The organism is Pedomonas sp. V897, assembly GCF_051304405.1.
In the GTDB taxonomy this organism is placed as follows: domain Bacteria; phylum Pseudomonadota; class Alphaproteobacteria; order Sphingomonadales; family Sphingomonadaceae; genus Pedomonas.
In genome coordinates this window covers 1-53513 of record NZ_JBPPGG010000001.1, presented here as the reverse complement: position 1 = coordinate 53513, position 53513 = coordinate 1, and the positions used below count along the sequence as shown (strand labels likewise).

Sequence of the window (53513 nt, the reverse complement as noted above, 5' to 3'; positions counted from 1 at the left end):
AGCCCGTGAAGCGGTTGCGTGCGAGACGGTCGCACTGGCGCAGGACCGCTTCGGACGGCTGGATATCCTCGTCAACAACGCGGGACGGACGCTCAACCGACCGCTGCTGGAGACCAGTGTGGAAGAGTTCGAGGCTGTTCTGGCGACGAACGTGCGCGGCGCCTTCCTGCATTCCCGCGAGGCGGTACGTGCCATGCTCGCACATGGGGGTGGGGCAATCGTCTCGGTTGCCTCCATCGCCTCGACGGTCGCGATGTCGGATCTTGCCGCCTATGCCGCCTCCAAGGGCGCGGTCGCTCAGCTCGCGAAAGTGATCGCGGTCGAATACGGCACGCGGGGCATCCGCTCCAACGTCGTCGCGCCGGGTGTGGTGGAGACCGACATCCTCCAGTCGACCGGCGTCGAGAACAGCCGGGCGGTGCTCGCCAGCTATGGCGACGCCCACCCGGTCGGCCGCGTCGGCCAGCCGCAGGAGATTGCCGAGGTGATCGCCTTCCTGGCCTCGCCAGCCTCCAGCTTCATCACCGGCGCGATGGTCATGGCCGATGGCGGCTACACCGCACTCTGAGCGGGAGGCGGCTCATCGGGCAGAGAGCCTGTCATCGGGCGCAGCGCGGCGCTCGGCGAACAGCTCGGACAGCGCCAGCGAGGCGGAGATCGCACGCGGGAACCCGGCGGTGACCGTCGTCAGATAGACGATCTCCTTCAGCTCATCCTCGCTGACCCCGAGGTTGAGGGCATAGCCGGCGTGGATCTTCATGTACGCCGTCTCGCCGAGGGCTGCGAACACGGCCACCGCGGCAAGCTGGCGTGTCCGGCTGTCGAGGCCCGGCCGCGACCAGACCTCGCCCAGCGCGTAACCCCGGGTTGCATCGGCGAGAAACGGAAACTCCTGCCGCAATCGCTCGAGCACCGGTTGCGGCGCGCCGTTGTTCAGGTCCCTGACAACCGCGTCGCCGCGCCGGTGCCGTTCGTCGGCCGACCGGGCCTCGGCCGATTGGGGAAGCGCCGCAAGCAGAAGCAGTGCGGCAGCGGCCCGGGGGCGGAGAGGGGAGGCCATGGCGGCTCCCCTCACTTTGTCGCTGTGGGGCGGACGACAATCTCGTTGACGTCCACGTCCTCGGGCTGCTCGATCGCATAGCGCACGGCGCGCGCAATCGCGTCGGGCTTGAGGGCGATCGCGCGGTAGGCCCGCATCAGCTCGGCGGCCGCAGGGTCGGTTATCGTGTCGGCGAGTTCGCTTTCCACCACGCCCGGATGGATGCAGGTGACGCGGATCCGGTTATTCTCCTGCCGCAGGCCGTCCGAGATGGCCCGCACCGCAAACTTGGTCGCGCAGTAGACGGCGGCCGTTGGCGAGACCGCCAGGGCACCGATCGAGGCGATGTTGATGATATGGCCCGACCCGCGCGCGGTCATCTCCGGCAGCACGGCGGCGATGCCGTAGAGCACGCCCTTGATGTTGACGTCGATCATCCGGTCCCACTCATCCACCTTGAGCGAGGACATCAGCGAGAGCGGCATGACACCGGCGTTGTTGACGATCACGTCAACGCGCCCGAAGGCGTCGCGCGCGGCTTCCGCAAAGGCGAGGACGTTGGCGCGGTCGGTGACATCGAGCCTTTGGGTCAACACCGCGCCGCCCTGGCTGCGAATGTCCTCGGCGAGCGCTTCCAGCCGATCGGTCCGGCGCGCGCCGAGCACCAGTTTCGCACCGGCCTTGCCCAGCTCGCGGGCGATGCCGGCTCCGATGCCGCTCGAGGCACCGGTGATGAGAACCACTTTGTCCATGCTGCTCTCCCTTCCGTTTAGCGCCGCTTCGCGGCGCTTGCGGGAAAGGTAGATCCGGGCAATTGTTGCGATAAGTTGTCAGTTACTTCCCATAATGGAAAGAATAGCTAACCAATGGTGCCGGATCTCAACGCCCTTGCCGTCTTCGCCCTGGTGGCGGAGGAACGGAGCTTCCGCGCCGCCGCCGACCGCCTCGGCGTGACCCGCTCGGCCGTCAGCCAGTGCGTGCGCCGGCTGGAAGAAGGTCTCGGCATTGCTCTTGTGCGGCGGACCACGCGCAGCGTCAGCCTGACGGAGGCGGGGAGCGGCTCTATGCACAGGTCGCCCCGGCCATTGCCGAGATGCAGGCAGCGGTCGAGATGACCGGAAGCCTGCGGGAGCGTCCGCGCGGGCACCTGCGTCTTGCGGTCTCGTCGATCGCCGAGAGCTTCCTGTCCGGGCCTTTTCTCGCGCGCTTCGCCGAAGCCTGCCCCGAGGTTCAACTGGACATCACCGTCACCGACGAGGAATTCGACATCGTGGCCGAGGGCTATGACGCCGGCGTTCGTCTCGGCGAGGTAATCGCGCAGGACATGATTGCCGTCCCGGTCGCCGGGGAGGAGCGCCAGATCGCGGTCTGCGCACCGGCTTACAGGGACCGTTTCGGCGTGCCTTCGCATCCGCGCGACCTTGCCGCCCACCGCTGCATCGGCTGGCGGCCGACGCCCAAATCCGCGCCCTATCGCTGGGAATTCGCCGAGGACGGCAAGGAGTTCAGCGTCGACGTCTCCCCGGAGATCACCACGAACGACATGGCGCTGATGATCAAGCTGGCGATCGCTGGCGCCGGCATCACCTTCGGCATGGAGGAGAGCTTCCGCCCCGCCATCGCCCGCGGGGAGCTGATCCCTTTGCTGGAGGACTACTGCCCGTACTTTGCCGGCTTCTACCTCTATTACCCGAGCCGCAAGAACGTCGCCCCGAAGCTGCGCGCGCTGATCGAACATGTGCGAGGGCGGCCGTATTCACCGCGATAGAGGCCGGTCGCACCTGCTCGTCTGTCGTTCGCTGATTTGTTCGGGGTTGGCGCGCCCTGCAGGATTCGAACCTGCGACCCACAGCTTAGAAGGCTGTTGCTCTATCCTGCTGAGCTAAGGGCGCTCGCCACATCGCGGCAGCCGGGCCGCACAACGCGCCTGCCAGGGGCAGGGCGGGCCTGTTTCGCCACAACTGCCGGGTTGGTGTCAACTGGCTAAACGGGGGAAGGGCGCACGCCCGGTGGTTTCGCGCCTGCCCCTGTCACCATCCCTCCAGGCCATCCCTTCAGGCCATCCCTTCAGGCCATCCCGCCAACCCGTCCCGCCATGCACAACATCTGCGCCGCCCGGCGCGCCCGGTCAGCGGGGCTGTTCGTCGTGCCGTGCGCCGTGCCGCTCGTCCCGCTGTTCGTCGTCGTCCTCGTCCTCCTCCAGGCTTCCGGCCATCCAGCCGTTGTCGCCGAGGGGGTAGCGTTCGAGGATGGTGTAGTTGGCCCCCTCCTGGGTGAGGCGGCTCTCGTAGAGGCAGAAGTCCCGCACGGTGAAGGGCGGGCTGGTGAGGCCGCCGGACTCTTCCAGAAAGCCGTTCAGCGCGCCAATGCGCGGGCCCAGCCGGGCGATGGTGATATGCGGCTTGAACTGCCGCTTCTCGGGCAGAAGCCCGACGCGGGCCAGGCACTGGTCCACCTTGTTGTGCAGCACCTTGACCGGCTCCTCCGGCGTGACGCCGACCCACAGGGTATCGGGCCGCCCGGGCTTGCCGAACACGTCCGTCCCCTCCAGCGCGATGGTCAGCTCGGGGTGATGGACACCGGAAAGCGCGGCGGCCACATCCGCCGCCATGTGCCGGTCCACCTCACCGATGAAGCGCAGCGTCAGGTGCAGCTGGTCATCCCGCTGCCAGCGGGCGCCGGAGATGCCGCCCATGGCGGACAGCAGCATCACCTTGATGGGATCGGGCGGATCGATGCCGACAAACAGGCGCATGGAACGGCTCCCGACTGACGATGGAAGGACACCCCCTCCACACCATCTAGGCTTCACTCAGGCAAAGGCCACGGGGGAAGTCAAGCACCCCCGCCGCCTAGCGCGCGGCGCGGGCGCCCGAGCCCTCCATGGCCCGGCGCACATGGGGCGTGATGCGCCGGACGATCTCCGCCACGCCCGCCTTGTTGGGGTGGATGCCGTCGCGCTGGTTGAGCGCCGGGTCCGCCGCCACGCCCTCGAGGAAGAAGGGGTAGAGGGCAACGCCATGCTTCTTCGCCAGCTCGGGGTAGATGGCGTCGAACGCCTTGTAGTAGGTGGCGCCCAGGCCGCGCGGGGCGTACATGCCCGCCAGCAGCACCGGCAGGTTGCGCTTCTTCAGCTCGGCGAGCATGGCGTCCAGATTGTCGCGCGTCACCTTGGGGTCGATGCCGCGCAGGGCGTCGTTCGCGCCCAGCTCCAGAATGACCAGATCGGGCGTCTGCTTCAGCGAGGAGAGCACCCAGGCAAGGCGGCTGCGCCCGCCGCTGGAGGTGTCGCCCGAGACCCCCGCGTTGTGGACGCGCACGTTCAGCCCTTGCCGGTTGAGCGCGTCCTCCAGTTGCCGGGTGAAGCCGTCGGCGGCGGGGAGACCATAGCCCGCCGTCAGGCTGTCGCCGAAGGCGAGGATGAGGCGCGGCGACTCCCGGGTCGCGGGGGAGGGGGCGGCCGCTGCGGCGTGTGCGCCCGCGCCCACCAGTGCCGCGCCCACCAGTGCAGCGCCCACCAGTGCCGCACCAAGGACGAGCGGGGCCAGCAATCGCTTGAACAGGCCGTATCCCATGATCATAGTTACGTTTTCCCCTCACGCCGAAATCCAGGGTCAACATGGACGCTGCCTCTCCTGTCATCAAGCTCCAGTCCGTTCAGCTGAGCCTTTCCAGCGGCGCGGGCAGCGTCGACATCCTGCGCGGCATCGATCTGACGGTGGGGGACGGCGAAACGGTCGCCATTCTCGGCCCCTCGGGCTCGGGCAAGTCGTCGCTGATGGCGGTGATGGCCGGGCTGGAGCGGGCAACGGGCGGTCAGGTTCAGGTGGCGGGGGAGGACTTCTCCGCCCTCGACGAGGACGGGCTGGCCCGCGCCCGGCGCGGCAGGATCGGCATCGTGCTTCAGGCCTTCCACCTCATTCCCACCATGACGGCGCTGGAGAACGTGGCAACGCCGCTGGAGCTGGCGGGCATTCCCGACGCCCTCGCGCGGGCCGCACAGGAGCTGGAGGCGGTGGGCCTCGGCCACCGGCTGCACCATTACCCCTCCCAGCTTTCGGGCGGCGAGCAGCAGCGGGTGGCGCTGGCCCGCGCGGTCGCGCCGCGTCCGCGCCTCCTGTTCGCGGACGAGCCCACCGGCAACCTGGACGGGGCGACGGGCGCGCAGATCATCGACCTGATGTTCCGCCTGCAAGCGGCGCAGGGGAGCACCTTCCTTCTCATCACCCACGACCGGGACCTTGCCCGGCGCTGCGCACGCGTCATCGAGATGCGGGACGGGCGGATCGTGGCCGACCATCCGGCGGCCCAGCTCAAGGCGGCGGAGTAATCCGGTGCGTCTCGCGCTGACATGGGCGCTGCGCGACCTGCGCGGCGGTTTGCGGGGCCTGCGGCTGCTGTTCGGCTGTCTGGTGGTGGGCGTGTTCGCCATCGCGGGCGTCGGCAGCCTGTCGGACGCCATCGTCAAGGGTCTGGCCGAGCGGGGGCAGGAGATCCTCGGCGGCGACCTGGAGGTGCAGCTGACCCAGACCGAGGCGAGCCCCGAGGCGCGGGCGGCCTTTGCCGGGCTGGGCGCGGTGTCCGAAGTGGCGGAGGTGCGGGCCATGGCCCGCGTCCCGGACGGGCGGTCGCAGCTGGTGGAGCTGCGGGCGGTGGACGAGGCCTATCCGCTGTACGGCGCGGTGGGGCTGGCCCCCGGCGGCGCGCCCGATCTGCGGCAGGCGTTGGCCGCAACGGACGGCGAGGGCGGGGCGGTCCATGGCGCGGCGGTCTCCGACGCGCTGGCGGAGCGGCTGGGTTTGAGGCCGGGCGACGCCCTCGAGATCGGCGACGGCCGGTTCCGGGTGGGCGCAATCCTGACCGAGGAGCCGGACCGGGTGGGGCGCGGCTTCGTCTTCGGCCCGAGCGTGCTGGTGAGCCGGGAGGCGCTGGCGGCCTCCGGCCTCGCCCAGCCGGGCAGCATCGTGCGCCATGACTACCGCATCCGGCTGAAGGCAGGGGTCGGACTCGCGGAGGCGCGGCAGACGCTGGAGAGCCGGTTCCCCGACGCCCAGTGGCGGGTGCGGGACCACACCGACAGCGCGCCGCGCATGCGCCGCACCATCGAGCAGCTGGGCCAGTTCCTGACGCTGGTCGGCCTGACGGCGCTGCTGGTGGCGGGCGTCGGCGTCGCCAACGGTGTCAGCGCCTACCTTGCCCGCAAGACCGGCGCCATTGCCACGCTCAAGAGCCTGGGCGCGCCGTCTGCCCTCGTGTTTCAGGTGTATCTCTTGCAGGTGGCGGTCGTCACGCTGACGGCGGTGGCGGTGGGGCTGGTGCTCGGCGCACTGGTGCCGGGCCTTGCGGGCCGGGTGCTCGCGGCGCAGCTGCCGGTGCCGCCGGCCAGCGGACTGTTCCCCCGCGCCCTGCTGCTGGGGGCGGCCTATGGCGTGCTGACCGCTGTCATCTTCGCCCTGTGGCCGCTGGCGCAGGCGCGCCGGATCCCGGCGGCGCGGCTGTTCCGCGCGGGCGTCGAGCGGCTGGCGCGGCCGGGTGCGCGGACGCTCGCGGCCATCGCCGGGGCCGGGCTGCTGCTGGCGGCACTTGCTGTCTGGGGCGCGGCGGACCGGATGCTCGCCGCGGGGTTCGTTGCCGCCGCCGCGGCGGTGCTGGCGCTGCTCTACGGAACCGGCAAGCTGGTGGAGCGGCTGGCCGCGCGCATGCCGCGTCCGGCCAACCCGATCGTGCGGGTGGCCCTTGCCAACCTGCACCGGCCGGGCAACACGGCGGGGCAGGTGGTGATGGCCATGGGGCTGGGCCTGTCGCTGTTCGCGGCGATTGCGGTCATCGAGGCCAACCTGACCGCCGAGATCCGCCAGACCCTGCCGGAGAAGGCGCCGGCCTTCTTCTTCCTCGATATCCAGCCGCACGAGATCGACAGCTTTGTTGCGACCCTGAGGGAGACGCCGGGCACGGGCGCTATCGAGACCGTGCCGTCCCTGCGCGGCCCCATCGTCCGGGTGAACGGCGTGCCCGCCGATCAGGTGAAACCCGACCCCAAGGTGGCGTGGGTGCTGAACGGCGATCGTGGTCTCAGCTACGCCGAGGATGTGCCGGAGGGCAATGTGGTGACGCGCGGGGACTGGTGGACGCCGGACTACGCCGGGCCGCCGCTGGTCTCGCTCGACGAGGAGGTGGCGCGCGGTCTCGGGCTGGAGATCGGCGATACCCTCACGGTCTCCGTGCTTGGCGTCGAGCTGACGGCACGGCTCGCCAACGTCCGGCAGGTGGACTGGGACAGCCTCGGCTTCAACTTCGCCATGCTGTTCAACCCGGCGGCCCTGGAGGGCGCGCCCCACACCTACATGGCGACAGTGGAGGCGAGCCGGGAGGCGGAGCCCGCCGTCTACCGGCGGATCACGGCCGAGTATCCGGCCGTGCTGGTGGTGCAGGTGTCCGAGGCGCTCAATCAGGTGGCCCGGCTGATGAGCCAGATCAGCGTGGCGGTGCGGGCCATGGGGAGCATCACCATCGCGGCGGGCGTTCTGGTGCTGATCGGCTCGATCGTCGCCAGCCGTCAGGCGCGTAGCTACGACGCGGTGCTGCTCAAGCTGCTGGGGGCAACGCGCGGGCAGGTGCTCACCGGGCTGGTGCTTGAGTACGCGCTCATCGGCCTCGTGACGGCGCTGATCGCCCTGGGGCTGGGGCTGCTGGGCGGCTGGTACGCGGTCACCCGGGTGCTCGACCTCCACTGGGTGCTGCCGCTGGGCCCCGCCGTGCTGACGGTTCTGGCGGGCGCGCTTGCCACCCTGGGGCTGGGGCTGGCGGGTACGTGGAGCGTGCTGAGCGCCCGGCCCAACCAGGTGCTGCGCGCGGTGCAGGCGTAACGGCTGCAACGGCGATCGGGCGCGCGCCTGCGGCCCCGCTGCGCCGGATAAACGGCGCGGGTTGCCGGTTTCGCCTTGAAAGCGTTCTTCCGTTTCACGATATTGGAGACAACTGCCGAAGGGCAGAACGCTGTAATACGGGAGACCTCAATGGTTAATCAGATCGACCCGCGTATCGCATTGGGCCGCCAGGGCACCATGGACCGGGCCGACATCGATGTTGGCCTGCGCAAGTACATGCTTGGCGTCTACAACTACATGGCGTCCGGTGTGCTGCTGACGGGCCTCGTCGCCATGGCGGTGGCGATGTCGCCAGCGCTGCAATACCTCATCTTCGGAACCGCGTTCCGCTGGGTGGCGATGTTCGCGCCGCTGGCGATCGTGATGTTCTTCAGCTTCCGCGTCCAGCACATGTCGGTGACGGCGGTCAAGGCCGTCTTCTGGGTCTTCGCGGCCTCCATGGGCCTGTCGCTGGGCAGCATCTTCCTGGTCTACACGGGCGCGTCCATCGCCAAGACCTTCTTCATCACCGCCGCCACCTTCGGCGCGCTGAGCCTCTACGGCTACACCACGAAGAAGGACCTCTCCGGCTGGGGCACCTTCCTGTTCATGGGCCTGATCGGTCTGATCCTGGCCAGCATCGTGAACATCTTCACCCAGTCGGCCGCGTTCGACTTCGTGATCAGTGCCGTCGGCGTGCTGCTGTTCGCGGGTCTGACCGCCTACGACACGCAGAAGATCAAGGAAATGTACTTCGCGGGCGACAGCTACGAAGTGGCGGCCAAGAAGTCGGTCTCGGGCGCGCTCAGCCTGTACCTGGACTTCATCAACCTGTTCCTGTTCCTGCTGCGCTTCATGGGCGCCAACCGCGACTGATCGCGGGAGAACAGGCAAGCCAAACGGAAGGCCCGGCCCCTGCGCCGGGCCTTCTGCTTTTGGGCAATCAGCGCTTTGACTATTTGACCCGGCCCGCGAGCATGATGAGCGGCCAGCGGATGGTGCGCACAGTCTCCGGCGCGCCCCACGCCGGCCGCAGCGCCTCGCGCAGGGCGGGGAGGGGGTCTTCGCCCGTCTCCGCCTTCATGCGCTGCACCGCCGACCAGGTGCCGAGGTAGGCCAGCAGCCGGTCCAGCGGCCAGTCCACCCGCATCTCGACCGGGGGCAGATCGACGGGCGGAAAGCGGCGGGGAATGTCCCGGTAGCCGTTGTCCACATGGGCCCGCTCCGCCGGCCACCAGGGGCCGAGGATCCCGTCCCGGAAGCGCTGGAGGATGGGGTCGACGCCGGGGGCGATCTGCGCCAGCTCGTAGGCGATGGCCAGGAACAGCGCGCCGCGCCGGGCAACACGCTCCACCTCGTCGTAGAAGGCCTCGATATCGAACCAGTGCAGCGCCTGGGCGACCAGAACCGCATCGACCGAGGCATCGGGCAGGCCGGACGCCTCCGCCGTCGCCACGCTGTAGGCAATGCGCGGGTGAGGCTCGGCGGCTGCAATCTGCTGGGGGCTGGCGTCGGTGGCGTAAACGGTGCCGAAATGGCGGGCAAGGCCAAGGCTCGCCTGGCCGTTGCCGCAGCCGCAGTCCCACACGGCCGTGCGGGCCGGGGCGTTGGCCGCGATGATCTCGAACAGCCGGTCCGGGTAGCGGGGGCGATGGTTCCGGTAGAGGGCGGCGTGGCCGGAGAAGTGATCCTTGAACGCGGTCATGGCCTTCTCCCTTTCCGGCCCGGCGGCGGGCCCGCTCCCCTTATGCGTCCACCACCTTCAGCAGCTTGCGCTCCAGAAGGCGCAGCACGTTGGTCAGCTCCGCCCCGCGCTTGAGAATGGCGCCGGACTGCCCGACCAGCGCGTACTGGCCCTGCTTGCGGGCGAGGTCCGGCTGTTTGACCAGCCGGAACTCGGGCCGGTCGCTGGAGCGCTGGAAGATGGAAAAGATCGCCTGATCGCGGTGCATGTCGATGGCATAGTCGCGCCACACGCCCATGGCGACGCCGCGGCCATAGATGCCGAGCAGCTTGCCCAGCTCAAGGCGGTCGAAGACGACCTGTTGCGCGGGAGCCCCGCCGTCGCTGCGGGGGGACGGCGGGAAGGGGCGTATGGGGGTGATGTTCTCCATGCCCCTTACTGTAGATCAGCCGACGGAATGACGCGAGGTCCGATCGCCCCGATTTTCGTTGTGCTCGGCCTCAAGCGCGGCGAGCCGGGCCTGGAGCCGTTCCAGTTCGCAGCGCAGGATGTCCAGCTTCTGGGTTTGCGGATCGTACTTCTCGTCGCACGGCGTGCCGTAGGCGAGGAAGTCCTTGGCGTAGACCTTGGCGTCCACCAGCAGCGGCTTGGCCGGGTTGCCGACCACCGTCGCACCATCGGCCACGTCCTTGGTGACAACGGCGTTGGCGCCGACGCGGGCGCGCCGGCCCACCACGATGGGGCCCAGGATCTGGGCGTTGGCGCCGATGATCGCACCGTCCAGAATGGTGGGGTGGCGCTTGCCGCCCTTGCCGCTGGAGGGATCGACGCCGCCCAGCGTGATGCCCTGGTACATGGTCACGTCGTCGCCGATCTCGGCGGTCTCGCCGATGACGACGCCCATGCCATGGTCGATGAAGAAGTTCCGCCCGATCTTCGCGCCGGGGTGGATCTCGATGCCGGTCAGGAAGCGGCCGAACTGGGAGACCGCCCGCGCCAGCCAGTAGAGCCGCATCCTGTACAGCGCATGGGCGACACGGTGCAGGGCGACCGCATGCACCCCGGCGTAGAGCAGCACTTCCCAGCGGCTTCGCGGCGCGGGGTCGCGAGCCTTGATCGAATCCAAATACGCCACCAGGGAATGAAACATGGTGGTTCCCCGACTCTCGTGGTGATCACACGCCAGACATGCCGCTTCTGGCAGCGATAATCAACTCCCGGTTGATCGAACGCACCGATTACGTTTCGGCGACGATTCGGTCCCTGGTGCTGGTGAGCTGGCCTTCCCATTTGGCGACGACCGCCGTCGCCACCGAATTTCCAACCACATTGGTTGCGCTGCGGCCCATGTCAAGGAACTGGTCGACGGCGAGCACCAGCAGCAGCCCCGCCTCGGGGATGTTGAAGTGGGCCAGCGTTGCGGCGATCACCACCAGCGAGGCGCGCGGCACGCCCGCCATGCCCTTGGAGGTGACCATGAGCAGCAGGCACATGGTCACCTGCTGCGCCAGCGTCAGCTCGATGCCGTAGGCCTGGGCGATGAACAGGGTCGCGAAGGTGCAGTACATCATCGACCCGTCCAGATTGAACGAGTAGCCGAGCGGCAGCACGAAGCTGGCGATGCGGTTGGGAACGCCGAACTCCTCCAGACGCTCGAGCGTCTTGGGATAGGCGGCCTCGGAGGAGGCGGTGGAGAAGGAGAGGAGGGTCGGCTCCCGGATGGCGCGCACGAGGCCCGTGATGCGGCCCCGCAGCACCAGGAAGCCGGCAAACACCAGCACGCACCACAGCATGAGGAGCGAGAGGTAGAAGCTGCCCACGAACTTGCCGTAGACGGTGAGGATGTTCAGCCCCTGGGTCGTGACGGTGGCGGCCACGGCGGCAAAGACCGCGATCGGCGCGCTCATCATCACGTAGCCGGTGATCTTCAGCATCACATGGGCCAGCTGGTCGGCGAACTGGGCGACCAGGCGGCCCTTCTCGCCAAGCTGGGTGAGGGCAATGCCGACGAAGATCGAAAACACCACGATCTGAAGGATTTCGTTGTTGGCCATGGCCTCGGCGATGGAGCGCGGCACCAGGTGGGTGATGAACTCCTTCAGCGACATGCCGCCGGTCGCGATGTCCGCGTGTTGGGCGGCGTCCGGCAAGGGCAGGTCAAGGCCGACGCCCGGCTGGAGAAGGTTGACCATGATCGAGCCCATCACCAGCGAGACGGCGGACGCGCCGATGAACCAGATCATGGTCTTCATGCCGACGCGGCCGACCGATGCGCCATCTTCCATGTGGGCGATGCCGACCACCAGCGTCGAGAACACCAGCGGCGCAATGATCATCTTGATCAGACGCAGGAACACATCGGTGACGATGGAGAAGTAACCCGCGATTTCCTTGGCCGCCTCGGCGCTCTCCGCGCCCTGGTTGCACAGGTGACCAACAATGACGCCCAAGATCATGGCGACGAGAATGAGCAGCGTGAAGCGGCGTTGCATGACCTGCCTTTGTTCGTTGGGAAACGCCGATGAATAAGCGACCGGCCATTCGAGTCAACCGGCTAGGCTTTCTGTCCTAGGGTGCGCGCGGCTGGCAGGCCGGGTGTGGACCGCCCGGCCGGACCCGGCACCTCTCCGGCCAGCGGGCAGGGGCGAGGCGGGGTCGGGGGTGGCTTTTCAAGGACTTGCCGGCCTCGGCGCAGACCCGGCGGGAGGCGGACAAGACGGGGTGGCGGGGGCTCCCCGAGGGGTTGAACGGAAACCGTTACGCCCTGAAAACTATTGCGGGCGGGCATTCCCGGCTATGGTGGGCCGCGTTTGGTCCGCGTTCAGGATGTATGGGAGGGGAGTATGGCAGTGACGGAGACGGTCATCCGGCCGGGGTGTGGCGAAGCTGATGTTTCCGTGGCCGTAGCAAAACTGTGTTGCGATCAACCGTTCGTGCACTAGGTTCGGCACTCTTTCGTGACCACAGTTGAGAGCGTTTCGGGCATAATGGACTTGCTCGCCTCCGATTTTCTGCTGTTTATCGCCATCGGGTTTGTGGGACAGCTCTTCGACGGGGCCCTCGGCATGGGCTTCGGCGTCATCAGCTACACGGTTCTCTCCAGCATCGGCATTCCCTACGCGGTGGTGAGCGCCAGCGTGAACGGCGCGAAGATCTTCACGGGGGCGGTCTCCGGCTCGGCCCATATCCGCCACAAGAACGTGGACTGGCGCATGTTCGGCCTGCTGGCGTCCGCCGGCGCGGCGGGCGGCGTTCTGGGCGTGCTCATGCTGACGCAGGTGCCCGGCACCATCATCCGCCCGATCATCTCGGTCTATCTGACGATCGTGGGCGTCTTCATCATCGTGCGCGCCTATGGCACGGTCACGAATACGGTCTCGAGCAAGCGCACCGCGGGCATTGGCGTGGCCGGCGGGTTTCTGGAGGCAACCGCAGGCGTGTGGGGGCCGCTCGTTACCAGCAACATGATCGCCAGCGGCTCGCTGCCCCGCTACGCCGTGGGAACCGCCAATCTGGCCGAGTTCATCGTGGCGCTGGTGGTCTCGTGCATGTTGATCCCGCACATCGGCATCGAAAACTTCTCCCGGGCGGTGGTCGGCCTCCTGGTCGGCGCGGTTCTCGCCGCTCCGGTCGCGGCGCGTTTCGCCCGGCAGTTGCCGGCGCGCACCCTGATGATCGGCGTCGGCCTGATGGTCATCGTCACCAGCGTCTACCGCCTGTACCAGACCTTCTTCCTTTAAAACGCCCGGCCTTCGCCCGCCGATGGAGCGGGGGGATGATCGCCCGTGCGGCCAGCGCGGGCGGGGGGACGGATCGTTCGATCTGGACTTATTTGTCGGATTGATTATAATCCAAGAAAATATTGATGGGGTCGATTATGAACCTTCCTACCATCAAGCAACTGCAATATCTCACGACCCTCTACGAGCACGGCCACTTCGGCCGGGCGGCGGATGCCTGCTTCGTGACCCAGTCCACCCTGTCGGCGGGCCTGCGCGAGCTGGAGGCGGTGCTGGACGTGACGCTGGTCGAGCGCACCAAGCGCGTGGTGCGCTTCACCCCGCTCGGCGAGAAGGTGGCGCGCAAGGCCTACAACGTGCTGCGGGAGGTGACGGAGATCGCCCAGCTTGCGCGCGCGGCCGGGCGTCCGCTGGCCGGGGAGCTGCGGCTGGGGGTGATCCCCACCATCGCACCGTTCTTTCTGCCGAAGGTGCTGCCCGCGCTGCGCCGCACCTACCCGGACCTGAAGCTCTACCTGCGCGAGGAGATGAGCCATGTGGCCTGCGACGCGCTGATGCGCGGTCAGCTGGACTGCGTGCTGCTGGCCTTGCCCTATGGCTGCGGCGACGTGGAGGCGGCGGAGCTGTTCGACGACGAGCTTCTGGCCGCCCTGCACGAGGACGAGACCGCCAGCGTGCCGGACCAGGTCAGCCCGGCGGATCTGGACAGTGACCACATGCTCCTGCTGGAGGACGGCCACTGCCTGCGCAACCATGCCCTCGCCGCCTGCGAGCGGCCGGACCTGCGCGGCGAGCGGGCGATCCTGGGCACATCGCTGCACACGCTGGTGCAGATGGTGGACAACCAGCTCGGCGTCACCCTGCTGCCCCGGATGGCGGTGGACGCCGGCATTCTGGAGGGCACCCGGGTTGTCGCCCGTCCGCTGGCCTCGTCGAGCGCGCGCCGGCGCATCGCGCTGGTGTGGCGGCGCAAGAGCCCGCGCGAGGAGGAATTCCGCCTGCTGGCGGACTTCTTCATCTCCGCGCGTAACGGCACCATCAACCAGGCGGACAACAAGGCGGCCTGACACGAAAAAAAAACGCCGGGGGAGGGCTCCTGAGCGGGCCTTCCCCGGCGGACCTGCCGTGGCGGATCTGCCCGGCTGCGCGCGCGCCTGCCGAAACGCGCTTGAATGTTCCAATACTTAAAATTAAACTAACATTATATTTCATCTTGCGGCCTCGCTGCAATGCAGAGTAAGCGGCTTCGTTGCGTCGCTATTACATTCCTGTCGTAGTGTCTGCCTTTTCCGAACCGACCAAGGGGCCCTTTAAACCATGTTCAGGAAGCTCGTTTTCGCAGCTGTGGCCGCATCGTTGTGTGTGTCTGCGGCACCTATGGCGCTTGCGCAGTCCTCTGCCCGCAAGGCGCAGGAGAAGGGGACGGCCGAGATCCCGCAGTGCAGCCGCAAGCTGGGGACGATCGCCATTGTGGAGCCGGATACCAAGTGGTGGACCGGCTACGGCCTGGGCAGCCCCGAGTCCATTCTGCGGGTGTTCGTGCAGAAGTCCGGCTGCTTCACGCTGGTGAACCGGGGCCGCAGCATGCAGAGCCGCAACCTTGAGCGTGCTCTGGCCGACTCGGGCGAGCTTCAGGAAGGATCGAACCTCGGCAAGGGCCAGGTGCGCGCCGCGGACTACTTCCTGCAACCGGATCTTGTGACGTCCAACAGCAATTCGGGCGGCAACCGCATCGGCGGTGCGCTGGGCGGCCTGGTGGGCGGCGCTTTCGGCGCCATCGCCGGCGGCATCAACCTGAAGAAGAAGGAAGCCAACGTCACCCTGTCGATCGTGAACGCCCGCACCACCGAGGAAGAGGCGCTGGTCGAGGGCTATGCCCGCAAGCAGGATCTGGGCTTTGCGGGCGGCGGCGCCGGCTTCTTCGGCGCATTCGCGGGCGTGGGCGCCAGCGGCTACGAGAACACGGAGATCGGCCAGGTGATCGTGCTGGCCTATCTCGACGCCTACACCAAGCTGGTTGGCCAGATGGGCGGCCTGCCGGAAGACGCGTCGGCTGCGGCACCGCAGGCCAGGTAACCAGCCGGTCCCGATTTCGGGAACACGCAAGGGAAGGGCGCGCCGGAGCGGTGCGCCTTTTCGTCGTTCAGGGCCCCCCTTTGCGGGCCGTCCACCCCCCGAATGGGCGAGGTTTCCGCCCCGGCGCGGTCGGATATGGTTGCGCCAAGGGGCCAGCTGATACCGGAGGAACCGGAGGGGCGCTGGCCGGACGGGGAGGAAACCATGAAAGCCATTGTCTGCGAGGCCTTCGGCGGGCCGGAAGATCTTGTTGTACGGGAGCTGCCGTCGCCCGAGGTCAAGGCGGGTCAGGTGCGCATCCGCGTGCATGCGGCGGGCGTCAACTTCCCGGATTCCCTCATCATTCAGGGCAAGTACCAGTTCAAGCCCGCCTTTCCCTTCTCGCCGGGCGCGGAAGTGGCGGGCATCGTCGATGCGGTGGGCGAGGGCGTCTCCCACGTGAAGCCGGGGGATCGGGTGCTCGGCACCGGGCTTTGGGGCGGCTATGCCGAGGAAATGGTGGTGGACGCCAGCGCCTGCTTCCCGATCCCCGACAGCCTGTCGTTCGAGGCCGCGTCCGGCTTCCTCATGACCTATGGCACGTCGCACCACGCGCTCAAGCAGCGGGCACGGATCCAGCCGGGCGAGACCCTCCTGGTGCTGGGGGCGGCCGGGGGCGTCGGCCTTGCCGCCGTCGAGCTGGCCAAGGTGATGCAGGCGCGGGTCATCGCCGCCGCCTCCACCGACGACAAGCTGGCGCTGACCCGCGAGTACGGGGCGGACGAGACCATCAACTACACGACGCAGGACCTGCGCGAGGCGCTGAAGGCGATCACCGGGGGCAAGGGCGTCGATGTGATCTACGATCCCGTCGGCGGGGCGCTGGCCGAGCCGGCCTTCCGCTCCATCGGCTGGAACGGGCGCTATCTTGTGGTGGGCTTTGCGGGCGGGTCCATCCCCTCGCTGCCGCTCAACCTGCCGCTGCTGAAGGGCGCGTCCATCGTCGGGGTGTTCTGGGGCCAGTTCCTCAAGGTCGAACCCGACGTGCACGAGGCCAATGTGGCCGAGCTGCTGGGCTGGGCGGCGGAAGGCCGCCTCAAGCCCCACATCAGCGAGGTGTTTCCGCTGGAGCGCGCCGCCGAGGCCATCCGGGTGGTCACGGACCGAAAGGCCAAGGGCAAGGTGGTGCTGAAGGTGGCGTAAAGGGCGGCCACTGGAATTCTGTTTTGATTTTGCGAGGGTCTCGGACCCTCGCGCTCCCGTTCGGTTCAATGGGCCGTGTTTCTTTATCCGGCGCACGTCCCTGTAAACAGAAGGGAGGTGCAGGAGGGACTGAGTCCCTCCTGCAAGATAAAAAATCGGGCAGGCCCCCTTACGCGCGGATGTAGCTGCCGCCGTTCACATCGATGGTGGTGCCGGTCATGGCGGCGGGCGCCTCGCCCGCGCAGTAGACCACCACGTTCGCCACTTCCTCGGGCGAGGCCATGCGGCCGAGCGGAACGTCGGCCGAGGCAGCGGCTTCGCCGTAGACGCGCACCCAGTCCTCCGCCATTTCGGTGCGGGTGAAGCCGGGGGCGACGTTGAACGCCAGAATGTTCCGTGCCGCGAAACCCCGGGCGATGGACTTGGTCAGCGCCGCCTGCGCCGCCTTGGAGGCGGCGTAGTGCATGTAGTCCGGCGTGTCGCCCCGGTGCGCCGCGCGGCTGACGAGGGTGACGATGCGGCCCCCGCCGTTGGCCTCGAAGTGGGGGATGGCGCACTTGCACAGGTCCGCCGAGGCGATGACGTTTACCTGAAGGGTGGTGGCCCAGTCCTGCGACCAGCGCTCCCAGTCCGCATCGACGCCGCTCTCGGCGAAGGTGGCGGCGTTGTTGATGAGCACATCGATCCGGCCGCCCGGCGCCAGCGCCAGGGCCTGATCCCACACCGCGCGGCCCGCGCCCGGCTGGCTCAGGTCCGCCTGGACCAGCGCGCCGCGCCCGCCGATCTCGTTCAGCACGGCTTCCGCCGCCGCGCGGTTGCGGCCGTAATTGATGAGGACGAACGCGCCCCGGGCGGCAAGCTGGCGAACGGTCGCCGCGCCGATGCCACGGGAGCCGCCGGTGATGAGAACGGTACGATTGGCGAGGGTCATGTGACGCGCCTTCCCTGAAGATTTGGCCCTGCAGAACTGGAGCAGGGCGGGGCGCGCTCCGCGACCCCGCTGCCCCCTTCCATACGGGGTCGGGCGCGCGGGGTCGAGGGGCGTGTGATCGCTTAGTGCTGCATGGCGTCCGCCGCCTTTGCCGTGGCGTGCCGCAGCACGGTGACGGCAAGAACGGCAAGTACGCCGAGGATGGCAGCGCCAATGCCCGCGGCCGCGTGCAGCCCGGCGACGAACGCATCCCGCGCCGCTACCAGCATGGCGGCGGCCTGCGGCCCGCCCGTCTCGGCGGCGGCTGCGGCGGCTGCGAACAGGGACTCCCGGCCCGCCTCGGCGAGCGCGTCCGGCAGGCCGATCGGCAGGCTGAGGGCGACCGTGGACTGGTAGATGGCGGCCGCCAGGCTGCCCATGACGGCGATGCCCACCGCGTTGGCCAGCTCAAGCGTGGTCTCGGAAAGGCCCGAGGCTTCGCCCGCCCGCTCGGGCGGCGCGGCGCCGAGAATGGCGTTGGTGAGCAGGGTAATGGCGGCATGGCCCCCGACGATGTTGAGGCTGAGCCCGCCGAGGATGACGGGGTAGCCGTCGGTCGCCGGGGCGACGGTCAGCAGGGCGAGCCCCGCCGCGCCCAGGAGGAGACCGCCGCCGATCACCAGCGCGGGCCGCACCCGGCTCGCCGCCCAGGGCGCAAGCATGGACCCGGCGGTGCCCGCGATCAGCGCGGGCAGAAGGCCGAGACCCGCCTCAAGCGGCGTGTATCCCAGCACCAGCTGCATGTACTGGCTGGAGAGGAAGAACGGGGCGGCCACGGCCAGCACGATCAGCGTCTGGGTGGCCAGTGTGGCTCGGAAGGCGGCGTTGCGGAACAGCTCCGGGTTGATCATGGGATCGGCGAGCCGCTGCTGGCGCCACACGAAGGCCGCGCCGATCAGCACGCCTGCCGCCAGCGCCGCCGACGCGTCCCAGGTCGGGCCGTCGATGGCGCAGTGCTTGAAGCCATAGACCAGCGCCATGACCGCGCTCGTTGCCAGGACGGCGCTGGCGATGTCGAGCCGGCCGGGGTTTTCCTTCCGGTACTCGGGCAGCAGGAACGGCGCGACGGCCAGCAACACCACCATCACCGGCACATTGAGCAGGAACACCGCGCCCCACCACCAGTATTGCAGAACGATGCCGCCCAGAATGGGCCCGGCCGCGCCGCCGCCCATCATCAGGCTGATCCACACGGCAATGGCGAAGCCCCGCTGCTTCTCGTCATGGAACATGTTGCGGATGAGCGAGAGGGTGGAGGGCATCAGCGTCGCCGCCGCGACGCCCAGCAGGGCGCGGGCGGTGATCAGCATGGACGGGCTGGTGGAGAAGGCAGCGACAAGCGAGGTCGCGCTGAAGGCGGCCGCGCCCATGAGCAGCAGCTTGCGCCGCCCGATGCGGTCGCCGAGCGCGCCCATGGTGACGAGCGAGCCGGCGATGAAGAAGCCGTAGATGTCGATGATCCAGAGCAGCTGGGTGCTCGTCGGCTTCAGATCGGCGGAGAGGTGCGGCACGGCAAGGTGCAGCACCGTCATGTCGATGGCGATGAGCAGGGCGGGCAGAACGAGAACACCAAGGCCAACCCACTCGCGCCAGGTGGCAAGAGGGACGGCAGGCGACGGACCGGACTCTGAAACAGGACCATGCATGGGAGGTAATCCTTGTTCGGGAAACAAGCAGCAAGAGGGGAAATCGCAGAACGGCGCCTTCGGGCGCATCGGGCCGCAGGCGGGGCCCGATTGTCTCGATGTCCTGAAAGGGCGGGTCAGGTGGAAAACCGGACAGCCGCAGGGTGATCGGGGAACGCGGACGAAACGCACGCTGACCGCGCTGCCCGGGCTGCGGCCCTGCAAAGGCCGGGCGTCCGGGCGGAGCGGGGGCGGGGTCTCTATCAGCTTCGGCGCGCGCTGGCAAGGGTGCGCGCCGGTCTGCAGGGCGTGAATGCCCCGAACGGCCGGGGTGATTGCGGCACGAGGGGGGCTGTCGGAAACGGTCTCCGCCGCGCCACGGTTCGGCGAAAACCGGTTTCGACTGTAACCCTTTGATCTTGGAACGGGCAGGCGAGCAGCGTATGGCTCCGCCGTTCGTTGCGTCTCCTTTGCATCAATCTGCGTTGTGTGCCGATGAGCGGAAAACTCCTTGCGATTGCCGGGCTTGACCGGCCCGTGCTTGCCCATGGTCTGAGACTGGCGCTTGCCGCCATTCTCGCCTTCTCCATCGCCGCCCTTTTCCATGTGGACAATGCCTTCTGGGCGGCCATGCCGGTGTTCGTCGTCAGTCAGCCCCAGCGGGGGCTGCTGCTGGAGCGGGCGGTGCTGCGCGTCCTCGGGTCGGTGGCGGGCGTGGCGGCGGGGCTCGGCATCATCCAGGTGTCGGGCAACCCCACCGGGATGCTGGCCCTGCTGGGCGTCTGGGTGGCGCTTTCGGCCTTTCTCGTCCACATGCTGCGGGGCGTGCACAGCTACGGGCCGCTGATGGCGGGCATCTCCGCGAGCGTTGTGGTGCTGCCCGCCCTGTTCCACCCGGAAGACGCGTTCGCCCTGGCGCTCGCGCGCGGGGAATGCCAGCTGATCGGCGTGCTGTGCGTGACGGCGGTGACCGCGTTCTTTACGGCGCCCAGCCAGCGCGAGGCCTTCTACAGCGAGGTGCGGGGCATTGCCGCCGAGGTGCTGAGGGTCGCCGGGATGATGCTGGACGGGCGGGAGACCGCCCGGGCCGAGCAGGCCCTGTTCCGCGCCATGGCGGGCGTGCAGCAGCGGGCGGCGCTCGTGACCGCCGCGTCGCCCGAGGGCTATCGCCGGTTGCATCATATCGAGGCGTTGCTGGTGCAGGCGCTGGGCGTGCTGGGCGCAGCCCGGCTGGCCGTGCAGATGGAGCCGGAGAAGGCGCGAGCCCTTGCAGCGCAGCTTGGTGCGCTGGCGGACGGGCTGGGGGAGCGGACAGATCCCGCCGAGTCCCTCGCGCGCCTTGAGGCCGGGCTTCCCGACCTGGCGGCGGACGTGCGGAAGCTCCTGCGCGCCGACGCAGTGTTCGACGCGGACCCGCGCGCGGCCGATGCGCGGCCGTTCGCCTGCAGGGCGGAGGCGTTCGCGCCGCACCGCGACGAGCGGCGGGCACTGCTCGCGGCCTGCCTGGCGGGTGCTGCCACCTTTGCCGCAGGTTGGGCGGGCTATCTCCTCGGCTGGAGCGAGGTGGTGCTGACGGCCCTTGGCATCTGCACCTTCTCGATGATCCTCGGCTCCATGCCCCGGCCAAGGCTCATGGCCCCGGTGATGCTGCGGGGCGTGCTGGCGGGGGTCGCGATGGCGCTCGTCTACCGCTTCCTCCTGCAACCCCATGTGGAGACGGTGCCGCAGCTCATCCTGTCGGTCATCCCGTTCGCGCTGGTGGGCTCGCTGGTGCGCGCCAGCCCCCGCCATGCGGGCTGGGGACTCGATCTCAACATGTGCTTCTGGCTTGGCAGTCAGGCGCGGCTTCCGGCCGTGACCGACACCGCCGTCATCCTCGGCGAGGGGGCGGCGCTGGCCGCCGCGATCCTCATCGTGGCGGGCGGCATCTGGCTGCTGCCCGAGCCCATGGGCCAGCGGGCCCGCAACGCGGCGGCGGCGATCCGCCGGGCCATTGCGCGCATCGCAGGAGGCGGCGGCACGGCGGATCTGGAGCGGACGCGCGCCCGCACCGCCCGGCATTTCCTGCGCCTCGCGCTGGAGGTGGAGCACGTGCTCGATCTGGCCGAGACGCGCGGCGGCAGCTTCTGCGCCGTGCTGGGATTGGGGCGGACTCTCGCCCGGATGCGCGGCCTGCTGGCCGAAGGCCCGCTTGCGGCGGTGGAGCGCGCGGCGCTCGAGGCGGCGCTCAAGGCGGTCGAGACCCTGTGCCTGTCGCCCGAACAGCTGGCGGATGCGCTGGCCGCGCTCACCCGCGGCCTGCCCGAGGGCGAGACGAAGCGCCTGCTTCGGGCAGCGGGGCGCTCCCTGGCGGACGGGCGCGCCCTGATCGGGATCGGGCTGCGCCACGCGGCCTGAGACGCGCAGGAACAGGGATAGGAACAGGGGCAGGGGCAGGGGCTGGCGCTGCCCGTTTCATAAGGAAAACGGGGCGGATAACCGCCCCGTTTTGCTGTTCGTCCTTACTTGTTGTCGCCCATCTTGAGCGCGGCGATGAAGGCCTCCTGCGGAATGTCCACCTTGCCGAAGGTGCGCATGCGCTTCTTGCCTTCCTTCTGCTTCTCCAGAAGCTTGCGCTTGCGGGTGATGTCGCCGCCGTAGCACTTGGCGGTCACGTCCTTGCGCAGGGCGGAGATGGTCTCGCGGGCGATGACCTTGCCGCCGATGGCCGCCTGGATCGGGATCTTGAACATGTGCCTCGGGATCAGCTCCTTCATCCGCTCGCACATGTGCCGCCCGCGCGCTTCCGCCTGGGAGCGGTGCACGATCATGGAGAGGGCGTCCACCGGCTCCTCGTTCACCAGCAGGTTCATCTTGACGAGGTCGCCCTCGCGGTGGCCGATCTGGTGATAGTCGAAGCTGGCGTAGCCGCGCGAGATGGACTTCAGGCGATCGTAGAAGTCGAACACCACCTCGTTGAGCGGCAGCTCGTAGACCACCATGGCACGGTTGGCGGCATAGGAGAGGTTCTTCTGGATGCCGCGCCGGTCCTGGCAGAGCTTCAGCACCGCGCCCAGGTATTCATCCGGCACGAAGATGGTGGCCTCGATCCACGGCTCCTCGATGTGGTCGATGCGCACCGCCTCCGGCATGTCGGCCGGGTTGTGCAGCTCGACCATCGAGCCGTCGGTGAGGTAGACGTGGTAGACCACCGACGGCGCGGTGGTGATGAGGTCGAGATCGAACTCGCGGGACAGGCGCTCCTGAATGATCTCCAGGTGCAGGAGGCCGAGGAAACCGCAGCGGAAGCCGAAGCCGAGCGCGGCGGAGGTCTCCATCTCGTAGGTGAAGCTGGCGTCGTTGAGGCGCAGCTTGGCCATGCTGTCGCGCAGCTTCTCGAAGTCGGCCGCGTCCACCGGGAACAGGCCGCAGAACACCACCGACTGCACCTCGCGGAAGCCGGGCAGGGGCGTTGCGTCCTTGGCGTGGCGGGTCTCGACCAGCGTGTCGCCCACGCGGGTCTGGGCCACTTCCTTGATCTGGGCGGTGATGAAGCCCACCTCGCCCGGGCCGAGATCGTTCAGATAGTCGATCTTCGGGCGGAACACGCCGATGCGCTCCACCGTGTGGTCGGTGCCGGCGGCCATCATGCGCAGGCTCATGCCCTTCTTCAGCACACCGTCCACCACGCGCACCAGCAGGATGACGCCCAGGTACGGGTCGTACCAGGAGTCCACCAGCATGGCCTTGAGCGGCTTGTTGGGGTCGCCCTTGGGGGCGGGGATGTGCTGGACAATGGCCTCCAGCACGTCGTCGATGCCGATGCCCGACTTGGCCGAGGTCAGCACGGCGTTGTCGGTCTCAAGGCCGATGACGTCCTCGATCTGGAGCTTCACCCGGTCCGGGTCGGCGGCGGGCAGGTCCACCTTGTTGATGACCGGCACGATGGTGTGGTCGTTCTCGATGGCCTGATAGACGTTGGCGAGTGTCTGCGCCTCGACGCCCTGGGAGGCGTCCACCACCAGCAGCGAGCCCTCGCAGGCCGCGAGCGAGCGGGAGACCTCGTAGGCGAAGTCCACGTGGCCCGGCGTGTCCATCAGATTGAGGACATAGGTGTTGCCGTCCTTCGCCTTGTACTCGAGGCGCACGGTCTGGGCCTTGATGGTGATGCCCCGCTCGCGCTCGATGTCCATGTTGTCGAGCACCTGCTCGACCATCTCCCGTTCGGAGAGGCCGCCGCAGCGCTGAATCAGCCGGTCGGCCAGGGTGGATTTCCCGTGGTCGATGTGGGCAATGATCGAAAAGTTGCGAATGAGAGAAGCATCGGTCGTCATGGAAGCGCCCATAGCATTGCTGGCGGCTTCCGCAAAGCCGTCGTTGCAAGAAGAACGCGGGAAGTTTGCCGGGGTGCGCCGGATGGGGCCGGCGCGGCTGGTCCGGGCATGGCATGGCGGTCGGTTGGTTGCATCAGGCAAGAATTGCCCGGTCGGCAAGAATTGCCCGGCAAAAACTGTCGGGCCGGGCGGGGTAGCGGGGCGTGGATTCCCGCGACGCGCGATGGGAGGGCCGCCCGGATCAACCGGCTCAGTGGTTAACATTGGTTAACCAAAAATCTGGCGCGATCATTGCTAGGAGAGAACTGCGGATAGAAATCCGTCCGGGCAAAAGGCCCGGTTGCGAACCTTTAGAAGAAGGGAGGCCAAAATGGCTTTTTCGATCAATACCAATGTGGGCGCGATGGTCGCGCTCCAGACCCTCAATTCCACCAACAAGAGCCTCGAGACGACCCAGAGCCGCATCAACACCGGCCTGAAGGTTGCCTCCACCAAGGACGACAGCGGCACCTACGCCATCGCCCAGAGCCTGCGCGCTGACGTTGGCGGCCTGAATGCCGTGCGCTCGTCGCTGGATCGCGCCCAGAGCACGCTGGATGTGGCGATCTCGGCGGCGGAGTCCATCTCCGACGTTCTGGTCCAGATGAAGGAAAAGGCGACGGCCGCTTCCGACGAAGGCATGGACCAGGCCAGCCGCGAGGCGCTCCAGGACGACTTCAACAAGCTGTCCGAGCAGCTGGCGTCCTACATCAACAGTGCCGAGTTCAACGGCACCAACATCCTGAAGGCGGGCGGCGCGGATCTGAAGGCGCTGCTGAACGCCGATGACTCGACCCAAACCATCAGCGTCGGCAACCTGCGGCTCAACGGGGCGGCGGATGACCCCGATGGCACTCCGGGCAATGGCGACGATGTCCCGGGAGGTGCGCTCTCTGAGTTCCTGAACGACACGACGACCGCCGATGCCAAGGTGACGGCCAAATCTGCGTCGTGGGCTGACGTCGATGAAGATAACGATGGCACGGTTGACACGACGGCTGCGGCCAAGGCCAGGGAGTCGGCCGATGCGGTGAACACCGCCATCGACCAGATGAAGTCGGTGCTCTCGACGCTGGGTTCTGCGTCGCGCCAGATCACGGCGCAGCAGGAGTTCACCACCAAGCTGACCGACACCATCGATGCCGGTATCGGCAACCTGGTGGACGCGGATCTGGCCAAGGAAAGCGCTCGCCTGCAGGCATTGCAGACCAAGCAGCAGCTGGGTCTCCAGGCGCTGGCGATCGCCAACCAGGCGCCGCAGACGATCCTCAGCCTGTTCCGCTAATCCGAACGGGTAACCGCGTAAAAGGGGCGGGGAGGCGAAAGCCTCTCCGCTCTTTTGTTTTGGCTCTTTTGTTTTGAATGCCTTGGGTTCGCGGCTGCATTTTGGATGTGGGCAAAAATTGCCTGGTGGGCAAAAATCACCCGGTAAAAACTGCCGTTTTTGAGCCGGATGGCGGCAACGCGGTAAAAAAATGCCGGTCCTGGCCGGAAAATTTAACCGAAAACAGCATCTTTCGATGGTTAATAATGATTGGCCCTGAAATTGGCGCGATCATTGCAAGGCATTGGCTGCGGATAGAAATCCGCTTGGGCAAAACGCCCGGATGCGAACCTTTAGAAGAAAGGAAGCCAAAATGGCTTTTTCGATCAATACCAACGTGGGCGCGATGGTCGCGCTCCAGACGCTGAATTCCACCAACAAGGCGCTTGAGACGACCCAGAGCCGTATCAACACCGGCCTGAAGGTTGCCTCCACCAAGGACGACAGCGGCACCTACGCCATTGCCCAGAGCCTGCGGGCTGACGTTGGCGGCCTGAATGCCGTGCGCACCTCGCTGGATCGCGCCCAGAGCACGCTGGACGTGGCGATCTCGGCGGCGGAGTCCATCTCCGACGTTCTGGTCCAGATGAAGGAAAAGGCGACCGCCGCTTCCGACGAGGGTATGGATCAGGCCAGCCGCGAGGCGCTCCAGGACGACTTCAACAAGCTGTCCGAGCAGCTGGCGTCCTACATCAACAGTGCAGAGTTCAACGGCACCAACATTCTGAAGTCGGGCGGCGCGGACCTGAAGGCGCTGCTGAACGCCGATGACTCGACCCAGACCATCAGCGTCGGGAACCTCAAGCTCAACGACGGCACGGATGGCGCCCTCAAGGAATTTGTCGGTGTCGATGTAAACGATGCCACCAAGGCGGCCGCGCTGGAGGCGAAGTGGATTGATACGGACGCGGCTGGTGATCCGGTGATCCCGCCGGCTGTTCCCGACAAGACGGCTGCGGAAAATGCCAGGGCGTCGGCCGATAAGGTGAACGCCGCCATCGACGAGATGAAGTCGGTGCTCTCGACGCTGGGTTCGGCGTCGCGCCAGATCTCGGCGCAGCAGGAGTTCACCACCAAGCTGACCGACACCATCGAGGCCGGCATCGGCAACCTGGTGGATGCGGATCTGGCCAAGGAAAGCGCGCGCCTGCAGGCGCTGCAGACCAAGCAGCAGCTGGGTCTCCAGGCGCTGGCGATCGCCAATCAGGCGCCGCAGACGATCCTCAGCCTGTTCCGTTAAGTCAGGCTGGGAACAGCGCAACGGGCGGGGAGTCCCGCATTCTTCCCGCCCCGCGCGCGGCATAGGAGCCGTTCCAGAACATCAAGGCGCAAAAGCCAGCAACAGGGACGGCGGATACACAAGGGTGGAAACAAATGGACAGGATCATGCTGACAGGGCACAGCGGTCCTGCGGCGGTCCAGAGCGGTGGCACCATCGCGGGAGTTTCCAGATCGGTCTCCGAGGTCCCGAACGTGCGTCGGTCTGTCCGGGCCATGGAGCCCGGCAGCGAACGCCAGGACGGGCTGAGCGCCGAGGAAATTCAACGCAGGGCTGTCGAGATGGTGCGCGCCGCGGTCGACGAGGCCGGCGCGGCGATCGATCAGGGCTCGCGACTGGTCATCCGAAAGGATGAGGAGACAGGACGCTTCATCTACGAATTCCGCAACCCCCACACCAACGAACTGGTGCGCCAGTTTCCCGCCGAGGAGGTGTTGAAGGCCCTGGCGAGCTTCCGCCAGGCCGCGACGGGCCAGATCATGGACCGGCAAGTTTAGCCTGCGAGCCCCCCGATGGGTTGATTTTGCCGGGTTGTTTTTGACCTTTGACTGAGAAGTACTGGCGGCGCAGATTTTCTGCGCCGCTTTTTTCATGTGTTATTTCAATGTCTTGGTTGTGATTTTTCCAAAGCGCTCCGTCTGGCACGGGCCTTGCTGATCTGAGGGCGGGCAAAACGCCCGACCTGGCCGAATGCCGGGCATAACCTTTCCAGAATGGAGAGCACTCATGTTGAACTTCTCAGTGAACACCAACGTCGGGGCATTTGTCGCCTTGCAGAACCTGTCGCAAACCAACCGGGCCCTTGAGGTCACGCAGAACCGGATCAATACCGGTCTGAAGGTTGCGTCGACGAAGGACGACAGCGCGACCTATGCCATTGCGCAGCAGTTGAGGGCAGATCTTGGTGGACTGAGTGCTGTCAAGGCATCGCTCGATCGCGCCCAGAGCACTCTGGATGTGGCGGTCTCGGCGGCGGAATCCATCTCCGACATTCTGAACCAGATGAAGGAGAAGGCCACCGCCGCTTCGGATGAGGGGCTTGATAACGCGAGCCGCGTGGCTCTGCAGGACGATTTCAATACGCTGATCGATCAGATCGACAGCTACCTGAAGTCCGCGTCTTTCAATGACTCCAACATTCTGATCGGGGGTCCCAACGGGGACAGCATCAAGGCGCTGCTGGACACCGATGCAACGGAAACGTTGAACGTGGCCAACCGCGACCTGACCGGTGCCAATGGCGCACTGAATGCGTTCATCGACCGTACCAACGCGACCGCTCCGCTGCAGAAGGTGGACTGGTCCGAGGACGGCGATGGCGTGGCTGGCGCCAAGACCTCCGCGCAGGACGTCAACGATGCGATCGAGGCCATGAAGAAAGAGCTGAGCGAACTGGGTTCCGCCTCCCGGCGGCTCACCGCCCAGCAGACCTTCGTGGCGAAGCTGAGTGATACCATCGAGGCTGGCATCGGCAACCTGGTGGATGCCGATCTGGCCAAGGAAAGCGCCCGGCTTCAGGCCCTGCAAACCAAGCAGCAGCTTGGCCTGCAGGCGCTGGCGATTGCCAATCAGGCTCCTCAGTCGATCTTGTCTCTGTTCCAGAACTAAGCGTCGCGAACGTTGGCGAGAAGTCATAACGGGCGAGGTGGCAACACCTCGCCCGTTCGCTTATCCGGGCGAGGGCAGTCTGGGGCGCAACGTGCGGGATCAAGCCGGGGCAGGAGAAATTTGCCGCGCCGGCAAAGAGGGGCCGATCTCCCCGGGGCATAAACTGCCGGGGGCGGGTTCCGTGGTCCGGTCTCTCTTGGTGAAACCATTTGTTTTCAATATCTTGCGTGATTGTTGCCGGTTGGCATGGGCCTTGCAATCTTCTTCCGTGAGAGTGGCCGGGCAGAATTGCCTGGTGCAAGGAGACCGAGAATGAGCCTGTCGATCAACACCAATCCCGCGGCGTTGCACGCCCTGCACAACCTCAACCGCACCACCAGCCAGCTGAACGAGACCCAGTTGCGGATCGATACCGGTCTGCAGGTGACCAGCGCCAAGGACAACGCGACGATCTTTGCGGTTGCCGAGAACCTGCGGGCGGACCGGAAAAGCCTGGAGATGGTGAAGAACTCCCTCGATCGCGCGGCATCGGTGCTCGATGTGACCCTCGCGGCGGCGGAGTCGGTGCAGGATCTTCTCATCCAGATGAAGGAGAAGGTGACCAAGGCGGCGGATGCCGGGTTGCCCGATGACGGCCGCGCGGCCCTGCAGAAGGACTTCGAGAGCCTGCGCGACCAGATTATCACCATCGTCCGCAACGCCAGCTTCAACGGCATCAACATGATCGACGGCTGGGCCGACGGGGCCGAGCGTCCGGCAACGCTGGCGGCGCTCATCAGCGTCGATGGCGCGCAGAAGATCGAGGTGCCGCGCCAGAACCTCCAGCTGCCGCAGGCGGCCAACGATCTGGTGCCGGGCCACCTGATCCGGCTGGGCCAGGACTCCACGTTCACATCGGCGGCGGAGGCGGAGGCGCTGATCGACGCGCTGAACACGTCCCTCGAGAACGTGAGCGGTGCGCTGGCGGTGCTGGGGGCGGGTTCCACCGCCATGGAGCAGCAGCGCACCTTCATCGAGAAGCTGGGCGATACGATGGATACGGGCATCGGCAGCCTGGTGGACGCCAACCTGGCGCGCGAATCCGCCCGCCTTCAGGCGTTGCAGGTGAAGCAGCAGCTGGGCACCCAGTCACTGTCCATCGCCAACCAGCAGCCGCACGCCATTCTCAGCCTCTTCGGCAACTGATCGAAGGGGTAAAGGATTCCTGAGCAGGGTGCAGGTGCATCCATGCTCCCAACCATCCACCACCCTTGTGGATCACCTCGGCCGGCCCGCTCGCCGGGCCGGCCACTCTTTCCCTTCCGCACGCCCGGACGGAAACCGGCTGCGCGGGACGCGGGGAGGGCGATTGCAGGGTGGGCTGCGCCGCGGCAAAACGTTAACCAAACGTTTGCCAACGGTCTTTACGATCCAGCCGCGGTGCAAAGGAGGACGGCAATACCATGGCGCTCAAGATTTCGCTGAAGCCAGGCGAAAAGTTCGTGGTCAATGGCGCTGTTCTGACCAACGGCGACCGGCGGTCCACCTTTGTCATCCAGAACAAGGTGTCCATCCTGCGCGAGCGGGACATCATGACCGAGGCCGAGGCCACGACTCCGGCAAAGCGGATCTACTTCGTGGTCATGCTCTCCTATCTCGATAGCGACCGCGCCAGGAACTACTACCAGTCGTTCGTCGAACGCATGAACGAGTTCATGGGGGCGATCGAGAATCCCGAGATCAAGCTGCTCTGCGTGCAGATCTCGATGGATATGATGAAGGGCGAATATTACCGCGCACTCACGGGTTGCCGGAAAATCGTTGATTACGAGGCCAAGGTTTTAGGGGTATTCCAGGACGATGTCGCTGCAAGCCTACCGTCGGATTCAGCAGGTTTCTGAGTCGCCACGGCAGACGGAATACCGTCTGTTCGCCCAGGTCACCGGCGCTCTCATCAGGGCTCACGAGACCAATGCCACAGGCAGCGCGTTGATGGACGCGCTCGACTGGAACCGGCGGTTGTGGTCGACCCTGTCTTCGGACTGCAGCTCGCCGAACAACCGGCTGCCGAGGGAGTTGCGGGCGCAGATCATCAGCCTCGGGCTGTGGGTCAACCGCTACACCTCCGAAGTGATGCGCAAGAAGGCCGACATCGACGCGCTGATCGATGTGAACAAGGCGATCATGGAAGGGCTCGCCATGCAGGCCGAAGCGGCCGCGCAGGCGGAGTATCAGCCGGTCTCCTCGCAGATCTAGCCGTTCTGGCCGATCGGGGCGAACGCGCCGGCGTCGCAGCGGCGGCGCACGGCGAGCCAGTCGGCAATCGCGGCCTGTTCCTGCGTGTCCAGCTCCAGAAACAGCCTGGTGCGCCGGTAGAGGAAGTCCTCCGCCCGGCGCACATCTTCGTGCGCGACGGCATGCATCAGCTCCGCGGCATAGACGCCGGGGGCAATCTGCTCCCGGGCGGTGCGGTCGCTTTCCCAGAGGCTGAAGATCGCCCTTACCTCCGCGCCGTAGGTCCCGGTCCAGCGCCGCCGTACCTTGCCCGGCACCGCCGTCGGCCCCTCCTGCCACAGCCGCTCCAGCGCCGGGCGCGGCAGCGCGCCGCCCGTGAGCGGGGCGGTGGCGGTCCAGTCCGGCCCGAGATCGGAGAACACCGGGCGCAGGTGGCGCATCACCGCCTCGGCAAGCGGGCGGTGGCTGGTCAGCTTGCCGCCAAGAACACTGAGGAACATGCCGGTGCCGTGGCGGATGGCCTCAAGCCGGTACTCGCGGCTGACGGCGCTGGGGTTGCTCGTGCCGTCATCGACCAGTGCGCGCACCCCTGACCATGACCAGATGATATCCCCGGCCTCCAGGGACTGGGCGAAGAAGCGGTTGTAGGCGGCCAGCAGATAGTCCCGCTCCGCTGGCGTGCAGACGGGCGTGTCCGGGGCGCCGGGGTGGTCCACGTCCGTTGTGCCGATGACGCGGTAGCGGCCGCCCAGCCAGGGCAGGACGAACACCACCCGGCGATCGTCGTTCAGAAGGGTGAAGGCATCCTGGCTGGCGCCTTCGGGCATGGGGACGACGATGTGGCTGCCCCGCACCAGCCGGATGCGCGGCGTTGCCGTCTCGTAGCCGGGAAGAAGGCGCAAAACCGGGTCGGCCCAGGGACCGGCGGCGTTCACGACGGCGCGGGCCGACACCACAAAGTCCCGGCCGTCCTCGTCGATGCAGGTGATGCGGTAGCCCTCCGCCACCGGCGTTATGGCCGCGACCTTGCAGTAGTTGCGGATGGTCGCGCCGCGCGCGCGGGCATCGAGCAGGGTGGAGAGGGTGAGGCGGGCATCGTCCACCTGACAGTCGCTGTAGTGGAGGATGGCGGTGAGCGCGTCGGTCCTGAGGCCGGTTGCGGCAAAGTCCGCCGGGTCGAGCCGCCCGGACGGGGGCATGACGGCGCTGCTGGCGAGCCGGTCGTAGAGCCACAGGCCCAGCCGTACCACCCAGCCGGGGCGGCGCTGCCGGCGGGTGACCGGCACGAGAAAGCGGATGGGCTCGACCAGATGGGGCGCAATGCGCAGCATGACATCGCGCTCGCGCAGGGACTCCCGCACCAGGCGGAACTCCCGCTGTTCCAGATAGCGCAGGCCGCCGTGGATCAGCTTGCTGGAGGCGGACGAGGTGGCGGAGGCGTAGTCTCCCTGCTCGGCAAGAAAGACGCTGAGGCCCCGGCCGACCGCATCGCGGGCGACTGCGGCTCCGTTGATGCCGCCGCCGACGATGAACAGGTCAATCAAGTCAGTCATGACCCGGGTCTGTACCACGGGGATCGGCCAAGGTCACGGCAAAGCCGGTCCGCTGCCCGGGGGGCAAGCGTGAGGGGAGCCGGTCGTTCCTACTCCTGATAGTCGGCGTGGGCGAGCGGCGTGATGGCCGGACCGTTGAGGACCGACCCGTCCACGGCGAAGTGGGAGCCGTGGCAGGGGCAGTCCCAGCAGCGCTCGAACGGGTTCCAGTGCACCACGCAGCCGGCGTGGCTGCAGGCGGCGGAGCGCACGTGGAGCGTGCCGCTCTCGTCACGGAAAATGGCCAGCTTCTTGAGGCCGTCCCGCAGGATGGCACCCTGACCCGGGGGGATGTCGTTGGTGGAGCCGACCTCGCCGCCGGTCAGGTGCTCGGCCCAGTGGGTGGCGGCATCGAGGTTCTCCTTCAGAAACTCGCCCGCCGCCGTGAGGGAGATGCGCTGCGGGTCCGTCACCTCGGCCCAGCTGTTCTCGTGGCCGATGATGAGATCGCGCAGGATCATGGCGCCCGCGACGCCGTTGGTCAGGCCCTGACCGGAATCGCCGGTGTGGATGAAGATGCGGTGGTTGCCGTGGTTGCGCCCGGTAAACGGCAGGTAGTCCACCGGCTCCATCACCTGCCCCGACCAGCGATAATCGACGCTCCCCAGTTGGGGGTAGTGGCGGCGCGTCCAGGCCTCCAGGTCGGCGAAGCGGTCGCCCATGTCCTGCGCTTCCCCGGTCTTGTGGTCGTTGCCGCCGACGATGAGCATGTCCATGCCGTCGCCCATGGGGTGCAGGCGGACGTAATGGTAGGCGTCCAGCGTATCCCAGACGAGGGCATCCGGCACGGAGCCTGCCTCGACCGGACCGGCGATCGCATAGGTGCGGTAGGGCGCCTGCTTGGTGTGGACGGCGACGCGGTCGTTGACGGGGGAATTGGTGGCAACCACCACGTTGCCCGCATGAATCCGGTGGTTGTGGCCAGCAGTGAGCACCACGCCGGTTTCCGTCTCGTGAAAGCCGGTGACGGGGGTGTTGGCGTAGATGCGGCCCCCGTCGCGCAGGATGGCGTGCGCGAGACCCGCCAGGTACTTGCGGGGGTGAAAGCGCGCCTGATCGGGAAACTGCAGCGCGCGGCCGGTCTCGACGCCGGGAACCGGGGCGTGCTCGACCCAGCGGACGCCGTTGTAGCCAATCCGCTCGCAGGCCTCGATCTCCCGGTGGAGCAGGGACTCGTCGTGCCCCGGCGCCAGGAAGAGGTAGCCGTCCAGCCGCGCGAAATCGCAGGCGATCCCCTCGTGCCGGGCGATCTGCTCGATGCGGTCGATGGCGGCCGCGTGGGCGGCGTAATGACGCCGGGCGGCCTCGATCCCGCTGCGGGCGATCAGCTGGTGGTAGTAGTCGTCGAGCGCCGATGCGAGGTGGCCGGTGGTGCGGGAACTCATGCCGCCGCCGATATGGCCGCGATCGATCACCACAACCGAGCGCCCGGCCCGCATCAGTTCGTAGGCGGCGGAGAGGCCGGCAATGCCTGCCCCGACGACGGCAACATCCGCCCGCTCGTCGGAGCGGAGGAGGGGCGCCTCGAGAACGGGACCGGAGCTCATCCACACAGAGACGCTGCGTTCCATCTCGACGTTCACGGCGGGCGCTCCCTGCATTGCCGGTTGTTCTGGCTGAACCACCGGCAGCGCAATGAGTTCCGGCCGTCCCGTCCCCGGACCCGACGGGCGGAGACGGGCCGGTCAGACCGTGGCGTTGAGCGCGATGGAGGCAACGGGCGGGCGCGCCGCCGCCGGGGTGAAGCCCGGGTTGTAGGTGGGGGCGGTGCGCTTGCCCTTCTGGGTTTCCTCGACGATGGCGTTGAGAATGCCCTCGCTGACGCTTTTCAGGCGGAGGACGATGCGCCCGTTGGTGAGGACCAGATCCTGGAAGGTGGCGAGCGCGGAGGAGAGGGAGGCTCGCAGGGAGCGGTCCACCGCTTCCAGGCCCGCCGGGTTGCGCTTGATGGTCTGGAGCCCGTAGGCAAGGACCGAGGACAGCCGGCCCTTTTCCTCCAGCAGCGGCTGGATGGCGGTTGGCCGCTCGGTCTCCAGCAGGCGGTTTTCGGTCTCCACCAGGGTGATGAGGCGCTGGACCACGTCCAGCATCTCGGTGAGGTGCTGCGTGTAGTCGGTCATCGTCGGCGCTTGCGCCTGCGCTTGAGCTGCGATGCCCGGGTTCATGGCTGGCCTCCTTGCAGGCGTACGATTTCGTTCATGAGGGCGGGCGCGATCCCGAGGCCGCCCTGGCGGGCGATCTCCCGCCCCATCTCCTGGCCCATCATGCTGCGGTAGATCTCCTCCGCATTGCCGCCGCCCATGTAGCCGTCGGTCGGAACGGTCGAGAGCATGACGTTGACCATCTCGCCGATGAGGACGGCCTCGAACTCCTCCAGCGCCGCCCTGGTCTGCGGGTTGACGGGCAGGGCCGGGCGGCTGGCGGACAGGGGCAGGCCGGTCGCCATGACGGCGGGAGAGGCGGCGGGGCTCATCAGTAGACCTCCACTTCGGCCTGCAGGGCGCCTGCGGCGCGCAGGGCTTGCAGGATGGTGATGAGGTCGCGCGGCGTCACCCCGAGGGCGTTGAGGCCGTTGACCAGATCCTGCAGGGACACGCCGGTCTCCAGCACGCCCAGCTGCTTGCCGGTGCCGTCGTCCACCTCGATGCTGGTGCGCGGCACGACCGTGGTCTGGCCGCCCTGCGAGAACGGCGCGGGCTGGGAGACCTGGGGCATTTCGGTCACCCGGATGGTGAGATTGCCCTGGGCGATGGCAACGCGGCTCACCTTCACGTCCGCGCCCATGACAATGGTGCCCGAAGCCTCATCGACAACGATGCGGGCGGGCTGGTCCACATCGACCGGCAGCAGCTCGATCTCGCTGATGAAGTTGGCCATGCCGTAGGGGTAGTCGCGGGGAAGATCGACCTGCACGGTGGTGGGGTCGAGCATACGGGCAACCGGGCCCTGCGCCGTGTTGATGGCGGCGGCGATGCGCTGCGCCGTGGTGAAGTCCGGGTTCTTGAGCGCCAGCTTCATGCTGTCCATCTGGCCCAGCGCGAACGCCACCTCGCGCTCGACGATGGCGCCGTTGGTGATGCGGGCGGAGGTGGTGACGCCGCGCGAGACGCTCTGGGCCGCGCCGCGCGCCTCGAAGCCGGAAACGGCCACCGCGCCCTGGGCCACCGCGTAGACCTCGCCGTCCATGCCGACGAGGGGCGTGACGAGCAGGGTGCCGCCCTGAAGGCTGGTGGCGTCGCCCATGGCCGAAATCTGAACGTCGATTCGCGAACCCTTGCGCGCGAAGGGGGGCAGGGTGGCCGTCACCGTCACCGCCGCCACGTTCTTCGTGTTCATCCGCAGGTCGCGCATGTTGATGCCGAGCCGGTCCAACATGCTCTTCATCGACTGCTCGGTGAACGGGGCGTTGCGGAGCATGTCGCCCGTGCCGTTGAGGCCCACCACCAGGCCGTAGCCGACCAGCTGGTTCTCCCGAACATTTTCGAAATCAACGATATCCTTGATGCGCGACGCGCCTTGGGCGGGCGCGGCGATCGCGGCAAGAAATGCCACGCAAAGGCAGAGGCTGCCTATCAGGCGGAGGCTCCAGCGGTTGAAATGCGGCATAATCTTCCCTGCCATCCATCGTTTCTTCGATTTCGGCAGGAACCATGCTAATACCGTGCCAACTTGAGGTCCGCCGGGCCTTCACACTTCGGAAACCATGAGGGATGCAGGATCGGTACCCATGAGAATCCAGGACCCGATACGCACCCAGGCCGCCACGACGCGGCGCACAGGCGACAAGGGCGGCGTGAGCGGCAGCTCGGGCTTTTCCAGTCTTCTGGGCGCGGAGGAAGCGTCAACGGCGAGCTCGGTGGCAACGGCAGGGCCGGTGGCCGATATCGGCGCCATCCTCGCCGCCCAGCAGGCGGAAGATGCGACACAGGGCCGCTCGCGCGGGCTGGCCCGGGGGCGTGATCTTCTTGACGAGCTTGAGAAAATTCAGCGCGCGCTTCTTCTGGACACGCTTACGGTGGGCCAGCTCACCGCGCTTTCGCAAAAACTGAAAGGCTATCAACAGGTTGATGACCCTCATCTCGCCGACCTTCTGGCCGAGATCGAACTGAGGGTTGCAGTCGAATTAGCTAAATTCGGGTTTTAGTTGTGTCTTCGGAAATCGTTCGCTTGTTCAGCTGGCCCGAACCTTTTATAAGCCGCGAACCGAACTTCGGGGAGCGTCGGAGGTAAGATGGGCGGTACAGTGAATGACACCCACGAACGTCTGAACGGCAACGGGGCGGACAACCTGGTGATGAGCAAGGTGACCGCAACGACCATCACGCAGCCGATCGTCGAGCTGCCTGAGGGCTATACTCCTTCGCCGGACGAGGAGTTCATGAATCCGCTGCAGCAGGAATATTTCCGCCGCAAGCTGATCGCCTGGAAGGAGGAGATCCTCCGCGAGGCGCGTGAAACCCTCGAAACCCTGCAGAGCGAATCCCTGCGCGAGCCGGATGTTACGGACCGCGCGTCGTCCGAGACCGACTGGTCGATTGAGTTGCGGACGCGGGATCGCCAGCGCAAGCTGATCGCCAAGATCGACGCTGCGCTGCGCCGTATCGAGACCGGAGAGTACGGTTACTGCGAAGTGACCGGCGAGCCGATCTCGTTGCAGCGGCTGGAGGCCCGGCCGATCGCCACCATGACGCTTGAGGCGCAGGAGCGTCACGAGCGCATGGAAAAGGTGACGCGGGAGGATTGAGCCGGCAGACAAGAAACTCCCAGCCGGGACGGGGAGGATAACCTGGCAGGAGCGAGACAAAAAAATCACGGCAGGATGTCGTTAACGGCAATCGGACCATCTCCGGCTGCCGTTTTTTTATGCCTGCCGTCCGCCGTTTTTTATGCCTGCCGGCCGCCTGGCGGACAGGCTGCCCTGCGAAAAAGACCGGCGGAGGCAGGCTCCGCCGGTCTGTGGCGGTTTTCCGGTCGCGGCGGGGGCAGGGGCCCCCGGTGCCGGTGATCCTCAGAACGGGAACAGGGCGTCGTAGAGCTGCTGGCCGTAACGGGCCTGCTGCACGTCCGTCAGCTGGCCGCGGCCGCCGTAGGAGATGCGGGCCTCGGCGATCTGGGTGTGGTCGATGGTGTTGGCGCGGCTGATGTCCTCGGGCCGGACGATGCCGGCGATGACCAGTTCGCGCACCTCGTAGTTCACCCGCACCTCCTGCTTGCCCTGGATGACCAGGTTGCCGTTGGGCAGCACGCCGGTGACGATGGCGGCGATGGTCAGGTTGATGGTCTCCTTGCGGTTGACCTGGCCGCTGCCGGAGCTGCTGGAGGTGGAGCCGGCGTCCACCAGGTCGGAGCCGTCGCCGGGCAGGTGCTTCTGGAGGCCGAACAGGCCCGGAATGGAGGCGTTCTCCGAGTTGCTGCGGCTGCGCGAGGTGGTGTTGTTCACCTGGGCCTGATCGGAGATGCCGATCTTGACCGTCAGGATGTCGCCCACCTTCGAGGCGCGCGGATCGCGGAAGAAGGCGCGCGAGCCGGTCCGCCACAGGGAGGCATCGGCCCCCTGTTCAGCGCCGTGCAGCGCGGCGGGATCGGCCGAGCTGAGAGCGGCCATCTGCTGCTGGCTGGCGAGGGAGGGCTGCATCTGCGGCGCCGTCACGCCCTCGATGGGGGAGAGACGGGGCGCGCGGCCGATGTTGGCGACACGCTCGGCGGTGCCGCAGGCGGCGAGGCTGGTGGCGGCGAGGCCGATGGCGATCAAACGAGTCCACATGATGTTCACCCTTGCGTCGATCTGATTGCTTCTTCTGTGTTCGGGGCCGGTGCTCAGAGCCCGGCCAGCATGGCCAGTCCGCCGGAGGCCACGGAGACGATGCCCGAGGCGGTCACTTCCCCCTGAATGATCTTCTGGGAGGCGATGTTCTGGACCCGGACGATGTCGCCCTTGCCGCCGTCCTCCAGCGCCTTGCCCCGGGCGGCGATGGTGAGGCCGCCGTGGCTTACCACCATGGTGACGGCCTGCCCCTTCTTGATGAGCTTGGGCTGCTGCACGTCATGGCTGCGGACCGGGGTGCCGGGCGTCAGCGGGCGGCGCGCCTCCAGCCCGGCAATTTCTGCCAGGGTGAGGGCGCCGCGGGCCCGGCGGGCGTCGACCGCCTGGATTTCCAGGTCCGCTTCCGTGATGACCTCGCCCGCCGCGATGCGGTTGGCGACGACGGCGATCTCCACCGTGCCCGGCGCACCGGCGGTCTCGGCGGGCAGCGCCGGCAGGGCAATGGCCAGAGCGGCGGCGGCGAAGGTGAGGGGGCGAAGACGGATCATGGCGCTTACCGGATCTGGTTGGTGGCGTTCATCATCTCATCGACGGTCTGGATGACCTTCGAGTTCATCTCGTAGGCGCGCTGGGCCGTGATGAGAGAGGTGATTTCGCTGACCGGGTTGACGTTGGAGGTCTCGAGCATGCCCTGGCGCAGCTTGCCGAAGCCGTCCTGCGTCGGCACGCCGATGGTCGGCACGCCGGAGGAGGGGGTCTCCATCAGGAAGTTGTCGCCGATGCTCTCGAGGCCCGCCTCGTTGGGGAACATGGCAAGGTCGATCTGGCCGACGGTCTGGTATTCCACCTGTCCGGCGCGCTTGACCTGAACGGTGCCGTCGTCGCCAACGGTCACGTCCACCGCATCGGGGGGCACCATGATGCCCGGGAGCACGCGGTAGCCGTCGGCGGTGACCAGTTCGCCCTGGTCCGACAGCTGGAAGGAGCCGGCGCGGGTGTAGGCTTCCTCGCCGGAGGGAAGCTCCACCCGGAAGTAGCCGCGCCCGTCGATGGCCAGGTCGTAGGTGTTGGAGGTGAGGGTCAGGTTGCCCTGCTCGGCGATGCGGTACACGCCCGCCGCCCGCACGCCGAGGCCGATCTGCACGCCGGTGGCGACGCGGGTGTCGGATTCCGAGGTCTGGGCGCCGACGCGCCGGACGTTCTGGTACAGCAGATCCTGAAACTCCGCCCGGTTCCGCTTGAAGCCGGTGGTGTTCATGTTGGCGATGTTGTTGGAGATGACCTCCACGTTCATCTGCTGGGCCAGCATGCCGGTGGCTGCGATGCTCAGTGCGCGCATGGTCTGTTCCTTTCGTGCCTTGCCGTGCCGGAGCCGTTATTGCACCCGGGCAAGGCGCTCGATGCCCTGCTGGCGAATGTCGTTGTAGCGGTCGATGATGCGGGCGGTGGCCTGGTAGGCCCGCATCAGCTCGGTCATTTCGGCGACTTCCTTGATGGCCTGCACGTTGGAGGCCTCGATGACGCCGCTCTTGAGGTGGACCTGGTTGGCCGGGAGGATCCGCCCGCCTTCGCCGGTCAGGTAGGTGCCGCCGATCTTGGTGAGCAGGTAGGGATTCTCGAACTCGGTGATGGCGATGCGGCCGACCACGCCGTTCTTGGTGCTGATGGTGCCGTCCTGCGCGATGGCGATGTCGCTGTCGTCCACCGCGAACTGGATGGGCTCGCCTTCGGTGTTGAGCACCTGCGCCCCTTCGGCCGTCACCAGGAAGCCTTCGCCGTCGAGGCGGAACTTGCCGTTGCGGGTGTAGGCAATCTGGCCCTCGGGGGTGCGCACGGTGAAGAAGCCGTCGCCGTTGATGGCGGCATTCAGCGGGTCGTCGGTCAGGGTGAACTCGCCCTGCGTCAGATCGCGGGTCATGCCCTGGTCGATGACGAACGCAACCGAGCGCGCCGAGCGCGCGGGGGCGGACTTCATGTTCTCCAGATAGGACTGGAACAGCGCTTCCTCGCGCTTGTAGCCCGCCGTGTTCATGTTGGCGATGTTGTTCGAAATGACAGCCATCTGGCGCTGGAGCGCCATCTGGTGCGAAAGGGCAACGTAGTTCAGCGTGTCCATGGTCTGCCATCCCTTTTGGCGGCGTTCGCAAATGCTCGCCACAACCCAAGCAAGCCTCGTGCCAACTCTGGAAATGGCGGATTTCCGCGGGTTTGAGGAAAGACAGAGCGGCGGAGAGGGGGCGGGCGGTCATTTTTTGCCGGGCCGGTTCTGCCCCTTTTGCCGGGGTGCGCTGCCCCCGCGGCGCCGGGCCCGGGCGCGGTTCCGCTCACATCAATCAAGAGGTTGTTAACCTTGAGGCCTTAGCTTGCGGGAACGCAGCGACAGGCTGCACCTGGTCCGTGAGGGGCGCGAATGGCAGAAGACAGTGGTCTCGGTGGCCTTGTTTCCGACATCGAGGCGGAAGGCGAACTGAAGCGCAAGAAGTGGAGCGGCAAGCGCATCGTGATGGTCGCGGCGCCGGTTCTGCTTCTGCTCGTCGGTGGCGGCACGGCCGCAACCCTCTACTTCGGCGACAAGGATGGGTCGAAGACGGCGGACCCCGCCGCGATTGTCGCTGCGAGCAGCGCGGGCGCGGAGGTCGTCTATGTCGACCTGCCGGACATTCTGGTGAACCTGAAGTCGACGGACCGGAACAGCAGCTTCCTCAAGCTCTCGATCGCGCTGGAGGTCAGCGGCGAAGCGCAGGCCGACGCGATTCGAAAGCAGATGCCCCGCATCGCCGACAGCTTCCAGGTCTACCTGCGCGAACTCAGGATCGACGATCTGTCCGGTTCGGCCGGCATGTTCCGCCTGAAGGAGGAGCTGCTGCGGCAGGTCAACACCACCATCGCGCCGTTCAGGATCAATGACGTCCTGTTCAAGGAAATGCTGGTTCAGTAGCGATGATCGAGGAAAACGACATCCCTTCCGACGAACCCGGCGGCGGACCCGACGACGACGCCCTGGCGGCCGAATGGGCGGCCATGGCCGAGGAAAAGGCGGCCGACGAGGACATCGCCGCCCAGTGGGAGAAGATGGCCGAGCAGGAGGAGGATGAACTTCTGGCGTCCGTGCAGGCCGGACGTGTGCTTGACCAGGACGAGATCGACAGCCTCCTCGGCTTCGACGGCGAGGACGAGGAGACCGCCCGCACCGGCATTCACGCCATCATCAACTCCAGCCTCGTCTCCTACGAGCGCCTGCCGATGCTGGACGTCATCTTCGACCGTCTGGTTCGCATGATGACGACCTCGCTGCGGAATTTCACGTCGGACAACATCGAGGTCAGCCTCGACAATATTTCCTCGGTGCGGTTCGGCGACTATCTGAACTCGGTGCCGCTGCCCGCCATGATGGGCGTGTTCCAGGCCGTCGAGTGGGACAACTACGGCCTGATGACCGTGGACTCGAGCCTGATCTACTCCATCGTGGACGTGCTGCTCGGCGGCCGGCGCGGCACGGCGCCCATGCGGATCGAGGGGCGGCCCTATACCACCATCGAGACCAATCTGGTCGAGCGGATGATCGATGTCATCCTCAACGACATGGCGGCGGCGTTCGAGCCGCTGTCCAAGGTGCAGTTCCGCTTCGACCGCATCGAGACCAACCCGCGCTTCGCCTCCATCGCCCGCCCGACCAACGCGGCGGTCGTCATCCGCCTGCGGGTGGACATGGAGGATCGCGGCGGCAAGCTGGAAATGCTGTTCCCCTACGCCACGCTCGAGCCCATCCGCGAGCTGCTGCTCCAGCGGTTCATGGGCGAGAAGTTCGGCCGCGACAGCATCTGGGAAACCCACCTGGCAACCGAGCTGTGGCGCACCCGCATCGAGCTGAACGCGGTGCTCGACGAGCAGACCATGCTGCTGAGCGAGGTGATGAACTTCAAGGTGGGGCAGACCCTGGTTTTCAACGCCACGGCGAAGGACAGCGTTGATCTGCGCTGTGGCGATGTTTCCCTGCTCAGCGGCCGGCTGGGCCGTTCCGGCAAGAAGATCGCGGTGCAGATCCGCGCGACAAACGGCAAGTTCTAAGGAGAGGCAGGATGCTCGGCTGGATCATGGACGTTGTCTTGTGCCTGATGCTGCTGGCGGCCCTGACGGGCGGCTTCATTCTCAACCGGCGGCTGGCCGCGCTGCGCGAGGAGCGGGTTCACATGGAGACCATGATCCGCACGCTGACCGCGACGGTCGCTCAGGCGGAAAACAGCGTCCATGCGCTCAAGGCCGCCGCGCAGGAGGTGGAGTCCTCGCTGCGGGAGCGGGTCACCAAGGGCCGGGCGCTGGCGGACGAGCTGGTCATCATCACCCAGGCGGGTGAGGATCTGGCCCGGCGTCTGGAGGAAGGGCTCTCCGGCGCGGCGGCGGCGGTTCGCCCCAAGGCGGAGGTCACGCCGCTTGGCACCCCGGCCGGGGCTGCCGCCAAGGCGCAGCCGCGGCTGCGCGCGCTCGATGGCCTGCGGTAAGGACACGGTTTCATGAAGGCCTGGCCTGTCTCGTTTCGACCCTTTCCCCTGATGCTTGCGGCAGGGGCGGGGATTTTCCTCGTCAACGTCGCGGACGTGATCGCCCGCGCGCCCGGCAACGAGCCGGCCGCCGCGCAGGCGCAGACAGCACAGACGGCGCAGACTCCGGTGAAGCGGGCGGCCGCCTCCGGTGGTGCCAACGCCGCGCCCGCGCAGCAGCTCGCCAGGGCGGCACCGCCCCAGAACCGGGTGGAGGCTGATCTGCTCGAAGACATGGCCAGGCAGCGCGCCAAGACCACGACCAGCAAGGACGACCTCGAAATGCGCGAGCGTCTGCTGGAAGCGGCGGAGAAGCGCGTGGACGCCAAGATCGCCGAGCTGCGCCAGCTTGAGGCCCAGCTGAAGGAGCTGACCGGCGTTCGGGACGAGCAGGCGAGCAAGCAGTTCGCCTCGCTGGTGAAGGTCTACGAGACCATGAAGCCGCGCGACGCCGCGCGCATTTTCGAGCGCCTCGACATCAACGTGCAGCTGGCGGTTGCCCACCGCATGAAGGAGGCCAAGATGGCGGCCATCCTCGCGGAGATGAACCCGGACGCTGCCAAGTCGCTGACCATGGCGCTCGCCGAACGCGCCAACACCGCGAGCTGAGACAGAGCGGCAGGAAGAGCGGCGCCAGTTGCGGCGGAGCAGGCCCGGTCCGCCCTCTCGCCGGGCCGTTGCAGGCGGTGGTTGAACGCGGCGGTTTTGCCGGGGGGACACGGTGCAATCGGCACGTCATTAACTTGCCCTTTACTGTCCTCTCTTTACCAATTGACGCAATGACGGCCCGACCGGCCAAGCCAGGAAACGTCGTGGAGAGTACGGAAATGTCAGGCCTTGCGACAGCCACTCTTAAGGAACGGATTGAAGCGCTCCGGCAGGAGCGGGGAGAGAATGTCAAGGTGCGCGATATCCCGGAACTGGTGGCGTCGATGGTTTCCACCATGCAGGGAGAGCTGGAACTGGCGGCCCTGAAGATCGGGGGCGAACTCAAGGAACTGGTGGACTTCATCGGCGCGGCCAAGGCGGAAATCGCCTCGATCCAGCCCAACGCGCTCTCCAAGCACGACATTCCGGGCGCGACCGACGAGCTGGACGCCATCGTGCAGCACACCGAGTCCGCCGCCACCCAGATCATGGACTGCGCCGACGAGGTGACCGCCATCGCCGGTGACGTGGAGGGCGAACTCTCCGAGCGGCTGAGCGCCATCGCCATGCGGATCTACGAAGCCTCCAGCTTCCAGGACATCACCGGCCAGCGCGTCACAAAGGTGGTGCGCGTGCTCAAGCACATCGAGGAAAAGCTGGGCCAGCTCGCCGAGGCGGTGGGCGACCAGTCCGTGCGCAGCGAGAAGGTCATTCATCGCGACGAACAGGGCGAGCCGGTCAACCCCAAGGAGTTGCTCAACGGCCCGTCGCTGGAAGGCCAGGGCAACAATCAGGACGATATCGACGCTCTGCTGGCGAGCTTCGACTAAGACAGGACCATGGCGACACCCGCACCCTCCGTCTCGACGGGCCAAAACGGCCTGATGGCAGCGGTGTGGCTGGCCCTGGTCGCCATGTTCACCGCGCTGCTTGTCACCGCCCACCAGCATCCGCAGGGCAAGGCGCAGGAGGCACGGGAGCCGGTGCCGGACTGGCGCCTCGCGCCGTTTTCGCAGACCTTCGCTCCCGGCGACCGGCCCGCGATGCGGGAGGCCATTCCGGGGGTTTTCTTCGAGGGCGACTCCGCCGCGCTGACGGACGCGGGCAGCCGCTGGCTGCGCCTGTTCTCCGAACAGTCGGCAACCCTGCGGCCGGACACGGTGCTCCGCCTCGACATCCTGCCGCCGGGCGGCCGCGCGGAGGTGACCGCGGCGCGGGTGGCGGCCGTCGTTGCGGCGCTGGCGGCATCGGGCGCTGACCCGGCGCGGGTGGAAATCGGCACCTACCGGGCGGACGAAGGCGCCCGTTTCGGACTCGCGGCCCAGGGCCAGGGGGAAGAGCAATGACGGCCCGTTCGTCCTGGATGATGTCCCTTGCCGACATGCTCAGCATTCTTCTGTGCTTCCTCGTGCTGGCCTACGGCCTGGAAGTCGTGCCGGCGGGCCAGCGGGAAGGGGCGCTTGCCTCCATCCGCAAGGTGTTCCGGCCAGGTGGGGCGGTGGCAGCCGCCGCGTCGCCGGCGCTCACGCCCGAGACGCACAGCGGCAACTACTGGGCCACATGGCTCAAAACCCGCATCGATGACATGCCGGCGCTCGCCCACGGCGGGGTCGTGGCCGAGGGCGCAACCGCGCGCCTTTCGCTCGACGGCGCGGCGCTCACGGATGCAACCGTCGCGGACCTTGCCGACCTGCTGCGCCGCAGCGGCGCGGCGGTTGCCGTGCGGGGCGGGGCGACGTCGGCCGCGCCTGTCGCCTGGGCCGACGCGGGCGCGCAGGCCCAGCAGCTGGCGGACCGGCTCGCGGCCGCCGGGCTGCCGCAGCCGCGCGTTGTCGTGCGCGAAGGGCTGCCCGCCCTTGCGGTCGAGATCGGAGGGACGGAACAGTGAGCCGCCGATCCACCCTCAACCGCAGCATTGCCGCGCTCTGCCTGCTGTCCGCGGTGTGGGGGACGCCCGCCGGGGCGGTCGAGACCGTGGCCGTGCGCGGGGCCAACCATGCGGGCTACTCCCGCCTTGTGTTCGAGTGGCCCCGGCCCGTTGATTATGACGTCCGCCTGTCGGGTGACGAACTGGTTGTCACCTTCAAGGCAGATGGCGACCTGAGCCTTGAGGCCATTCGCCGGTTCCGGCTGAACCGGGTGTCGGAGCCGCGCCTCAGCCGCGAGGGCGGCAGCACGGTGCTGCGCTTCAAGGCGACTGCAGGGGCGGGACTGCATCACTACCGCTCGGGCGGCAAGATCGTCCTCGACGTGAAGGACGGCGCGGACGCCCCGCAGAGCAACGCGCCCGACGCCAAGGCAGCGACGCCAAAAACCGTGCCCGCCAAAACCGCAGCCGCCGACAGGAAGGGGGGCGCGCCGGAAGGGCACGAGGACGCGTTCGTGCTCGAGCAGCTGGCGGCGCTCAAGGCCAGGGCGGCGGCGGAAGCCGAGGCACGGGCGAAGGCGCAGGCCGAGCGGCGCCAGAAGGCGGAGGAAGCGGCCGGGCCGCTGATCCGCATGCAGATGGACGAGGCGCTCAAGGCGGCCAACGCCCGCGTTGAAAGCAAGGCTGTGCTCGGCAAGGTGGAGCCGGTGCCGCATGGCGTCGCCATTCGCTATGCGTTCCCCGACATCGTGCCGGCGGCGGCCTACGCGCGCGGCGACACGCTGGTGCTTGCGTGGTCCGGCCTGCACGAGGTGACCAATCCCGCGCTGGAAGCCGCGACCGGAGACCGGGTGCGCCGCGTGGAGCGGGTGAGCGCGCCGGGGGCGACGGTGCTGCGGTTCCGCATCCGGCCGGGGATCGGCGTCGGGTTGCAGCGCGACGGCACGGTCTGGTCGCTGGAGCTGAAGGACCGGGAGATGCTGCCGCGCGAGCCGGTGACCTTCTCCCGCCAGCATGATCCGGTGGCGGGCGTGCGCCTGTTCGCCCATGTGCCCGAGCCGGGGATGCCGATCGAGATGGCCGATCCCAGCGACAACAAGCCCCTTATTCTGGTGCCGATTTCGGCGGCGAGCGCAGGCGTGCTGGACTCGCGCGACTACCCGGGCGGCAGGGTGATGCCCTCGGTACAGGGCATTGCGGTGAAGCCCGCCAGCACGACGGTCAAGGCGGTGCGCCATGCCAACGGCGTCGCCTTCCTCGGGCTGGAGGCGACGAAGGCCGAACTGGCGACGCGCGGCTACTTCACGCGCGATGACGGCACGGTGGGCCGCGCCCGGCTCATCGACCTCAAGGCGTGGGCGGGCGACACCCGCATTCCCTACAGCCAGCGCAAGGCGGACCTGCTTTACACGCTGAGCATGGCGGCGCCCGAGCATCAGCAGGAACAGCGCTGGGCCCTGGCGCAGTTCTACCTGGGCAACGGCATGGCGGCGGATGCGCTTGGCGTGCTGGAGCGCATGGTGCAGCTGGAGCCGGAGCTGAAGAATGTTCCGCTGTTCCGCGCGGCGCGCGGCTATGCCCGGATGCGCCTGAACCAGCTGAGCGACGCCTATGAGGATCTGGGCCACCCGATCCTAGAGCACGAGCCGGAGGCGCTGCTGTGGCGCTCGCTGGTGCTGGAGGCGATGCAGCGCCCGGCGGAAGCGCTGGCGGCCTATGCGGTGGGCGCGGACGTTCTGGCGCTCTACGAGCCGGAGCAGCGGGCGCAGTTCCGCCTGGCGGCGGTGCGGGCCGACATGGCGCTGGGCGGCGGCGCCATTGCCCGGCGTGATCTGGAGGGGCTGGAGAAGCCCGAGTACAGCGCGCAGGTGCGGGCCGAGGCCGCCTACTGGCGCGGCGTGCTGGCGGCGCGGGCGGGCGACCGGGCCAAGGCGGCGGCGGAATTCTCCACCGCCCGGAGCCTCGGCGGGCGGCGCATCAACGCCATGGCAACGCTGGCGCTGACCGAGGATGAGCTGGCGCGCAAGAGCATCAGCGTGAAGGACGCCATCGACCGGCTCGACCGGCTGCGCTTCGCCTGGCGCGGCGATGATTTCGAGCTGTCCCTGCTGGAGCGTCTGGGCGAGCTCTACCTGCAATCGGGCGATCCGCGCAGTGCCCTGACAGGGCTGCGGCAGGCGGTGAACTACTTCAAGCCGTCACCGCGCACCCACGCCATCGCGGACCGCATGGCCGACGTGTTCCGCGACCTGTTCCTCGAAGGCGGCGCGGACGCCATGCCCCCGGCGCAGGCGCTCGGGCTCTACTACGATTTCCGCGACCTGACGCCTCTCGGCGCCGAAGGGGACGCGATGATCCGCAAGCTGGCCGAGCGGCTGGTGAGCGTTGATCTCTACGACCGGGCAGCGAGCCTTCTGGAGCATCAGGTGAAATACCGGCTGGAGGGCGTGCCGCAGGCCGCGGTTGCGTCCCAGCTCGCCATGATCCACCTGATGAACGGCGCGCCCGAGCAGGCCATCGGCGTGCTGCGCGCCACGCGCCAGCGGGTCATGCCGGAGGATATCCGCAAGGAACGCAACCGGGTGGAGGCGCGCGCGCTGCTCGAACTGGACCGCGCCGACGAAGCCGAGGCCATTCTCGATACGGACGACAGCGCGGAGGCAAAGCTGCTGCTGGCGGATGCCTACTGGAAGCAGAAGGACTGGCAGAAGCTGTCCGACATTCTGAAGACCACGCTTCCCAAGGCGGGGGCCGGGCTCGACAAGGACCAGCGCCGGCTGGTGATGCGGGCGGCCGTGGCGTCCGTCATGCTGTCGGACCAGGCAGCGCTCGCCCAGCTGCGCGCCAGCTACGGCGCGGCGATGAAGGGCGACGCGCTGGGGTCGGCCTTCGACATCATCACCGCGCCCGATGGGCCGGGAGCCGCCGGGCTGTCGGGCCTCTCCGAAGCGCTGACGGAAATCGACCGCATCGAGAGCTTCATGAGAACCTACAAGGCCGCCTTCCGGGGCGCCTGAGCCGGGGACGCGCGGGGACCGGCCGGTCCCGTGCCGCGCCATGATCCGATCCCGTGAAAAAGAAAACGCGCCGCTGCCGCCGGGGCAGGGCGCGTTTGCGTTCGGGCGTGCCCCCGGTTCCTCAGGGGCCGTAGCTCTGGACCAGCGACCCGGCGACCAGATGCCAGCCATCCACCAGCACGAAGAAGATCAGCTTGAAGGGCAGGGAGATGGTGGCGGGCGGCAGCATCATCATGCCCATGGACATGAGGATGGATGAGACCACCAGGTCGATAATCAGGAACGGGAGGAACAGGAGGAAGCCGATTTCGAAGGCGCGGCGCAGCTCCGAGATCATGAAGGCCGGGATGAGGGTGGTCAGCGGCGTTTCCTCCACACTTTCCACCGGCCGGCGGGAGAGATCGACGAACAGCTTCAGATCGCTCTCGCGGGTGTGCTTGAGCATGAAGGTGCGGAACGGCGCGGCGGTGCGGTCGAACGCCTCCTCCTCGCTGATCTGCTCCTGGGTGAGCGGCTGGATGCCCTCCTGCCAGGCCTGCTCGAACGTTGGCCCCATGACGAAGAAGGAGAGGAACAGCGCCAGCGAAATCAGCACCGCGTTCGGCGGCGTGGCCTGGGTGCCGAGCGCATTGCGCAGCAGCGACAGCACCACCGCGATGCGGGTGAAGGACGTGACCGTCATCAGGATGCCGGGCGCAAGGCTGAGGACGGTGAGCAGGATGATGAGCTGCACCACCCGCCCGGTGAGCGTGCCTTCGCCCAGATTGACGGACATGCTCTGCGCGAGCGCGGGGCCCGCCAGGAACAGCAGCGGCAGGGCCGCGAGCCAGAAGGTGCGCCGGTGCATCAGGTGCTTCATTTGGTGTTGTCCGAAGTGAGGGCGTCCGGGCGGGCGGGGGCGGGAATGCCGGCTTCAACCAGCGTCGCCCCTTGCGGGCCGATGAGCAGCAGATGCTCGACCGCATCGCGGCGCACCAGCACCAGCTTGTGGCGGGCATCCACCATCCGGGTGGAGACGACGGCAAGGCGGCTTTCCGCACCCGGTGCGGTGTGGCCCATGCCGGGGAGGCGGTGGCCCCAGCGCCGCAGCGCATAGGCCGCGCCCATCAGCATGGCGAGCACCAGCGCCAGGGCGCCGAGCGAGCGGAGATAGTCAATCGCGTCCATGGGGTGTCATGCGCCTTCGGTGGATAAGGGATCGTCTTTCGGCCAAACCTGTCCACGCTCGGCATAAACCCGCGCCAGCACCGCCGCAACCGCGTCGAGGGCGGGGGCAGGGATGGGGCTGTCGAGATCGAAGGCGGCGAGCATCCCCGCCAGCGCCTTGTCCTCACGCACCCGCACCCCGTTGGCGAAGGCGAGATCGAGGATCTGCTCGGCCACGGCGCCGTGGCCCTTGGCCGTGAGGATGGCCTGCCCGTCCGCCGTGCCGTTGACGGCGACCGCGGTTCGGGACAGGTCGTAATGGCGCTCGGGCGATTTCTCCATGCCCGTATTAACGGCTGTCATGCTTAACAAAGGCTTAAGTCGGGTGATCGTTACGCCTTGTTTTTGCTTGGGAAAATAGCAACGTTTTCCCCGGTTTTCGGAAGTTTTCCCGTTCTTGTTCTGTGCTCGTTCCACTTGCCCATCGCCTGGCGGGCCATGGCCTCTTGGTTGATTTGGCGGGCGTAGTACTCAACGAGCTGGTATGTCTGGCCGGTGATCGCTGAAGTTTCTGCGACCGAGCAGCCCGCGCGTAGTAGTTCATTCACTGCGTTCTTGCGAAGGCCGTGAGGGACAAGCTTCACCCCAAATTTCTTGCCGAACCTATCGCACCACGCTGCCATGGTCTGCTTGGTCAGCGGCCTGCCGTGGCTGTTGGTCAACAGCGTAAGCCCACGGATCGGATGTTTGGCCATCTCCGTCTCGAGGTCAGGGTGCAGGGGAATCAGCAGTACCTTCCCTGTTTTCTGCTGCCTGACGCGGATCAGATCACCCTCGATGGACTGCGGCCCCATGCGGCAGCAATCGCCGCTGCGCTGACCGGTGTAGAGGTAAACCTTCACAGCTAGCCGAAACTTGTCATCGTCGCTTTCAAGGGCTGCGCGCAGAATATGATCTGGCCACGCCTCATGCTCGCCTTGTTCAAATTCCTCAATCTCTGCGCAGGGGTTTGTGGTGGCGTAGCCACGCTTGATCGCCCACCGATAGAGCGAACTGAGTGTGCGCTTCATCATGTTGGCCTTTCCGGCCGTGGTCGCTAGCTTATCCATCATCAAGCGCACGTCGCGCTGTTCGATGGTCTGCAGGCTCGCCCCCTCCATAAGGCTCGCCACCTGCTCGATCATATGGGCATACAAGGACCGCGTGCTCGCTGCCTTTTTGGTGAAGTCCGGAGACTGCTTCCAGAGCGTGATCATCGCCCGCAGCGATCCAGCCTCCTGCCGCTTCTCCAGTTCGACCTTGCGCCGTTCACATCGGGCGTAGGCGCGCATGAAGCCGTCCGGGTCCGTGGCTGGGTCGGGGAGGCGCACCAGGGCATCCTTGCCCTTGTAGTAGTGGTAGAGGCGCTTCCCACGGCGCACCACCTTCACCCGCTTAAGCCGCATACAGCTTGCTCCTTGAGCGCCAGTCGCCCCGCTTCGGTCCCTTCAGGCTATCGACGTAGGCGTCCAGGTCCTGCCGATCCCAGCGCGGGCCGTAGCCGGTCGGAATGGGCAGGGGAATATCCCCGGCAGACAGCAGCCGGTCGAACACGGGGGCGCTGCATCCGATGTACTTGGCGGCCTGTGTCTTTGGCAGCAATCGCTCCTGCATCAGAACCTCCTCACACTCCTACTTCTCGCCCTGCGGCGGGGCGCTCACTTCCTCGATGAACTCCCGGCACAGGCGGGCAATCGTGCGCTCGCCCCATATGGCCTCCCAGCGGCGCGAGTACTCACGCCCTTCGTGGATCAGGCGCAGGCAGGTCGCGCGTATGGGGCTGGCTGCAATCGTGTCCACCTGCACAAGCCCGAGGGGATGTCGGTAAACGCCTTTGCCGCGATCTGCATCGTAGCTCAGGTAAGTCCGGCCCACGGCCCAATCCGACTGCTCATAGTCGCCCAGCTTAACCATCAGCCTTCTCCGCCTGCTTGCCCGGCTGGGCGGTCGCGTCTTCCACCGGCTCGAACTGAGTTTCGAAGTCGGCCTCGTTGAACTCATTCTGCCACTTGGCCCCGTTTCCTAGACGTCCCTCGACGAGCCAAACGGTGACCTTGCGGGCCTCCACCACTTCACCGGTTTCCTTGTCGCGGTAACGTGTCACGGCTGTCCTCCGTGTATGATTAGCGCCACGATGATGAGTACGAGCGTGCCGACAAAAGCGAGAGCGTGTTCGCTCACACCGCCCGGTTTCTTGTCGCGGTAGCGGGTCATGGCTGGGGCTCCTTCCGTCGCATCGTCCACCGGCCTGCAATCCATCCGGCTGCGAACAGGAGAGCCCCGTATGCCGCGATGCCGATAGACCCCCTCGCCAGTCTCCGCGTTGAAGGACAGGTACGGCCTGCCGGCTGCCCATTCCTGCTGCTCATAGTCGCCCAGCTTAACCATCAGCCTTCTCCACCTGTGCGAGGGCTGGGGCGGCAGGCAGCGGCATCCAGTGGGTAAAGTGCTCATTATCCCAGAAGCAATCGCCGTCATCCAAGGCACCCTCAGCGAGCGTCCGCCCCTTCTCGCTATAGGGATCGTAAGCCTCGTCCGGCCATGCCCATGAGCCTTCGCCGTCCTCGTCCTCATGCCAGCGGACAATGACCAAAGGCTCCCACCCGCCATCGCACGGCGGTCTCCAAGCCATGATCCATGTGCCATCCCTCGGCGCGGTTTCGATCGGCATCCAATCGGCCTCGCTCGGCTCGGGGCGCTTGAGCGCGCGGATCTGGGTGGCCATTATTCTGCAGTTGCTGGCTGTCGCCCTTAGGTCCGCACTAGCATCACATGCTTCAGCGCAGTTCTCTAGCCACGCAGCCGCCGCCTCTAACCCGGCGTTAAATCCTGCGGTGTAGGTCATTTTTCACGCATCCTGATGCTAAGCGTTGACGCGATGTTGTGCAGTGCAAGGGCACATGAAACCAGCGCGCCAAAACAGGCCAGAACGGCGCAGGTTAAAATCGCAATTTGTGTTCCCAAAAGCATCACTCTTCCTCCTTCCCGAACGCGGCGAGGGCGGCGTCCAAATCTTGTGCGATATCGCCGAATTTTCCGCACTCTGGGACGCGCGCAGCCACCGTCTGCTCCATCGCAATACGGCGCGCCTCCATTGCCGCCTCCACCAGCGCAGCGACCTTTTCGCGCTCCGCCATGATGGCGATGCAGGCGGATTGGACTTCCGGGTCTGCGTCACACTCTCCAGATCGACACAGGCGCGCGTTTTCATCGTATCCTTCGCCCGAATCTGCTGCATCAAGGGCGTCCCAATACCTCGCCGCCGCCTCTCTGGCGGCCTTGAGCACGTCTTCTGGGTAGGTCATCGTCCACACTCCAGTTTGCTGTACCGCGCCGCCGCATGTCCGCTGGCCAGCATGGCGCAGGAGAGGTCGACACCGGCGGCGGTGCACCGGGCGAGGGGGCGTCCGTAGTGGTCGCGGCGCTCCCACTCGCAGATCACGCGCTTGCCCTTGGTCAGGCGGTCAGTCATCGGCTGCCTCCACCTCCATGGAGTCAATTTCCGCCTCGTCGCCATACTCGGCAGCGAAGAGCTCTTCGGCCTTGCTTTCGGCCTCTTCCTCGCTCCCGGCTTCCACGGTGTAGGTCTCGGAGCCGGTCTTGTAGATGCTGTACCGGACAGTCACCTCGAAAGCCCGCGGCTCACCGTTCTCGAACCGACCCCAGTTCTTGTCGTAGTGCTGGCGCAGCGCATTGATGCTTTGAGGGAACGGCATGGCCGCGATTTCGTGAAGGGTTGGTCTCTCCATGATGGTCATCCCACCATGCCCAGCGCGGCGAGGTAGGTCTCCAGCAGGGCCTCGGCCTCTTGGCGCTTGTGCTTCGCCATGCCGCGCAGCTTGATGACCTGCTTCATGATCTCCACGTCAAACCCATGGTCCTTGGCCTCGACGAACACCTCCTCGATGTCCTGCATGAGGCCTTTTTTCTCCTCTTCCAGCCGCTCCACGCGCTCGATCAGCTTGCGGAGCACGTCGGCTGCAATAACTTCGGCCATGCGCATCTCCTGCGGTGGGGTGCCGGTGGGGCCTCAGGGGAGGGGAGCCCCACCGGCGGGGGCAACTGTTGCGGCGCCGGGTCTGACCTCCCCACACGCCCGTCCCGGCACCGCGCTTGGGGAGGGAGATCGGGCGTGGGAAGGGGTTAGCCGCCGGGGTCGGTGGCCTCCGGGGCGGCGGGGAGCTCGTCAATCCACATTCCGAATGGCTCCAGGTGCGGCTTTACGTGCTTCATGCGTTCGAGGGACTGTCGGTCCAGCGCCAGCGCGTAGGTTCCGGCAGCGGCCTCCTGCTCATGTACGCGACGGGATAGGCGCTCGATGCGTTTAGCGATTGCGCCGGCGCCGAGCCTGTACGCACGCTCCCGCGCCTCGCTCTCTGTCAGGCCGCACCATATCTGCGCACCATCGGGTTGCACCGGGGAGTTGACCAGATTGCGCCGGTAGATTGTTTGGCCCATCTGCGAGGCCGCGAGCGTCATTTTCGGGCCGCGCGTCCATGTCACCGTGCATTTGACAAATTCCACCCGATGCGGCGCGGCGGGCAGCGGACGGACGTAGTAAACCCGCTGGCCCTTCACAAATCGATCCAGCCGGTCCTTGGTCAGGGTGAGATGCGGTGACGTGGACATGTCAAAAACTGTCATGGTAGGGGCGGCCGGCCAGGTACGCGCACCGGCCGCCAGGGGAGAGACGGGGTGGATCACTCGGTCATGCCAAGCGCGGCCATGTAGGTTTCGAGCAGCGCCTCGGCCTCCTGTCGTTTGTGCTTCTCCATGCGGCGCAGCTTGATGACCTGACGCATGGCCTTCACGTCGAACCCTTGCGCCTTCGCCTCGGCGAACACCTCGCGGATGTCCTCGGCGATATCCTTCTTTTCGCCCTCAAGCCGCTCCACGCGCTCGATCAGCTGGCGCAACAGGTCGGCGGCAATCACTTCACTCAT

At 67.0% G+C, this 53513-nt stretch carries 63 protein-coding genes and 1 tRNA gene (1 of these 64 running past the window's edge); 28 read left to right on the top strand and 36 right to left on the bottom strand.

The window, feature by feature from the left end:
* On the top strand, window positions 1–568 hold the 3' portion of the coding sequence (locus tag ACSJJU_RS00320; RefSeq protein WP_435913123.1) for an SDR family NAD(P)-dependent oxidoreductase. The gene continues 188 nt to the left of window position 1, outside the view; only the last 568 of its 756 coding nucleotides appear in the window; its start codon lies beyond the left edge, outside the window; the stop codon is at window positions 566–568.
* Window positions 569–580: 12 nt separating this feature from the next.
* Here the strand turns inward: ACSJJU_RS00320 and ACSJJU_RS00315 are convergent, their stop codons facing one another.
* Together ACSJJU_RS00315 and ACSJJU_RS00310 are read right to left on the bottom strand one after the other, a co-directional pair.
* A complete protein-coding gene (locus ACSJJU_RS00315) occupies window positions 581–1060 on the bottom strand; it encodes a carboxymuconolactone decarboxylase family protein (protein ID WP_435913121.1) in 480 nt (159 codons plus the stop codon).
* An 11-nt stretch (window positions 1061–1071) separates the two neighbouring features.
* Window positions 1072–1791, bottom strand: coding sequence for an SDR family oxidoreductase (locus ACSJJU_RS00310; protein ID WP_435913119.1), 720 nt, complete (start codon window positions 1789–1791; stop codon window positions 1072–1074).
* A 114-nt stretch (window positions 1792–1905) separates the two neighbouring features.
* Between ACSJJU_RS00310 and ACSJJU_RS00305 the strand changes: the two genes are divergently transcribed.
* Window positions 1906–2154: a helix-turn-helix domain-containing protein gene (locus ACSJJU_RS00305; protein WP_435913117.1), complete on the top strand. Its 249-nt coding sequence runs from the start codon at window positions 1906–1908 to the stop codon at window positions 2152–2154.
* On the top strand, window positions 2151–2807 hold the full coding sequence (locus ACSJJU_RS00300; RefSeq protein WP_435913115.1) for a LysR substrate-binding domain-containing protein: 657 nt from the start codon (window positions 2151–2153) through the stop codon (window positions 2805–2807). The genes ACSJJU_RS00305 and ACSJJU_RS00300 overlap by 4 nt, the downstream gene beginning before the upstream one ends.
* 47 nt (window positions 2808–2854) lie before the next feature.
* Here the strand turns inward: ACSJJU_RS00300 and ACSJJU_RS00295 are convergent.
* From ACSJJU_RS00295 to ACSJJU_RS00285, 3 genes are all read right to left on the bottom strand, one after another.
* A tRNA-Arg gene (locus tag ACSJJU_RS00295) sits at window positions 2855–2931 on the bottom strand.
* A gap of 236 nt (window positions 2932–3167) precedes the next feature.
* Window positions 3168–3794, bottom strand: coding sequence for an RNA 2',3'-cyclic phosphodiesterase (gene thpR / locus ACSJJU_RS00290; protein ID WP_435913113.1), 627 nt, complete (start codon window positions 3792–3794; stop codon window positions 3168–3170).
* A gap of 97 nt (window positions 3795–3891) precedes the next feature.
* Complete coding sequence (locus tag ACSJJU_RS00285; RefSeq protein WP_435913111.1) at window positions 3892–4620, bottom strand: arylesterase; 729 nt, start codon at window positions 4618–4620, stop codon at window positions 3892–3894.
* Window positions 4621–4658: 38 nt separating this feature from the next.
* On the opposite strand from ACSJJU_RS00285, the gene ACSJJU_RS00280 reads away from it, so the two are divergent.
* From ACSJJU_RS00280 to ACSJJU_RS00270, 3 genes are all read left to right on the top strand, one after another.
* Window positions 4659–5369 (top strand): ABC transporter ATP-binding protein, encoded by a 711-nt coding sequence (locus ACSJJU_RS00280; RefSeq protein ID WP_435913109.1) that lies wholly within the window; start codon window positions 4659–4661, stop codon window positions 5367–5369.
* 4 nt (window positions 5370–5373) lie between these two features.
* Window positions 5374–7905: an ABC transporter permease gene (locus ACSJJU_RS00275; RefSeq protein ID WP_435913107.1), complete on the top strand. Its 2532-nt coding sequence runs from the start codon at window positions 5374–5376 to the stop codon at window positions 7903–7905.
* Between the two features lie 150 nt (window positions 7906–8055).
* Window positions 8056–8781: a Bax inhibitor-1/YccA family protein gene (locus tag ACSJJU_RS00270; RefSeq protein WP_435913104.1), complete on the top strand. Its 726-nt coding sequence runs from the start codon at window positions 8056–8058 to the stop codon at window positions 8779–8781.
* Between the two features lie 79 nt (window positions 8782–8860).
* Here ACSJJU_RS00270 and ACSJJU_RS00265 read toward each other — a convergent pair whose 3' ends face one another.
* The 4 genes from ACSJJU_RS00265 to ACSJJU_RS00250 all read right to left on the bottom strand — a co-directional run bounded on the left by ACSJJU_RS00265 (window position 8861) and on the right by ACSJJU_RS00250 (window position 12081).
* Entirely contained in the window at window positions 8861–9610 is a 750-nt protein-coding gene (locus ACSJJU_RS00265; RefSeq protein ID WP_435913102.1) for a class I SAM-dependent methyltransferase, read from the bottom strand.
* Window positions 9611–9650: 40 nt separating this feature from the next.
* Window positions 9651–10019, bottom strand: a complete 369-nt coding sequence (locus tag ACSJJU_RS00260) for a DUF2794 domain-containing protein (protein WP_435913100.1) — start codon at window positions 10017–10019, stop codon at window positions 9651–9653.
* Window positions 10020–10034: 15 nt separating this feature from the next.
* Entirely contained in the window at window positions 10035–10739 is a 705-nt protein-coding gene (gene cysE / locus ACSJJU_RS00255; RefSeq protein ID WP_435913098.1) for a serine O-acetyltransferase, read from the bottom strand.
* An 88-nt stretch (window positions 10740–10827) separates the two neighbouring features.
* Window positions 10828–12081 carry a dicarboxylate/amino acid:cation symporter gene (locus ACSJJU_RS00250; protein WP_435913096.1) on the bottom strand — a complete coding sequence of 418 codons (1254 nt, stop codon included), beginning with the start codon at window positions 12079–12081 and terminating at the stop codon, window positions 10828–10830.
* 495 nt (window positions 12082–12576) lie between these two features.
* Here ACSJJU_RS00250 and ACSJJU_RS00245 point away from each other — a divergent pair, with 495 nt between their 5' ends.
* The 4 genes from ACSJJU_RS00245 to ACSJJU_RS00230 all read left to right on the top strand — a co-directional run bounded on the left by ACSJJU_RS00245 (window position 12577) and on the right by ACSJJU_RS00230 (window position 16587).
* Window positions 12577–13329, top strand: coding sequence for a sulfite exporter TauE/SafE family protein (locus ACSJJU_RS00245; protein ID WP_435913094.1), 753 nt, complete (start codon window positions 12577–12579; stop codon window positions 13327–13329).
* Between the two features lie 137 nt (window positions 13330–13466).
* Window positions 13467–14396, top strand: coding sequence for a hydrogen peroxide-inducible genes activator (locus ACSJJU_RS00240; RefSeq protein WP_435913092.1), 930 nt, complete (start codon window positions 13467–13469; stop codon window positions 14394–14396).
* A gap of 250 nt (window positions 14397–14646) precedes the next feature.
* The gene (locus ACSJJU_RS00235; RefSeq protein ID WP_435913090.1) at window positions 14647–15405 is read left to right on the top strand and encodes a CsgG/HfaB family protein; all 759 of its coding nucleotides are present in this window, start codon (window positions 14647–14649) and stop codon (window positions 15403–15405) included.
* A gap of 204 nt (window positions 15406–15609) precedes the next feature.
* Window positions 15610–16587 (top strand): NADPH:quinone oxidoreductase family protein, encoded by a 978-nt coding sequence (locus tag ACSJJU_RS00230; protein WP_435913088.1) that lies wholly within the window; start codon window positions 15610–15612, stop codon window positions 16585–16587.
* Between the two features lie 169 nt (window positions 16588–16756).
* Here ACSJJU_RS00230 and ACSJJU_RS00225 read toward each other — a convergent pair whose 3' ends face one another.
* Together ACSJJU_RS00225 and ACSJJU_RS00220 are read right to left on the bottom strand one after the other, a co-directional pair.
* Window positions 16757–17518 carry an SDR family NAD(P)-dependent oxidoreductase gene (locus ACSJJU_RS00225; RefSeq protein ID WP_435913086.1) on the bottom strand — a complete coding sequence of 254 codons (762 nt, stop codon included), beginning with the start codon at window positions 17516–17518 and terminating at the stop codon, window positions 16757–16759.
* A gap of 122 nt (window positions 17519–17640) precedes the next feature.
* Window positions 17641–19203 (bottom strand): MFS transporter, encoded by a 1563-nt coding sequence (locus ACSJJU_RS00220; RefSeq protein WP_435913084.1) that lies wholly within the window; start codon window positions 19201–19203, stop codon window positions 17641–17643.
* Window positions 19204–19677: 474 nt separating this feature from the next.
* On the opposite strand from ACSJJU_RS00220, the gene ACSJJU_RS00215 reads away from it, so the two are divergent.
* Window positions 19678–21579 (top strand): FUSC family protein, encoded by a 1902-nt coding sequence (locus ACSJJU_RS00215; RefSeq protein WP_435913082.1) that lies wholly within the window; start codon window positions 19678–19680, stop codon window positions 21577–21579.
* A 104-nt stretch (window positions 21580–21683) separates the two neighbouring features.
* On the opposite strand, the gene lepA is transcribed toward ACSJJU_RS00215, so the two are convergent.
* Window positions 21684–23495 (bottom strand): translation elongation factor 4, encoded by a 1812-nt coding sequence (gene lepA, locus ACSJJU_RS00210; RefSeq protein WP_435913080.1) that lies wholly within the window; start codon window positions 23493–23495, stop codon window positions 21684–21686.
* Window positions 23496–23865: 370 nt separating this feature from the next.
* Between lepA and ACSJJU_RS00205 the strand changes: the two genes are divergently transcribed.
* From ACSJJU_RS00205 to flaF, 7 genes are all read left to right on the top strand, one after another.
* The gene (locus ACSJJU_RS00205; protein WP_435913078.1) at window positions 23866–24819 is read left to right on the top strand and encodes a flagellin; all 954 of its coding nucleotides are present in this window, start codon (window positions 23866–23868) and stop codon (window positions 24817–24819) included.
* 352 nt (window positions 24820–25171) lie between these two features.
* Window positions 25172–26098, top strand: a complete 927-nt coding sequence (locus ACSJJU_RS00200; RefSeq protein WP_435913076.1) for a flagellin — start codon at window positions 25172–25174, stop codon at window positions 26096–26098.
* Between the two features lie 233 nt (window positions 26099–26331).
* Entirely contained in the window at window positions 26332–26634 is a 303-nt protein-coding gene (locus tag ACSJJU_RS00195) for a flagellar protein FlaG (RefSeq protein WP_435913074.1), read from the top strand.
* A gap of 232 nt (window positions 26635–26866) precedes the next feature.
* Window positions 26867–27745 (top strand): flagellin, encoded by an 879-nt coding sequence (locus ACSJJU_RS00190; protein WP_435914346.1) that lies wholly within the window; start codon window positions 26867–26869, stop codon window positions 27743–27745.
* Window positions 27746–28057: 312 nt separating this feature from the next.
* Complete coding sequence (locus ACSJJU_RS00185; protein WP_435913072.1) at window positions 28058–28930, top strand: flagellin; 873 nt, start codon at window positions 28058–28060, stop codon at window positions 28928–28930.
* 257 nt (window positions 28931–29187) lie between these two features.
* Entirely contained in the window at window positions 29188–29625 is a 438-nt protein-coding gene (gene flbT / locus ACSJJU_RS00180; protein ID WP_435913070.1) for a flagellar biosynthesis repressor FlbT, read from the top strand.
* Window positions 29585–29980, top strand: coding sequence for a flagellar biosynthesis regulator FlaF (gene flaF / locus ACSJJU_RS00175; RefSeq protein WP_435913068.1), 396 nt, complete (start codon window positions 29585–29587; stop codon window positions 29978–29980). The genes flbT and flaF overlap by 41 nt, the downstream gene beginning before the upstream one ends.
* On the opposite strand, the gene glpD is transcribed toward flaF, so the two are convergent.
* From glpD to ACSJJU_RS00150, 5 genes are all read right to left on the bottom strand, one after another.
* Entirely contained in the window at window positions 29977–31512 is a 1536-nt protein-coding gene (glpD, locus tag ACSJJU_RS00170; protein ID WP_435913066.1) for a glycerol-3-phosphate dehydrogenase, read from the bottom strand. The genes flaF and glpD overlap by 4 nt on opposite strands.
* Window positions 31513–31601: 89 nt before the next feature.
* Window positions 31602–33134 (bottom strand): FAD-dependent oxidoreductase, encoded by a 1533-nt coding sequence (locus ACSJJU_RS00165; RefSeq protein WP_435913064.1) that lies wholly within the window; start codon window positions 33132–33134, stop codon window positions 31602–31604.
* A 102-nt stretch (window positions 33135–33236) separates the two neighbouring features.
* Window positions 33237–33716 carry a hypothetical protein gene (locus ACSJJU_RS00160; protein ID WP_435913062.1) on the bottom strand — a complete coding sequence of 160 codons (480 nt, stop codon included), beginning with the start codon at window positions 33714–33716 and terminating at the stop codon, window positions 33237–33239.
* Window positions 33713–34024 carry a rod-binding protein gene (locus ACSJJU_RS00155; protein WP_435913060.1) on the bottom strand — a complete coding sequence of 104 codons (312 nt, stop codon included), beginning with the start codon at window positions 34022–34024 and terminating at the stop codon, window positions 33713–33715. Before ACSJJU_RS00155 ends, ACSJJU_RS00160 begins: the two co-directional genes overlap by 4 nt.
* The gene (locus ACSJJU_RS00150) at window positions 34024–35157 is read right to left on the bottom strand and encodes a flagellar basal body P-ring protein FlgI (RefSeq protein WP_435914345.1); all 1134 of its coding nucleotides are present in this window, start codon (window positions 35155–35157) and stop codon (window positions 34024–34026) included. Before ACSJJU_RS00150 ends, ACSJJU_RS00155 begins: the two co-directional genes overlap by 1 nt.
* 121 nt (window positions 35158–35278) lie before the next feature.
* Here ACSJJU_RS00150 and ACSJJU_RS00145 point away from each other — a divergent pair, with 121 nt between their 5' ends.
* On the top strand, window positions 35279–35695 hold the full coding sequence (locus tag ACSJJU_RS00145; RefSeq protein WP_435913058.1) for a flagellar assembly protein FliX: 417 nt from the start codon (window positions 35279–35281) through the stop codon (window positions 35693–35695).
* Between the two features lie 150 nt (window positions 35696–35845).
* Window positions 35846–36295 (top strand): RNA polymerase-binding protein DksA, encoded by a 450-nt coding sequence (gene dksA, locus ACSJJU_RS00140; RefSeq protein ID WP_435914344.1) that lies wholly within the window; start codon window positions 35846–35848, stop codon window positions 36293–36295.
* Window positions 36296–36559: 264 nt separating this feature from the next.
* Here the strand turns inward: dksA and flgH are convergent, their stop codons facing one another.
* From flgH to flgF, 4 genes are read right to left on the bottom strand one after another with little or no spacing between them, the layout of a single operon-like run.
* The gene (gene flgH, locus ACSJJU_RS00135) at window positions 36560–37315 is read right to left on the bottom strand and encodes a flagellar basal body L-ring protein FlgH (RefSeq protein ID WP_435913056.1); all 756 of its coding nucleotides are present in this window, start codon (window positions 37313–37315) and stop codon (window positions 36560–36562) included.
* Window positions 37316–37368: 53 nt separating this feature from the next.
* Complete coding sequence (gene flgA / locus ACSJJU_RS00130) at window positions 37369–37863, bottom strand: flagellar basal body P-ring formation chaperone FlgA (protein ID WP_435913054.1); 495 nt, start codon at window positions 37861–37863, stop codon at window positions 37369–37371.
* 5 nt (window positions 37864–37868) lie between these two features.
* Window positions 37869–38654 carry a flagellar basal-body rod protein FlgG gene (gene flgG, locus ACSJJU_RS00125; RefSeq protein WP_435913052.1) on the bottom strand — a complete coding sequence of 262 codons (786 nt, stop codon included), beginning with the start codon at window positions 38652–38654 and terminating at the stop codon, window positions 37869–37871.
* Window positions 38655–38690: 36 nt separating this feature from the next.
* Complete coding sequence (flgF, locus tag ACSJJU_RS00120; RefSeq protein WP_435913050.1) at window positions 38691–39431, bottom strand: flagellar basal-body rod protein FlgF; 741 nt, start codon at window positions 39429–39431, stop codon at window positions 38691–38693.
* Window positions 39432–39725: 294 nt separating this feature from the next.
* On the opposite strand from flgF, the gene ACSJJU_RS00115 reads away from it, so the two are divergent.
* From ACSJJU_RS00115 to ACSJJU_RS00080, 8 genes are all read left to right on the top strand, one after another.
* Window positions 39726–40253 carry a flagellar basal body-associated FliL family protein gene (locus ACSJJU_RS00115; protein WP_435913048.1) on the top strand — a complete coding sequence of 176 codons (528 nt, stop codon included), beginning with the start codon at window positions 39726–39728 and terminating at the stop codon, window positions 40251–40253.
* A 2-nt stretch (window positions 40254–40255) separates the two neighbouring features.
* The gene (gene fliM, locus ACSJJU_RS00110) at window positions 40256–41383 is read left to right on the top strand and encodes a flagellar motor switch protein FliM (RefSeq protein WP_435913046.1); all 1128 of its coding nucleotides are present in this window, start codon (window positions 40256–40258) and stop codon (window positions 41381–41383) included.
* A gap of 11 nt (window positions 41384–41394) precedes the next feature.
* Window positions 41395–41814, top strand: a complete 420-nt coding sequence (locus tag ACSJJU_RS00105; RefSeq protein WP_435913045.1) for a DUF6468 domain-containing protein — start codon at window positions 41395–41397, stop codon at window positions 41812–41814.
* Between the two features lie 12 nt (window positions 41815–41826).
* Window positions 41827–42462 carry a MotE family protein gene (locus tag ACSJJU_RS00100; RefSeq protein WP_435913044.1) on the top strand — a complete coding sequence of 212 codons (636 nt, stop codon included), beginning with the start codon at window positions 41827–41829 and terminating at the stop codon, window positions 42460–42462.
* A 293-nt stretch (window positions 42463–42755) separates the two neighbouring features.
* Window positions 42756–43331: a protein phosphatase CheZ gene (locus tag ACSJJU_RS00095; RefSeq protein WP_435913043.1), complete on the top strand. Its 576-nt coding sequence runs from the start codon at window positions 42756–42758 to the stop codon at window positions 43329–43331.
* A 9-nt stretch (window positions 43332–43340) separates the two neighbouring features.
* On the top strand, window positions 43341–43847 hold the full coding sequence (locus ACSJJU_RS00090) for a hypothetical protein (protein WP_435913041.1): 507 nt from the start codon (window positions 43341–43343) through the stop codon (window positions 43845–43847).
* Window positions 43844–44389: a flagellar motor protein MotB gene (locus tag ACSJJU_RS00085; protein ID WP_435913040.1), complete on the top strand. Its 546-nt coding sequence runs from the start codon at window positions 43844–43846 to the stop codon at window positions 44387–44389. The genes ACSJJU_RS00090 and ACSJJU_RS00085 overlap by 4 nt, the downstream gene beginning before the upstream one ends.
* On the top strand, window positions 44386–47385 hold the full coding sequence (locus ACSJJU_RS00080; protein WP_435913039.1) for a tetratricopeptide repeat protein: 3000 nt from the start codon (window positions 44386–44388) through the stop codon (window positions 47383–47385). Before ACSJJU_RS00085 ends, ACSJJU_RS00080 begins: the two co-directional genes overlap by 4 nt.
* 121 nt (window positions 47386–47506) lie before the next feature.
* On the opposite strand, the gene fliP is transcribed toward ACSJJU_RS00080, so the two are convergent.
* The 15 genes from fliP to ACSJJU_RS00005 all read right to left on the bottom strand — a co-directional run.
* Entirely contained in the window at window positions 47507–48244 is a 738-nt protein-coding gene (fliP, locus tag ACSJJU_RS00075) for a flagellar type III secretion system pore protein FliP (protein WP_435913038.1), read from the bottom strand.
* Entirely contained in the window at window positions 48241–48552 is a 312-nt protein-coding gene (locus ACSJJU_RS00070) for a FliO/MopB family protein (RefSeq protein ID WP_435913036.1), read from the bottom strand. The genes fliP and ACSJJU_RS00070 overlap by 4 nt, the downstream gene beginning before the upstream one ends.
* Window positions 48553–48558: 6 nt before the next feature.
* The gene (locus tag ACSJJU_RS00065; protein WP_435913034.1) at window positions 48559–48894 is read right to left on the bottom strand and encodes an EscU/YscU/HrcU family type III secretion system export apparatus switch protein; all 336 of its coding nucleotides are present in this window, start codon (window positions 48892–48894) and stop codon (window positions 48559–48561) included.
* A 29-nt stretch (window positions 48895–48923) separates the two neighbouring features.
* On the bottom strand, window positions 48924–49976 hold the full coding sequence (locus ACSJJU_RS00060; RefSeq protein ID WP_435913033.1) for a tyrosine-type recombinase/integrase: 1053 nt from the start codon (window positions 49974–49976) through the stop codon (window positions 48924–48926).
* Window positions 49966–50184, bottom strand: coding sequence for a helix-turn-helix transcriptional regulator (locus ACSJJU_RS00055; protein ID WP_435913032.1), 219 nt, complete (start codon window positions 50182–50184; stop codon window positions 49966–49968). The genes ACSJJU_RS00060 and ACSJJU_RS00055 overlap by 11 nt, the downstream gene beginning before the upstream one ends.
* 18 nt (window positions 50185–50202) lie before the next feature.
* Window positions 50203–50484, bottom strand: a complete 282-nt coding sequence (locus ACSJJU_RS00050) for a hypothetical protein (protein WP_435913031.1) — start codon at window positions 50482–50484, stop codon at window positions 50203–50205.
* Window positions 50477–50674 (bottom strand): hypothetical protein, encoded by a 198-nt coding sequence (locus ACSJJU_RS00045; RefSeq protein WP_435913030.1) that lies wholly within the window; start codon window positions 50672–50674, stop codon window positions 50477–50479. The genes ACSJJU_RS00050 and ACSJJU_RS00045 overlap by 8 nt, the downstream gene beginning before the upstream one ends.
* Window positions 50671–50958 (bottom strand): hypothetical protein, encoded by a 288-nt coding sequence (locus ACSJJU_RS00040; RefSeq protein WP_435913029.1) that lies wholly within the window; start codon window positions 50956–50958, stop codon window positions 50671–50673. The genes ACSJJU_RS00045 and ACSJJU_RS00040 overlap by 4 nt, the downstream gene beginning before the upstream one ends.
* Entirely contained in the window at window positions 50951–51295 is a 345-nt protein-coding gene (locus ACSJJU_RS00035; RefSeq protein ID WP_435913028.1) for a hypothetical protein, read from the bottom strand. The genes ACSJJU_RS00040 and ACSJJU_RS00035 overlap by 8 nt, the downstream gene beginning before the upstream one ends.
* A gap of 244 nt (window positions 51296–51539) precedes the next feature.
* Window positions 51540–51875 (bottom strand): hypothetical protein, encoded by a 336-nt coding sequence (locus ACSJJU_RS00030; RefSeq protein WP_435913027.1) that lies wholly within the window; start codon window positions 51873–51875, stop codon window positions 51540–51542.
* Window positions 51872–52042: a thermonuclease family protein gene (locus tag ACSJJU_RS00025; protein WP_435913026.1), complete on the bottom strand. Its 171-nt coding sequence runs from the start codon at window positions 52040–52042 to the stop codon at window positions 51872–51874. Before ACSJJU_RS00025 ends, ACSJJU_RS00030 begins: the two co-directional genes overlap by 4 nt.
* Window positions 52035–52319 (bottom strand): hypothetical protein, encoded by a 285-nt coding sequence (locus ACSJJU_RS00020; protein WP_435913025.1) that lies wholly within the window; start codon window positions 52317–52319, stop codon window positions 52035–52037. Before ACSJJU_RS00020 ends, ACSJJU_RS00025 begins: the two co-directional genes overlap by 8 nt.
* A gap of 5 nt (window positions 52320–52324) precedes the next feature.
* Entirely contained in the window at window positions 52325–52567 is a 243-nt protein-coding gene (locus tag ACSJJU_RS00015; RefSeq protein WP_435913024.1) for a DUF2312 domain-containing protein, read from the bottom strand.
* 146 nt (window positions 52568–52713) lie between these two features.
* Window positions 52714–53199, bottom strand: a complete 486-nt coding sequence (locus ACSJJU_RS00010; protein WP_435913023.1) for a hypothetical protein — start codon at window positions 53197–53199, stop codon at window positions 52714–52716.
* 71 nt (window positions 53200–53270) lie between these two features.
* Window positions 53271–53513, bottom strand: a 243-nt coding sequence (locus ACSJJU_RS00005) for a DUF2312 domain-containing protein (protein WP_435913022.1), incomplete at its 5' end; no start/stop codon positions are given.

Coding starts and splice junctions, on each gene's coding strand:
- ACSJJU_RS00315 (WP_435913121.1), bottom strand. CDS start 1,060: ATGGCCTCCCCTCTCCGCCCCCGGGCCGCTGCCGCACTGCTTCTGCTT.
- ACSJJU_RS00310 (WP_435913119.1), bottom strand. CDS start 1,791: ATGGACAAAGTGGTTCTCATCACCGGTGCCTCGAGCGGCATCGGAGCC.
- ACSJJU_RS00305 (WP_435913117.1), top strand. CDS start 1,906: ATGGTGCCGGATCTCAACGCCCTTGCCGTCTTCGCCCTGGTGGCGGAG.
- ACSJJU_RS00300 (WP_435913115.1), top strand. CDS start 2,151: ATGACCGGAAGCCTGCGGGAGCGTCCGCGCGGGCACCTGCGTCTTGCG.
- thpR (WP_435913113.1), bottom strand. CDS start 3,794: ATGCGCCTGTTTGTCGGCATCGATCCGCCCGATCCCATCAAGGTGATG.
- ACSJJU_RS00285 (WP_435913111.1), bottom strand. CDS start 4,620: ATGATCATGGGATACGGCCTGTTCAAGCGATTGCTGGCCCCGCTCGTC.
- ACSJJU_RS00280 (WP_435913109.1), top strand. CDS start 4,659: ATGGACGCTGCCTCTCCTGTCATCAAGCTCCAGTCCGTTCAGCTGAGC.
- ACSJJU_RS00270 (WP_435913104.1), top strand. CDS start 8,056: ATGGTTAATCAGATCGACCCGCGTATCGCATTGGGCCGCCAGGGCACC.
- ACSJJU_RS00265 (WP_435913102.1), bottom strand. CDS start 9,610: ATGACCGCGTTCAAGGATCACTTCTCCGGCCACGCCGCCCTCTACCGG.
- ACSJJU_RS00260 (WP_435913100.1), bottom strand. CDS start 10,019: ATGGAGAACATCACCCCCATACGCCCCTTCCCGCCGTCCCCCCGCAGC.
- cysE (WP_435913098.1), bottom strand. CDS start 10,739: ATGTTTCATTCCCTGGTGGCGTATTTGGATTCGATCAAGGCTCGCGAC.
- ACSJJU_RS00250 (WP_435913096.1), bottom strand. CDS start 12,081: ATGCAACGCCGCTTCACGCTGCTCATTCTCGTCGCCATGATCTTGGGC.
- ACSJJU_RS00245 (WP_435913094.1), top strand. CDS start 12,577: ATGGACTTGCTCGCCTCCGATTTTCTGCTGTTTATCGCCATCGGGTTT.
- ACSJJU_RS00240 (WP_435913092.1), top strand. CDS start 13,467: ATGAACCTTCCTACCATCAAGCAACTGCAATATCTCACGACCCTCTAC.
- ACSJJU_RS00235 (WP_435913090.1), top strand. CDS start 14,647: ATGTTCAGGAAGCTCGTTTTCGCAGCTGTGGCCGCATCGTTGTGTGTG.
- ACSJJU_RS00230 (WP_435913088.1), top strand. CDS start 15,610: ATGAAAGCCATTGTCTGCGAGGCCTTCGGCGGGCCGGAAGATCTTGTT.
- ACSJJU_RS00225 (WP_435913086.1), bottom strand. CDS start 17,518: ATGACCCTCGCCAATCGTACCGTTCTCATCACCGGCGGCTCCCGTGGC.
- ACSJJU_RS00220 (WP_435913084.1), bottom strand. CDS start 19,203: ATGCATGGTCCTGTTTCAGAGTCCGGTCCGTCGCCTGCCGTCCCTCTT.
- ACSJJU_RS00215 (WP_435913082.1), top strand. CDS start 19,678: ATGAGCGGAAAACTCCTTGCGATTGCCGGGCTTGACCGGCCCGTGCTT.
- lepA (WP_435913080.1), bottom strand. CDS start 23,495: ATGACGACCGATGCTTCTCTCATTCGCAACTTTTCGATCATTGCCCAC.
- ACSJJU_RS00205 (WP_435913078.1), top strand. CDS start 23,866: ATGGCTTTTTCGATCAATACCAATGTGGGCGCGATGGTCGCGCTCCAG.
- ACSJJU_RS00200 (WP_435913076.1), top strand. CDS start 25,172: ATGGCTTTTTCGATCAATACCAACGTGGGCGCGATGGTCGCGCTCCAG.
- ACSJJU_RS00185 (WP_435913072.1), top strand. CDS start 28,058: ATGAGCCTGTCGATCAACACCAATCCCGCGGCGTTGCACGCCCTGCAC.
- flbT (WP_435913070.1), top strand. CDS start 29,188: ATGGCGCTCAAGATTTCGCTGAAGCCAGGCGAAAAGTTCGTGGTCAAT.
- flaF (WP_435913068.1), top strand. CDS start 29,585: ATGTCGCTGCAAGCCTACCGTCGGATTCAGCAGGTTTCTGAGTCGCCA.
- glpD (WP_435913066.1), bottom strand. CDS start 31,512: ATGACTGACTTGATTGACCTGTTCATCGTCGGCGGCGGCATCAACGGA.
- ACSJJU_RS00160 (WP_435913062.1), bottom strand. CDS start 33,716: ATGAACCCGGGCATCGCAGCTCAAGCGCAGGCGCAAGCGCCGACGATG.
- ACSJJU_RS00155 (WP_435913060.1), bottom strand. CDS start 34,024: ATGAGCCCCGCCGCCTCTCCCGCCGTCATGGCGACCGGCCTGCCCCTG.
- ACSJJU_RS00150 (WP_435914345.1), bottom strand. CDS start 35,157: ATGCCGCATTTCAACCGCTGGAGCCTCCGCCTGATAGGCAGCCTCTGC.
- ACSJJU_RS00145 (WP_435913058.1), top strand. CDS start 35,279: ATGAGAATCCAGGACCCGATACGCACCCAGGCCGCCACGACGCGGCGC.
- dksA (WP_435914344.1), top strand. CDS start 35,846: ATGAGCAAGGTGACCGCAACGACCATCACGCAGCCGATCGTCGAGCTG.
- flgH (WP_435913056.1), bottom strand. CDS start 37,315: ATGTGGACTCGTTTGATCGCCATCGGCCTCGCCGCCACCAGCCTCGCC.
- flgA (WP_435913054.1), bottom strand. CDS start 37,863: ATGATCCGTCTTCGCCCCCTCACCTTCGCCGCCGCCGCTCTGGCCATT.
- flgG (WP_435913052.1), bottom strand. CDS start 38,654: ATGCGCGCACTGAGCATCGCAGCCACCGGCATGCTGGCCCAGCAGATG.
- flgF (WP_435913050.1), bottom strand. CDS start 39,431: ATGGACACGCTGAACTACGTTGCCCTTTCGCACCAGATGGCGCTCCAG.
- ACSJJU_RS00115 (WP_435913048.1), top strand. CDS start 39,726: ATGGCAGAAGACAGTGGTCTCGGTGGCCTTGTTTCCGACATCGAGGCG.
- fliM (WP_435913046.1), top strand. CDS start 40,256: ATGATCGAGGAAAACGACATCCCTTCCGACGAACCCGGCGGCGGACCC.
- ACSJJU_RS00105 (WP_435913045.1), top strand. CDS start 41,395: ATGCTCGGCTGGATCATGGACGTTGTCTTGTGCCTGATGCTGCTGGCG.
- ACSJJU_RS00100 (WP_435913044.1), top strand. CDS start 41,827: ATGAAGGCCTGGCCTGTCTCGTTTCGACCCTTTCCCCTGATGCTTGCG.
- ACSJJU_RS00090 (WP_435913041.1), top strand. CDS start 43,341: ATGGCGACACCCGCACCCTCCGTCTCGACGGGCCAAAACGGCCTGATG.
- ACSJJU_RS00085 (WP_435913040.1), top strand. CDS start 43,844: ATGACGGCCCGTTCGTCCTGGATGATGTCCCTTGCCGACATGCTCAGC.
- fliP (WP_435913038.1), bottom strand. CDS start 48,244: ATGAAGCACCTGATGCACCGGCGCACCTTCTGGCTCGCGGCCCTGCCG.
- ACSJJU_RS00070 (WP_435913036.1), bottom strand. CDS start 48,552: ATGGACGCGATTGACTATCTCCGCTCGCTCGGCGCCCTGGCGCTGGTG.
- ACSJJU_RS00065 (WP_435913034.1), bottom strand. CDS start 48,894: ATGACAGCCGTTAATACGGGCATGGAGAAATCGCCCGAGCGCCATTAC.
- ACSJJU_RS00060 (WP_435913033.1), bottom strand. CDS start 49,976: ATGCGGCTTAAGCGGGTGAAGGTGGTGCGCCGTGGGAAGCGCCTCTAC.
- ACSJJU_RS00055 (WP_435913032.1), bottom strand. CDS start 50,184: ATGCAGGAGCGATTGCTGCCAAAGACACAGGCCGCCAAGTACATCGGA.
- ACSJJU_RS00050 (WP_435913031.1), bottom strand. CDS start 50,484: ATGGTTAAGCTGGGCGACTATGAGCAGTCGGATTGGGCCGTGGGCCGG.
- ACSJJU_RS00040 (WP_435913029.1), bottom strand. CDS start 50,958: ATGGTTAAGCTGGGCGACTATGAGCAGCAGGAATGGGCAGCCGGCAGG.
- ACSJJU_RS00035 (WP_435913028.1), bottom strand. CDS start 51,295: ATGGCCACCCAGATCCGCGCGCTCAAGCGCCCCGAGCCGAGCGAGGCC.
- ACSJJU_RS00030 (WP_435913027.1), bottom strand. CDS start 51,875: ATGACCTACCCAGAAGACGTGCTCAAGGCCGCCAGAGAGGCGGCGGCG.
- ACSJJU_RS00025 (WP_435913026.1), bottom strand. CDS start 52,042: ATGACTGACCGCCTGACCAAGGGCAAGCGCGTGATCTGCGAGTGGGAG.
- ACSJJU_RS00020 (WP_435913025.1), bottom strand. CDS start 52,319: ATGGAGAGACCAACCCTTCACGAAATCGCGGCCATGCCGTTCCCTCAA.
- ACSJJU_RS00015 (WP_435913024.1), bottom strand. CDS start 52,567: ATGGCCGAAGTTATTGCAGCCGACGTGCTCCGCAAGCTGATCGAGCGC.
- ACSJJU_RS00010 (WP_435913023.1), bottom strand. CDS start 53,199: ATGTCCACGTCACCGCATCTCACCCTGACCAAGGACCGGCTGGATCGA.